Consider the following 57,671-nt stretch of genomic DNA (forward strand, 5'->3'; position numbering starts at 1 on the left):
TGTTTGTTTCGTTCAGTTTTCAGAGAACTCGTTTGCCGCTCATTTGCGACTCCCTTATGTTAACACTTTAATTTTTCAATGTCAACTAAGTTTTTTATTTCGTTTGTCGCGTTCTGCGTTATTGCTATCGGCGACTCGTATAATACTACACCCCATTTATATAAACGTCAATATGTTTTTCTAAAAAAATATAAAAAAGACTTATCCCCTATGAATAAGCCTTTTCCCTCCATAAATCTATCTTTATTTATTTTTCTTCTATAATTGGCAATGAAACAATAAACTGAATAACTCCATCTTCATATTCAGCCTTAATTCCTCCACCTTGAAGTTCCACAATACTTCTTGCAATTGCAAGACCAAGACCTGATCCTTCTGTTACTCTACTTCTGGACTGATCCTTCTTATAAAAACGCTCAAATAGATTTCCTAATTCCTCTCTCGTAAACTCTTCACTATGATTTGCAACAGAGATTTGAATATTCCGGCGCTGTCTTTGCAGAGAAACTTTAATCTCCCCATCATCTTTACTATATTTAATAGCATTCATTAATAGGTTTTCAAACACACGAACCATTTTCTCTGAATCAATAGCAGCATACACACGTTCCTCAGGAAACCTTTTAACAAATACAAGTCCATGATCTTCTGCTTGCGGTACTAATTCTTCTATTAACTGATCAAGAAGTTCATTCATACATACTTCTTGTTTTTCTAATACAATCTTTTCATTCGTTAATTTTGTATACTCAAATAAATCTTCTATCAAATTCTTCAACTGCTCTGATTTTGAAAAGGCGATTTTCATGTACTCATCATGTTGCTCTTTATTTTCATATTTCGAATCACGCAGCAAACGTAAATATCCCATAATAGAAGTAAGAGGTGTTCTTAGATCATGCGATACATTTGTAATCAGTTCATTTTTTTGCTTTTCCAGTTTTCGTTCCTTTTCTATATTCAACATTAATTCTTCTACCATTTGATTCATATTCACTGCTAATAATCCCAGTTCATCTTTACCCTTCTCTCGAATCCTATATTGTAAATTCCCTTTCGCAATCTCCCTTACTCCTTCTGCCATTGCCTCAATCTGCTTCATTTTCCTTTTTGTTATATAGAAGAAAGAAAATAAAAAAGTAATAAAACCAAGTAAATACGGGATTGGACCATCATAAGCGATATATTTTACGTCTCCCTGTGGTACACCACTAGCAATAACATACATATTTTTATCATTAAGTGTAACAGGATAAAAAGTAGTAAATTCCTTACGTGTTTCTTCCACTCCATTATTTATCGCATAATCATCTATATAACCATCCTGATTAACCCTCATATAACCAGCTTGGTTAATTTTAAAATTCATTATGTTTCGAATCGTACTATGAAGATTAATCTGCTCTTCTTGTGCATCTTTAGTCTTATACGCAACCTTACCATTCTCATCTACAATCAAAACCTTTAATTCCCCTTGAAAATCTCGTCGTTCAAGAACTTCTTGTATATCAGGTTCAGCACCTTCACCTGTAATCAACTCGACAAGTCTTTGTGTACTCGCATCAATACTACGCATACCTGGCATATAATCAATAACTGCACGCTGATCAACACCTCGAAAAAACGGGTTCGATATCCAAGTCACTAAAATACCCAGTAAAAAACATAACGCGAATGTAGCAATCAACTGTACCCGTATACTCTTTTGTACAAACTGTACCAGTGTATATAGGAACCTTTTAAAAGTTCTATACATCCAACCTATTGGTTTAAATATCTTTTTCAACCTTATACCCCACTCCCCAAACCGTTTTGATATAACGCGGTTTTCTTGGATTTTCTTCAACCTTCTCACGAATTTTTCGAATATGTACCATTACAGTGTTATCAGATTGAAAGGATCTTTCATTCCAAACCTTTTCATAAATCTGCTCTGCGCTAAAGACCAAACCAGAATTACGAGCTAGCAACTCTAGAATCGAAAATTCCCTCGGTGTTAGCTTCACTTCTTCATCTGCCACAATCACTTCATGCGTTGCAACATTTATTTTCATATCCCCAATCTCAATTTCATTTTCATTTTGTACAACAAATCCATTCATTTTCATATACCGGCGAAGCTGTGATTTAATTCTTGCTATCAGCTCTAGCGGATTGAAAGGTTTCGTTACATAATCATCTGCTCCTGTTGTTAATCCTAAAATTTTATCCATATCCTGTGTTTTTGCCGATAACATAATAATTGGCATTTCTTTTGCTTCTCGTACTTTCATACACATATGAACCCCATCAATTTTCGGCATCATAATATCTAACACAACTAAATGTACTTCGTTTTTCTCTAATATATCTAATCCCTCTGCTCCATCCGCTGCGTGTAACACCTTATATCCTTCATTCTTTAAGTAAATCGCAATTAAATCTCTTATTTCTTTTTCATCATCTACAACAAGTATTGTTTCTTGTCCCACAATATCGCCCCCACAACTTTTAAAGTCCTATTTCTTATTATAAGAAAACTTCTGAAGAAATACGGCTTGAAATCCTTAAGATTTTCTGAAGACGCAAAAAAGGTCTAGACTCCCCTTAAGTCTAGACCTTTCAAAAAAACCCCTTTATTTACGAACATAGATGAAATATAGTACGAATAAAACTCCCATTACATACATAATTGGATGAATTTCTTTACGGCGACCACTTACAACCATCGTAATTGGATAGAAGATAAATCCAATTGCGATTCCTGTTGCAATACTATACGTAAGCGGCATGGAAATAATCGTGAAGAATGCTGGTACTGCAATCTCGAATTTCTTCCAATCAATTTCCCCTAAAGATGAAACCATCAAAATCCCTACAATAATTAAAGCCGGTGCCGTTACAGCCGCTGTTACGACACTTAATAATGGTGAAAAGAAAAGTGCTAACAAGAAAAATCCTGCTGTTACAACCGCTGTAAATCCTGAACGTCCTCCCGCTGCTACCCCTGCAGACGATTCGATGTAAGACGTTGTCGTAGATGTACCCAGAATTGCACCAATTACAGTTGCAATCGCATCTGCAAATAACGCTTTTCCCGCACGTGGTAATTTGTTGTTCTTCATTAGCCCTGCTTGATTCGCAACAGCTACCAATGTACCCGCTGTATCAAAGAAGTCGATAAAGAAGAACGTTATAATAACAATCCCCATTTGAACAGTGAAAATATCTCCGAAGTGACTTAGCGCCACCCCGAACGTAGGTTCTAGACTTGGGATTGCACCAACTACAGCTTTTGGTGTATCGATTAATCCTGTTGCTACTCCAAGAATTGCAGTAAGAATCATCCCATAGAAAACTGCACCGTTTATCTTTTTAATCATTAAGATAATCGTAATGACTACCCCGAAAATCGCAAGTAATGTTGTACCCTTTGTTAAATCCCCCAATCCAACAAGGACAGCATCATTCTTTACTATAATCCCGGCATTTTGAAAACCAAGAAAGGCGATAAATAATCCAATACCAGCTGCTACCGCAAACTTTAACTCCGCTGGTATGGCATTAATAATTTTTTCACGAATACCAGAAGCAGTAAGAATAATAAAGATAATACCTGACATTAGCGTTCCGGCAATCGCTGTTTGCCACGGGATCCCCATCGTTAACACTGCTGTATAAGCAAAGAATGCGTTGATCCCCATTCCTGGCGCTAAAGCAATTGGATACTTTGCAAAGATACCCATAATCAGTGACCCAATCGCTGCCGCTAAAGCTGTTGCAACAAATACTGCACCTGGATCCATTCCTGTTCCTGCTGGTAACCCTTTAATGTTTCCCAACGACAGCGTAGCAGGATTGACAAATAGTACATAAGCCATAGATAAAAATGTCGTTAACCCTGCAATGAACTCTGTTTTATAATTCGTACCGAGCTCATCGAACTGAAAATAACGTTTCATTCTACGTTTCCCCCGTTATATGATTACTCGTCGTAATCCTCCCTAGTCCTCTTTTATCCATAGAAATAAAAAAGGCTTCCATTGCATATACATGGAAGCGTTCTGTAAATAAAGGCAGGTTTCCCCTTACCTCTATGAAAACGCCTCGTAGTCAAGCCATTTACGGTAGCTAGGTAGAAACTTTCGGGCCATATCCCCGATATTATACGACGGCTGTAATATTCATTTTTCGTATCAATTACATACTCATATTAACTCACACATAAGTATATGTCAATTTAAAAACGAACATTTTTGTTCGTTTTTTATTTTTCGTTCGTGTAATCAACAAAAAAGATCCATCTATGCATAAAACATAGATAGATCTTCCTTTAAACGAATAAACCTATTCTATTCCCACTCAATTGTTGCTGGTGGCTTACTTGTTACATCATACACGATACGGTTAACGTGTTTTACTTCGTTTACGATACGTACAGAGATTTTCTCTAATACATCCCAAGGGATACGTGCCCAGTCTGCTGTCATACCATCGATTGATGTTACTGCACGAATACCTACTGTGTAATCATAAGTACGCTCATCACCCATAACACCTACACTACGCATACCAGGAAGCGCAGTGAAGTATTGCCAAATTTCACGGTCTAAACCTGCTTTTTGAATCTCTTCACGTAAAATCGCATCAGATTCACGAACGATTTTTAATTTTTCTTCCGTAATTTCACCTAACACACGGATACCAAGTCCTGGACCTGGGAACGGCTGACGCCATACGATTTCATCAGGAATTCCAAGTTCTGATCCTAATACACGTACTTCATCTTTAAATAATGTGTTTAAAGGTTCAATTAGCTTAAATTGCATATCTTCTGGAAGTCCACCAACGTTATGGTGAGACTTAATCGTTTGTGCAGTTGCTGTACCACTTTCAACAATGTCAGTGTACAACGTACCTTGTGCTAAGAAATCCATTCCTTGTAATTTTGATGCTTCATCGTCAAATACATAGATAAATTCGTTACCAATGATTTTACGTTTTTGCTCTGGATCTTCTACACCTTTTAACTTGCTCATGAAGCGCTCTTTTGCATCTACTTTAATAACGTTCATGTGGAAGCCTTCGCTAAATGTTTTCATAACCCCTTCAGCTTCTCCCTTACGAAGTAAACCGTGGTCAACGAAAATACATGTTAATTGATCACCAATCGCTTTATGAATTAATACCGCTACAACTGAAGAATCTACACCACCACTAAGTGCACATAATACTTTTTTATCGCCAACTGTTTCACGGATTTTTTCTAATTCTACTTCGATAAAGTTCTCCATGTTCCATCCTTCAGAACAACCACACGCACCAAACACGAAGTTTTTGATTAAATCATTTCCGTGCTCTGAATGACGTACTTCTGGATGGAACTGTACACCGTATAAGTTTTGCGATTCATTACTCATACCAGCAATCGGGCAAGATTCACTTGTTGCGTCTACTACGAATCCTTCTGGTAAACCTGTTACTAGGTCACCATGGCTCATCCATACAACTTGCTCTTCTGGAAGGTTTGCGTATAATTTTGATTCGTTCTCTACTTTTAGAACTGCTTTTCCGTACTCACGATGGTTTGCACGTTCTACTTTTCCACCAAAGTGTTTTGTCATAAGCTGCATGCCGTAACAAATACCGAATATTGGTAATCCTAATTCGAAGATTTTTTCATCACAATGTAATGCATTTTCACCATATACACTATTTGGTCCACCAGAGAAAATAATCCCTTTTGGATTCATTGCTTTAATTTCTTCCGCAGTAATTGTATGTGGATGAAGTTCACTGTATACACCGAACTCACGAATTCGACGTGCAATTAACTGATTGTACTGACTCCCAAAATCTAAAACGATAATCGTATCGTGCTGTTTTTTCAAAATAATCACCCCAACGTTAGTTCTGTATATAAATATTTTCACCAATTTGGCAAAAAGCATTACCAATATAATAAAAAAAGCCAGTCCTCCGCCCTCAGTCTCATGACAAAGAAAAGGCAGAGGTCTGGCTTTATAAAGATACAAATCCGCTCTTTATAAATATAAGACACACTGCCTTCATAGTCAGGTTGTTTACGGTAACCCGGTAGAGACTCTCAAACCATATCATTGAGGATATATGAAGGATTGTTTTATATTATCTTCCTAGATTCTAACAATGAAGTATCAATATGGTCAAGAGAGAAAGCGACAAAATTCTACAGAAATTATTTTCCTTGTACAATAAAGCTTCTCTAAATCGTTTTTTCTTCCCTTCTCGCTGCAAGTCCCTTGAATTATTAGAAAACATATTACTGCTAGGAAAATAAAAAACATCCACCTCTATATAGAGATGGATGTTCCTTTAGCGCATGAAATTACATCATGCCGCCCATACCGCCCATGCCGCCCATGCCAGACATATCAGGCATAGCATTTCCGCCTTCTTCTGGTTTGTCAGCAACAACTGCTTCAGTTGTTAAGAACATTGCTGCAACAGATGCTGCATTTTGAAGTGCAGAACGAGTTACTTTTGTTGGGTCTACGATACCAGACTCAAGCATATTTACCCATTCGCCAGTTGCTGCGTTGAAACCAACGCCTACTTTTTCACCTTTTAGGCGTTCTACAACAACAGATCCTTCTAGACCAGCATTGATTGCGATTTGACGAACTGGTTCTTCTAATGCACGAAGTACAATGTTGATACCTGTCGCTACGTCGCCTTCAGCTGCAAGACCAGCTACTTTTGTATATACGTTCATAAGTGAAGTACCACCACCTGCAACAATACCTTCTTCTACTGCTGCACGAGTTGAGTTAAGTGCATCTTCAATACGAAGCTTACGCTCTTTTAACTCAGTTTCAGTTGCTGCACCTACTTTAATTACTGCTACACCGCCTGCAAGTTTAGCAAGGCGTTCTTGTAATTTTTCACGATCGAATTCAGAAGTTGTTTCTTCTAACTGCGCACGGATTTGACCAATGCGAGCTTTGATTTGTTCTGTGCTACCTACACCTTCAACTACAGTTGTGTTTTCTTTCGTTACAACCACTTTACCAGCGCGTCCTAAAGATGCAACTGTAGCAGATTTCAAGTCACGTCCTAACTCTTCAGTGATTACTTCACCGCCAGTTAAAATCGCGATATCTTCTAACATTGCTTTACGACGGTCACCAAATCCAGGAGCCTTAACAGCTACTACATTGAATGTACCACGAAGTTTATTCACTACTAAAGTAGCTAACGCTTCGCCTTCTACATCTTCTGCAATGATAAGAAGTGGTTTACCTTGTTGTACCACTTGCTCTAATACTGGTAAGATTTCTTGAATGTTAGAAATCTTTTTGTCAGTGATTAAGATGTATGGGTTATCAAGAACTGCTTCCATCTTATCAGAATCAGTAATCATGTAAGGAGATGCATATCCACGATCAAATTGCATACCTTCTACTACATCTAATTCAGTTGTGAATCCTTTTGATTCTTCTAATGTAATAACGCCGTCGTTACCAACGCGTTCCATTGCTTCAGCAATTAATTGACCTACTTCTTCGTCAGCAGATGAAATAGCAGCTACTTGTGCGATAGAAGATTTACCTTCGATTGGTTTAGAAATCGTTTTTAATTCTTCAATTGCTGCAACAACAGCTTTTTCGATACCTTTACGAAGACCCATTGGATTCGCACCAGCTGTTACGTTTTTTAAACCTTCACGAATCATTGCTTGCGCTAATACAGTTGCAGTTGTTGTTCCGTCACCAGCTACGTCATTTGTTTTGCTAGCAACTTCTGCTACTAATTTTGCACCCATGTTTTCGAAAGCATCTTCTAATTCGATTTCTTTCGCAATTGTTACACCATCATTTGTAATAAGTGGTGAACCAAATTTTTTCTCAAGTACAACGTTACGACCTTTTGGTCCAAGCGTTACTTTTACTGCGTTTGCAAGAGTGTCGACACCGCGAAGCATCGAACGACGTGCTTCTTCACTAAATTTAATATCTTTCGCCATAATATTTGACCCCCTTGGATTTTTAAAATGTATATAATTAACCGATAACCGCTAAAATGTCACTTTCACGTAAAATCAAGTAGTCAGTACCTTCATATTTCACTTCAGTACCTGCATATTTTGAGAAGATGATAAGATCACCTGCTGCTACTTCTAAAGCAATACGCTCACCATTTTCAAGCACTCGACCAGTACCTACTGCAATAACTTTACCCTCTTGTGGTTTTTCTTTTGCAGTGTCTGGTAATACAATACCACTTGCTGTTTTTTCCTCTGCTTGAACAAGCTCAATTACAACGCGATCACCTAATGGCTTTAGCATGAACAATAACCTCCTCATTTTTCTATGTAAATTTTCTTTATTAGCACTCAAAGACCCTGAGTGCTAACACACTTATAATAATAAATAATCTAATTTTCTTTTGCAAGTAAAAAAATCATAATTTTTTCGCAAATTCCTATATAAACTTTTTCTATACAACTTCCTAGCACAAATAATTCTATTAGCGTTGTAACTATTCTCAAAAAGACACTTAATATATGAATCGGCTTTTCCACTTATCGTATGTTACAATATGAAAGATGCCATAAGTTGTTTTCTCTATAGGTACAGCTTTTTCCTGTCTCCTATTTCATTTTCAAATAAAGATTTACAAAAAAATAATAATACGAACGGTTATTAAGTATCCACGGCTGGATGTTTACATGTTATCCCGCCTTATCTCATAAACTAGAGTTAGAAAGGATGGTTAACCAATTTGAAAAAACAATATTGGTGGATTATAGTTACATATATTCTGATGCAATTATCAAGCATCATCGGATTACCACTTCTTGTAAAAAGCGGACTTTATGATAATAGCGGTTTAACACGAGATGAAAAAATACAAATCATGACTGGTCATTGGGCAATTATTAGCTTTTTCATTGCGTTATGCATCGTACTTTGGCTACTGCGAACAGACATTCGCGAAAGTCGTTTCGATACAAAACGCGCCAGTATTCCTGCCACAATTGGTTGGATTTTTATCGGTTTCTTTTTAGCTTTCTTTTCTCAAACAATTGCTGGCACAATCGAAATGCGTTTATTGGGCATTAAACCTGGGTCTGAGAACACAGCTCGCTTGATGGAAATTGCAAGAACTACCCCATGGTTCCTTATTGTTATATCTATAATCGGACCTATTTTAGAAGAGATTGTCTTTAGAAAAATCTTATTTGGTTCACTTTATAAAAAATTCAACTTCTTTATAGCAGCAATTATTAGTTCCCTTGTGTTCGCAGCAATTCACTTTGATTTTACGCATCTATTGGTTTACACTTCCATGGGTCTTGTATTCGCCTTTTTATATGTGAAAACAAAGCGAATTATTGTTCCTATCATGGCACATGTTGCAATGAATACATTAGTTGCAATCTTTCAAGTACTACTAAGTAACGAACAAATACAAGAAATGATAAAAGAAGCAGAAAAAATGCAAGGATTTATCGGAGGATTTTAAATATGAGGAACTCACCATTGTTCATGGCAGCACTGTATTTCCTTCTTGGTTGTGTCTTTACACGTCTCGCAATTACGAACGTTACAGATACAATCTGGAACTTTTGGACACTACTGTTTGCTGCTATGGCAACAATTGATTTTAATTTGGCACTTCGACTTATCTTAGTTAAATTCACAAAGAAGAAACAATAATAAAACGCAGAGGATTTTCCTCTGCGTTTTATTGTGGATAATTCTTCAAAAAGTAAACAAGCGTTTGTAATTCTACAGCTAAATCAATATGATGAATTCGTATATTCTCTGACACATTTAATCGCGCTGGTGTAAAATTCAGAATCCCGTTCACACCTGTGTCAGCTAATCGATCTGCCACAGCTTGTGCAACGACAGCAGGCACTGTTAATATTGCCACTTGTATATCACTTGTCAAACGTTCTTCCATTTCATCCAAATGATATACAGGAATCCCTCCGATTTCTTTTCCAACTTTCTCTTCATTTACATCAAAAGCCATTTCAATTTTTGTATTATTATTTTTCGTGAAATTGTAATGTAAGAAAGCGGTCCCTAAATTACCCACTCCAATAAGCGCTACACGTGTTATATCATCTTGATCAAGCGTTTCTCGGAAAAATGATAGTAAATAATTCACATTATATCCATATCCCTTTTTCCCTAACGCCCCAAAATATGAAAAATCTCTTCGAATTGTTGCGGAGTCTACCTTCACCGCTTCACTCAATTCTGCTGATGAAACACGTTGCTTACCAGAAAGAGATAAGTTTTGGATAAATCGATAGTATAGAGGCAATCGTTTAGCAGTGGCTTGCGGAATCTTTTGCTGATCCATAAAACCTCTCCTCTCTTCCTATCTTTGTTCATACGATTGAAACAAATACAGAAGTTTAGTACTTAAGACTTTCCTTGTATAATAGAGAGAAGACTTCTCTCTTTATTTTAAACTATACACTATTTTTAGTATGATTGAGAAATATAAACATGGCAAAGTTAAGAAATTATTCGAGGTGAAAACATTGATTTTATTACAAGTGAATGGGCTTTCAAAATTATACGGTGCTGAAACAATTCTTGCAAACATTAAATTGGAAGTACAAACAAGAGATCGTATCGCACTAGTTGGCCGAAATGGTGCCGGAAAGTCTACATTATTAAAAATAATTGCAGGCGAACTATCTCACGATGGCGGTGAAATTATCAAACCAAAGGATGTTTCGATTGGTTATTTAGCACAAAATACTGGTTTAGAAACTTCTTTGACCATTTGGAATGAAATGCTAACTGTCTTTACTCATTTGCAGCAAATGGAAAAAAGACTTCGAAGGTTAGAGCATGAAATGGGTAAAGAAGAAAACTTTTCAAATACTACTATATACGAAAAATTACTCGCTGATTATGATCAATTACAGTTAGACTACAAAGATCAAGGCGGTTATCAGTATGAGGCTGATATTCGTTCCATTTTAAGCGGTCTTGGTTTTCCAGCTGAAACACACCAAACAACGATTTCTACGTTAAGTGGTGGGCAAAAAACAAGACTTGCTCTCGGAAAGCTACTATTAACAAAACCAGACTTACTCATCTTAGATGAACCAACAAACCATTTAGATATCGATACATTAACATGGCTAGAACAATATTTACAAGGCTATCCTGGTTCTATTTTAATCGTTTCCCATGATCGCTACTTTTTAGACAAGCTAGTTACACAAGTATACGAAATCTCTAATAAAGAAAGCAGACGATACGTTGGTAATTACAGTAAATATTTAGATTTAAAAGCTGCACTATATGAGCAGGAAATGAAACGCTATGAGAAGCAACAAGATGAAATTGCAAAACTAGAAGACTTTGTTCAGAAAAACATCGCCCGCGCATCTACAACAAAGCGTGCACAAAGTCGTCGTAAGCAATTAGATCGAATGGAATTGCTTACTAGACCATTAGGTGACTCTAAATCAGCATCTTTTCATTTTGACATTGAAAAGCAGAGTGGGAACGATGTCTTACAAGTAAAAGATGTATCAATTGGATATGATGAAGAACCTATCATTGAGCATGTAAATATGCGCTTAACTCGCGGTGATAGTGTCGCATTAGTCGGACCAAATGGTATTGGGAAATCTACCTTATTAAAATCTCTTGTGAATAGATTACATACGTTAAGCGGTGAGGTTTCTTTCGGATCAAATGTATCTATTGGATATTATGATCAAGAACAAGCAAACTTAACATCATCTAAGCGTGTTTTAAACGAACTATGGGACGAGTATCCATTGCAACCTGAAAAAGAAATTCGCACGATACTCGGTAACTTTTTATTCACAGGCGACGATGTCTTAAAGCCGGTATCTTCCCTAAGTGGTGGACAAAAAGCACGATTAGCTCTAGCAAAATTGATGATGCAAAAATCTAATGTACTGATTCTGGATGAGCCAACAAACCATCTTGATTTGAATAGTAAAGAAATTTTAGAAAATGCCTTAATTGATTATCCAGGGACACTTTTATTCGTTTCCCATGATCGCTATTTTATTAACCGTGTCACAACAACAGTTGTTGAGTTATCAACAGATGGTGCACAAGAGTATTTAGGTGACTATGATTACTATATAGAAAAGAAACACGAAATGCTTGAACGTGCGGAATTTGAACAACAAGAAGATAACACACCTATTCAAAATAGTATTGCACAAGAAAAATTAAATTATCTTGAAGAAAAAGAGCGCAAAAAACTAGAACGCCAACGCATTCGAAAAATTGAAGAACTCGAACAAAATATTGCACAATTAGAAGAAAAAATCGAAGAATTAGAAGAGGAGCTTTGTCTACCCGAAGTATACGCTGACTATGAACGCGCTAGTGAAATTACAACAGCGAAGCAAACGATGCAAGAACAATTAGAAAAGTATATGGCTGAATGGGAAGAATTACATGTATAAAATGAAATATCATTTCTCATAAATAACAAAGTAAGTCTTCTATATTTATCTATAGTAAAAACAAGGTAGCTAAAAGTCATACAGCTACCTTGTTTCTTTTTTAGCCATACATTTTTATAGATGAAAAAGGAAATCGTCAAAGGTCTGACTTCACCTATTTTATCCACAATCTTATACACATATCCACTACTATATTATAAAAGTTTATAATAACTTTTCCACATTATCCACAAAACACAAAAAAGTTATACACATTTTATATTCACAATAAAACCCACATTATCAACAGATAATGTGGGTTTTATCCACAGATTGTGGTTAACTTTGTGTATAACTATGCTTCGATATCTAATCCTGGATTTGCATTTAACGCTAATGTCGCACGTTTTCCTTGTTCATATGCAATTGTTCCTGCTGCAGCAATCATAGCTGCATTATCGGTGCATAATGATAAAGGTGGAATAATTAACTCAATTTCTTCCTTCTTCGCAAATTCTTCTTCTAGACGTGCTCGAAGTCCCTTATTTGCTGCAACACCTCCAGCAAGAAGCAATTGTTTTACGCCATATGCCTCTGCTGCACGCGCTGCTTTTGTCACTAATACATCTATCACACTCGCTTGGAAACTAGCTGCTAAGTCTTCTGGGGCAATTTCTTCTCCACGTTGTTTTGCGTTATGCACAGTGTTGATAACTGCCGATTTTAATCCACTAAAACTAAAGTCATACGAATCTGGTTCTAGCCATGCACGAGGTAAATCAATTGTCGGTTCTCCGTCATGAGCAAGACGATCAATATGAGGACCACCTGGATATGGCATAGATAACGTACGTGCAACCTTATCGTACGCTTCTCCAGCTGCATCATCTCTTGTTTCACCAATTACTTCAAACGAACCATGCTCTTCCATGTAAACAATCTCTGTATGTCCCCCAGATACAACAAGTGATAACAATGGGAACTCTAATTCTTTTACTAAGCGGTTTGCATAAATATGGCCAGCAATATGATGAACACCAACAAGTGGAATGTCGTGAGCAAAAGCAATTGCTTTTGCTGCATTGACACCAATTAAAAGTGCCCCTACTAAGCCAGGTCCCTCCGTAACAGCAATTGCATCAATATCTTCAAAAGAAATATTCGCTTCTTTTAACGCCTCTTCTAATACAACTGTAATTTGTTCTACATGATGTCGAGATGCGATTTCTGGTACAACTCCACCGAAACGCTTATGACTTTCGATTTGAGAAGCCACCACATTTGCCACTATTTCTGTTCCATTTTTCACAACTGCTACAGCTGTTTCATCACAGCTTGTTTCAATACCAAGTATAATCGTATTTTTTCCCATTATATATTCACCCACATTACAAGACCATCTTCATAATTGTCTGTATAGTATCGTTTACGAATCCCACCATTTTGGAATCCATACTTTCGGTATAACTGTTTCGCAACTTCATTTGAAACCCTTACTTCAAGTGTCATTGTTTTTGCTCCCATTTCTTTTGCCTGATTCATTACTTCTCTCATCAAAGCATCTCCAAGCTTTTGACCACGATATTCCGGCAAAATAGCTATGTTTGTAATATGCGATTCATCAATAATAATCCATAATCCACAGTATCCGACTATCACATCATCTTTTTCTACGACAACATAATGTGCATACTCATTCATCGTTAATTCACGATAAAATGCATCTGCGGTCCAAGGAGTTGGGAATGACGCTTCTTCAATTACTACGATTTGAGCAATATCATCAGTCGTCATCTTTCTAAATGTAATATCCATTTTGATAACCCCTATTTTTTCTGACTTTCGAGCCACTTGGTTTCTGCCTCAGCTAAACGGAGATAGCTTGGAACAAATGTATGTACACTTTGCTCTTCTTTTTGTAATCCTAAAAAGGCTAACTCACTTGGTCTTGGATTATTCTTTGTAAAAGAAGCAAACACAGCTTGATCTCCTAAATATTCTATAATCGTTTCTTTATGTTGTTCTACATCATTACCGATAAATAAAACAGGTTGTCCCATATCTTTTAACATCTGCAACCAATCAACAATAAGAACAATCCGATCATCTTCTATAGAAGATAGCTGCTCTTCTTTATATGTATACAGTCCTGTGTAGATTTGTCCACGACGTCCATCAAACAATGGACAAATAACTCCTTGAAAATTAGATCCATTTGCAGCCACTACTTCTAAACTAGATACACCCACAATCGGTATTTGTAATGACCAAGCTAAAGTTTTTGCAGCCGTCACACCAATTCGAACTCCTGTATACGATCCAGGACCAGCTGCTACAACAATTTTATCTAACTCTTTCGGTTTTACATTGCATTCCTTCAGAAGTTGTTCTACAGCTGGCATAAGACGTACAGAATGATTTTTTGTTAAATTTGTAATGATTTCTCCGACAACAGTGTTTCCATCAATAAGAGAAACGCCCATTACATAATTTGAAGTATCAATTGCTAGTACTTTCATCTTGTAATAGCTCCTCACATAATCTAATATAGCGCTCACCACTTGGCTCTAATACGATTTTTCTTGTATCATCACCCGTATGGAACAAGCTAATCTTTAATTTCTCATTTGGCAAAAAAGGTTCAATTAAATGAGCCCACTCTACCACTGTTACACCTTCACCATAAAAATACTCATCAAACCCTAAATCTTCTTCGCTTTCCGCTAAACGATATACGTCCATATGATATAGCGGCAATCGCCCTTTGTATTCTTTAATAATATTGAATGTGGGACTATTTACAACTCGTTTCACACCAAGACCTTTTGCAAGACCTTTCGTAAAAGTTGTCTTACCAGCACCTAAATCCCCTTCTAGAATAAGTACATCTTGTACCTTAACCAGTTGACCTAACTTTTCTGATAAGTTTTGTGTCTCTTCAGAAGACATTGTCGTTATTTCATGTTTATTCAAAGGTTTCACCTACCTTACTCACAATATTCTCTGTTCTCTATTATACAGATTTTTTCCCTTTGTTTCATTTTGAACATATAAAAAAGACCTTAGGAGTTATCCTAAGGGTAAGATTGACTGTCTTTATAAGTTTTCTTAAAAATAAATAAAAAAATACGAAACAAGTTGTTTCGTTCTTTTCTTTGTATAAATGGCGGTCCCGACCGGGGTCGAACCGGCGATCTCCTGCGTGACAGGCAGGCATGTTAACCACTACACCACGGGACCATTGGTTGCGGGGACAGGATTTGAACCTGCGACCTTCGGGTTATGAGCCCGACGAGCTACCGRACTGCTCCACCCCGCGACGATACTATTTTAATATTATATATGGTGGAGGATGACGGGATCGAACCGCCGACCCCCTGCTTGTAAGGCAGGTGCTCTCCCAGCTGAGCTAATCCTCCAAAGTGGTGACCCGTACGGGATTCGAACCCGTGTTACCGCCGTGAAAGGGCGGTGTCTTAACCACTTGACCAACGGGCCAATATGAATGGCAGAGAAGAAGGGATTCGAACCCTCGCACCGCGTCAGCGATCTACTCCCTTAGCAGGGGAGCCCCTTGAGCCACTTGGGTACTTCTCTGTATGGCTCCGCAGGTAGGACTCGAACCTACGACCGATCGGTTAACAGCCGATAGCTCTACCACTGAGCTACTGCGGAATAAGAAAGACAATTTCTATCTTATAAAAATTCATATTACAAGTCAAGTCGTTTATATAATATCTTGTACAAACGTGACATGTTTATAATATACTGGATTGATTTTTAACTGTCAAGGTGTTTTTTTATCTGCTTTAGTGTCCCTTTACACTTTCCGCACACATATCTCGATGTATTCATTTGACGCCTTCTTACATATTGAAGAGAACATCCTATACATTCATACGTATAAGTTTTAATCGTCTTCTTCGCTTCAATTATTCTTTTGCAAAACCTAGGCGCACCGACCTTCTTCAATAACTGCCGAAAATCTCGATCACGATGTCGGTATCCTCTGCCTTCAATATGCAAATGGTAATGACAAAGTTCATGCTTAATGATACCTATTAGTTCTTCTTTTCCATACCTTTTATAATAATGATAGTTTAATTCTATATTGTGACTTCTTAATAAGTATCTTCCACCAGTTGTCCGGAGCCTCTTATTAAACATCGCTTTATGCAAAAAAAACTTTCCGAAGTACTGTAATGATATTGCTTCTACAAGTCTTTGAACTTCTTGCTCATTCATTTTCATTCCTCCAAAACTAAAAAATAAACTTACACTTTTCTTCCTTCTTATACATATATTAAATAGTACATATACCCACCCTCATTCAAAAAGCAAAACTTCTATGTAAAGGCACCTTCCTTGTACTATTCATAGAAGTTCGCTAACTAAACTCTTATAGGGAGTTCCTACGACTTAATTTTTCACTTCTTTCGAATCCTCGAATGCAAGGAGACTACTTATTCGAGTAGGATTAAACAAGGAGGGATCCTTATGCCCACGTGGCTCCGAAAACAAATGCAACGTGCATATTTCGAAAAAAACCGGTATCAAATCAAGTTACTGAATGAATGCTGGTTTTATTATAGCAGAACACATCAAAACTCCTAATCAATTGAAACATCCTATTCATACAAAAAAAGAGCAGTTTCATACCTGCTCTCTTTTCCTTATTATTCAATTGGCAACATCGATAAGGCAACACGCCCTTTTTTCATATCGACATCATCAACCCATACCTTTACAATTTGTCCAACAGATACAATATCCAATGGATGCTTCACAAATTGTTTACTTATTTTAGAAATATGGACTAAACCATCTTGTTTCACACCAATATCGACAAACGCACCGAAATCAACAACATTTCGAACAGTTCCTTCTAATTCCATACCACGCTTTAAATCTTCTAATTTTAGAATTCCTTTTTTCAAAAGTGGTTTCGGCAATTCATCACGCATATCTCGCTCCGGACTAATTAAAGCATCTATAATATCAACTAATGTCGGCTCCCCAATCCCCGTCTCTTGAGATAATTGAGAAAACTCCACCCCTTCTAAACATTTTTGCAAATGAGGTTGCCCAACATCACCAAGTGATAGCCCTAAACTTTTTAATAATAATTCTACATTTTTATACTGCTCTGGATGAATGCTTGTTCGATCCAATGGATTTTCTCCTTCTAATATGCGCAAGAAACCTATACACTGTTCGTACGTTTTTGCACCTAAACGTGGGATTTTCTTTAAATCTGTACGCTTTATAAATTTCCCATCTTCTTCACGTTTAGCTACAATGTTTTTCGCCACTGTTTTTGATAATCCTGAAACGTATTGTAATAATGGGACAGAAGCTGTATTTACATTAACTCCAACTTGGTTAACCGCGGTTTCTACTACAAACGTTAACGATTCATTCAATCTCTTTTGGGATACATCATGTTGGTATTGCCCTACCCCAACAGATTTAGGATCAATCTTCACAAGTTCCGCGAGTGGATCTTGCAAGCGTCGCCCAATCGATACGGCACTTCTTTCCTCAACTTGAAAATCCGGAAATTCCTCACGCGCTAAATCGGAAGCTGAATATACACTAGCACCTGCTTCATTTACAATAATATAAAAGACATCTCTCTGTACTTTTTGTAAGACATCCACTATAAATTCTTCCGTTTCCCGAGAAGCCGTACCATTTCCAATCGCGATCATCTGCACTTGATATTTTTCTATAATAGAAAGAACTTTCATTTTTGCATCTTCATATTTCCGTACAGGTGGGTGAGGATAAATAACATCAATATGAAGAACCTTCCCTGTATCATCCACCACCGCTAACTTACAACCTGTTCGATAAGCAGGGTCTACCGCTAATACTACTTTCCCTTTCATCGGCGGTTGCAATAATAAGTTACGTAAATTCTCAGAGAAAATATGAATCGCTTGTTCTTCTGCAGTTTCAGTCAATTCTTTTCGAATCTCTCTTTCAATTGACGGCTGAATTAATCGCTTATATCCCTCTCCAATCGCCAATTGTACATATGCTGCACTTTTTGAAGATACATCACGAATTACTTTTTTATGTAGAAAACGAACAATTTCTTCCGTTGATGGAGTAACAGAAACCTTCAGAATATCTTCTTTTTCACCACGGTTCATAGCTAACACACGATGTGGTACAACCTTTTGCAACGGCTCTTCGTAGCTATAATACATTTCGTATATATTTTTTTCGTCTTTCTCTTCATCTTTTACAGATGAAGAAATCATCCCTTTTTTAAAAGTAACATTTCGAATCCAACTACGATACGCCGCATCATCCGAAACAATCTCTGCGATAATATCTTGCGCCCCTTGCAGTGCCTCTTCCGTAGAATGCACTTCTTTCGCAGCATCAACGAAATTGGTCGCCTTTTCGTGTGGATCTTCTTTTGTAAACAATAATAGCCACTCAGCTAAAGGTTCTAATCCTTTTTCCTTAGCAATTGTTGCTTTTGTTCTTCTTTTTTCTTTATAGGGACGGTATAAATCCTCTACTTCTTGTAGCTTTGTTGCAGAGACAATGTAACGGCGCAACTCTTCTGTTAATTTCCCCTTTTCATTAATAAGACGAAGAACCTCTTCTTTTCGATCTTCAAGTTGCATCATATATTGCCATCTTTCTAAGATGGCACGAATTTGCACTTCATCTAAAGAGCCTGTCCATTCTTTCCGGTAACGAGCAATAAATGGAACTGTGTTACCTTCTTCTGTTAATTGAATCACATGACGAACTTGCTTTTCTGTAAAGCCTAATTCTTTCACTAACATTTTCATTAACACTTGTCGATTATCTACCATTTCCATATTCAACCGAAACCTCCTCTAATAAAAAAAGTTGCCCCTAAAAGAGAGCAACTTAAACTGCCGATTTAAAAATCTATTAGTCCTAAACTAATTTGTAAAGCTTCATCTACACGACTCATCATCATCTCATCCAAATGAGTGATTTTGTCCGTTAAGCGCTGCTTATCGATTGTTCGAATCTGCTCGAGCAAGATAACAGAATCTCTCTCAAATCCGTACTTTTTCGCATCAATTTCCACATGTGTGGGCAATTTCGCTTTTTGAATCTGCGCAGTAATAGCCGCTACAATCACAGTCGGACTAAAACGATTTCCGATGTCATTTTGAATGACAAGAACCGGACGAACGCCTCCTTGCTCAGAACCAACAACTGGGGAAAGATCTGCAAAATACACGTCGCCGCGTTTTACAATCAAAATATTACCCCCCGCTAACTAAGCGTTCTACTGTATGAGCTGCTTCATACTCTGCTAAGAAAGCTTCAGATGCAATACCAAGATTAATTTTTCCCATTTCAATATACCCACGTCGCATTGATTCATGTTGGTAGCGTTTCTTTGTCTTATGTTGACGCAATAACAGTTGTGTCGCCTGGCAAATTAGTTCATGGCGATTCTTATTCTCTTGCTTCCCAATTCCGTCCAATTCCGTTACCACTTGCTTCGGCAACCGAACCACGATTTCAGTAGTTACACTTGATTCGGACACAAAAATACACCTCCACCGTCAACTACACACCCAAATATATATGACACCTATTGTAATAATACCATTGTATGGAGCCTGTTGCAAAGACTTCCTTATTCCTTGCTTATGTTTTCCAATTCACAAACAAAACATTCATCTTCTTTTATTTTTTATCTCTTTCTAACAAGAAATAACATGAAACTTCTATCAATGGAGGACTGTAATATCCACTGACAACCAGCTCTCACAATTTGTGTTTTATAAGCGGTAACCATCATAATGATTTTCACTTATATATCATTTAAATAGTTTATAACTTCTACTACTTTCCCATGCCGTATAAATATACGAGGAACACGGAAACTAATTGTCGTGATAATTTCATAATTAATCGTATTTGAATACTCAGCAACTTCAGTTGCACTAATGTACTCATCCCCTTGCCTTCCAATAAGGGTAACCTTTGTTCCAAGTGGCACTTCACAAGGAAGATGCAGCATAAATTGATCCATCGTAATCCGGCCTACAATAGGAACTCTTTTTCCAGCCACAAGCACTTTAAATCCCTGTAACCTCCTAAGCCATCCATCTGCATAGCCAATCGGTACCGTCGCAATCCACTCTTCCGTCTTCGTCCGATATGTGACGTTATAACTAATTCCATCACCCTTAATAACCTGTTTAATATGCGCAACTGTCGTATGAAGTGAAAGAGCAGGTTCTAATTTAATAGGTAAAAAAGGACGTATCTCTACAGAAGGTGATAATCCATACATCGCAATCCCTAGCCGAACAGCATTAAATGTGATGCCATGAAATCGCATAGTAGCCGCACTATTTGCCGTATGAATAAACTTGGGATTCACTCCGAATTCTTTCAACCAACTAATTTGCTCTAGAAAAGTGTTATATTGCTTATCAAAATAAGATGTCTCCACTTCATCTGCTGTTGAAAAATGTGTATATACCCCTTCCATCTCCAAAAACGGGGCATCTTCTAAACTACGTAAAAACTCTTTTAACTCTTTACGTTCACGAATCCCAATTCTCCCCATACCACTATCGAAGTTAATATGAAACTTCATTTGGACTCGACTATCCCAGATTTTTATCGCCTCTTCAACCCATTCCTTTTGAAAAACAGTTAATGCCACATCATTTTCAGCCGCTACATTCACAACACGCGGTGGTGATGGGCCTAATACTAAAATTGGTGCAGTAATACCTGCTCTGCGAAGTACTAACGCTTCATCCAAAAAAGCAACAGCTAGCCTTGTTGCCCCGGCCTCTAACGCAGTTATAGCCACCGGAACATAGTCATGTCCATATGCATTTCCTTTTACTACAGCAAAAATCTCTACATCTTCCGGTATAATTTCTTTAATATGCGTTACATTGTTATAGATCGCATCCAAATCTACTTCTACCCACGTATCACGGTAAAACGATGAATCTCCCATAAAAACACACTTCCTTATATACGATATGCGAAGCTTATTCTTTTATATTCGTCTTTTATGAAATCCATTCCTCAAAACAAAAAAAGACGCGGTGCATATACACCACGTCTAACAAGTTCATTTCACCTGCTTCGCTGTAACAGAACGAGCTACCATTAACAACTCATCTGGTTTTAACCCTTTAGACACGAGCATATATTCCACTCCGTTATGTGACCATGTTACCGAGTCTTTTGTTAATGCACCGATTGTAAAACCAAGATCAACTAATTCTCCACTTACACTTACCGACGCGGAAGCCTCTGCAACCTTTGCCTTTTCTTGTATTAACGTAAAGGATTTCTTATCTCCAGTGTATGTGAGTATCGCACGCTTTCCACTGTCTGTCTTTAACTCTTTTTCTTCTTTTAAAACGACACCTTGCGGGGTATCTCGTGGATATAAAATGGCAAATGGCTTATCTTCTTTTGCTGTTGTCTGCACATCAACTTGTGCTCTAGACATATTTTGTTTCGTATCAAATGCACCTTTATCAAACTTCGTATCAAATTTCACCTTTGTAAAATCTACTTTTACAAGAACATTTTGATCATTATCCATTAGTTTTACTGAAACCGGTGCTAAATCATTTTTATTAAATGTAATTTCTTGCTTCGGTAACATATTTTGATGATGATAATTTGTTTTCGTCTTAAACACATAATATTTATCTGTTTTCTTAAACGAAAGGTTCTTCTGATCCTTTAGGATATCCCTTACGAGTGACTCATACAAATAAGCCTGACTACTGTTTTGTGGCCAGTCGCTTTGGAAACGAAAACTTTTATTAAGAGACGGCGTTAATACAAACACCCCTTCATTATTCCTTAAAATAATTTGACTCTGATCCTTCTTCTGATTTTTTAAATTCACACGATAATAAGAAGGTTCTTGATGCCAAATTTCTACGTTATACTCCTGCGGCTCATTTCCTGTTTTAATAGATAATTTCGCTTCAGCTTGATAACTCTTCATCCCCTTAACCTTTGCTTCTAAATCCCTCACGACGTCTTCTTGTTTCTTTTCCATACAACCTGCTAATACGAACACGGTCAATAAACCGACAATAACCAAAAATAGCCGCCTTTTCATCATTTCAGCCCCTTTGCCCCTATAAATGAATGGAAGATATTTCTTCCTTATCGCTAAATCAAATATATGAGACAAAGATGTAAAATATGCAGACTAGCGTGACGAGCTTTCTAAAATAACTTGAGCCACAGCAAATTCCCTACTATGACTGATTGATAGATGAACAATATTTTCTGTATTTGCAACGAGAACCGGCTTACCTCTCTCGTCGTTTTTTATTTCAACATCTAAAAAACTCACTTCTTTTCCAATACCAGTTCCAACAGCTTTAGAGTACGCTTCTTTCGCAGCGAACCTTCCTGCTACAAATTCCACAAGGCGATTGCCTTTCAATTCAGCAGCAACACTACGTTCTTTCTCCGTCAAAATGCGCTCCATAAATTTAAGCTTTCCATCTAACATTTTTTCAATTCGATTCAGCTCGATAATATCGATTCCAATCCCTACAATCATTTCAAAATCCCCTTCTTCTATTTGTCTTCCTTCATTCATATTGTAAGAATAACAGAGAATCTTACCGATGCAAAAGGAGTGAAACTATAAAATGCTAACCTCATATATCCGAATTTCCTTACAACCTGTCGTTCTATCATTACTTTGTTTACAATTAATTATGATTATATTGGGAGGTTTTTTCTTTTCTACTACAGCAGCATACAATGAGTATATCGCTCAGGGAGAATGGTGGCGGTTTATCACTTCTCTATTTATACATGTGGACTTACAACATTTTCTTTCTAATAGCATTTGTTTATTCTTTCTCGGTCAATCTATCGAAAAACAACTAGGAAGCATTCCTTTTACTATTGTCTTTTTCACCTCTGGTATTAGCGGTAATATTTTCTCTTATTTCATTATGCCACTTGGATATGTTCATGCAGGGTCATCTGGAGGGGTTTTCGGGCTACTGGGTGCACAACTTTTTCTTTTATACAGCCGCTATCGGTCTTCTCAATCACAAGACTTACTTCTCTTTTCTTCAATTATATTTTTATTGTTACTTTTTACTTTCTTTAATCAATCTGCCAATCCCATTAGCCATTTAACAGGATTATTAGTTGGCGGTATTTGCACCCCGCTTTTAATAAAAAAAATTGATGGTGCAGAGCTTATTTAACATAAAAACTTCCACCATCAATCATTTCTATCTCTTCCTTCGCACTCAGCTTTCTCATTAATTGAAATAACGCTTCATCCTTCTTCTTCGCCTCAATCATACAATCAATTTCTGGAACACTTCCTTTGATTTTCTGCAAAAAAGTTAGAAAAGTATCTGCATCTATACAATCCGCATGAGCTCTAGGATCATTTCCTTCCCTCGGACTAGAAATATGCATTTTGACTGGCAACAAAGATGTGTCCCACGTATTCACAACACGATGCCAATCTTCATACCAATCTCCTCCATCGTTATTTATCATATGATGATGGAGGTCAAACACAACTGGAACTGCCAGTTTTTCACCCAAATATAGTGTTTCTTTTAGAGAAAAAGTCGTATCATCATTTTCTAACATAATCATTTCTTGAATACTTACTGGCACATTCGACCAATTTTCAATGAACCCTTCTAACGCAAGTTCTTTATCATCATATCCACCACCAACATGCAACACACATCGATGTCTTTGCTGTATCCCCATTCCTCTTAGTAGCTTTCGATGCATATGAAGGGTCTTTATTGATTTCTTGAAAATATGGTCTTGCGGCGAATTTAATATAACAAAATGATCTGGATGAAAATCAATTCTCATGTTCATCCGATGCGCATACTCACCTAACTCTTTTAATTTCTCTTTTAAAGGACGAATATAATTCCAATCTAACAATTCTTCATGATTCGCTAAAGGAATCAATTTTGAACTAAGTCGAAAAAAGGATATCTCATATCCCTTATTATGCTTTAATAACCGCAAACAATTGTCTAAATTAGAATTAGCAATTCTCTCAAGCTTATGAATTGCTGCCTCTCGATCCGAAATACGCTGAAATTGTGCATATGTCATCGTTTGCGAAGGAGATGCGTTTTTCAAGTGCACACTCATCGCTACATAACCGAGTCTTACAAGCATAAAATCCCTCTTTTCTATACACTCCATTATGTAGTATGTGCAATTAAATAGAAAAAGGATGCCCCTTTGGACATCCTTTTTTATTAAGCTTGTGGTTTACGGCTATGATGTTTTCTTTCGCCGCGTCCATTTGAAGATCCTGGGCGACCTTGACCTTCACCTTTACGACCACGGTTGCGGTTACCATCACGGTTACCATCTCGATTACGACCATCACGGTTGCGATCGCGATTACGGCCATCACCACCGCCGCGTCCATCACGATTACGGCTACGGTTACCATCACGGTATCCACTTCCGTTACCACCGCGCTTTTTAGAACCTCTTGAAACAACTGGTGGCTCTGATGTTAAGGCGATTGGTGTTGTGTCTGGCTCTTTTGTCATCATTTTTAAAGCAGCTGCTACAACAGTTACAGAATCATTTTCTTCTAGCATTTCTTCGGCAATACGCTTGTAGTATGATAAGTTATCACTTTCAATTGTACTTTGAAGTTTTTCTGCGATTAAACGTTGTTGACCTTCTAATGCTTCGTCAAGTGTCGGTGCATCCATACGGTCTATTTTACGTTTTGTTGTACGCTCAATATTTTTTAATTGTCCTGATTCACGTGGTGTTACAAATAACATTGCAATACCTTTTTTACCAGCACGACCAGTACGACCAATACGGTGAACGTATGATTCTGGATCTTGTGGAATATCGAAGTTGTATACGTGTGTTACACCTGAAATATCAAGACCACGTGCCGCAACGTCTGTTGCAACAAGAACTTCAATAGAACCTTCTTTAAATTTACGTAATACAGACATACGCTTGGCTTGTGTTAAATCACCATGAATACCTTCTGCTGCATAGCCACGTAAGTTTAATGCTTCTGATAACTCATCAACACGACGCTTTGTACGACCGAATACAATCGCAAGCTCTGGAGATTGAATATCTAGTAAGCGTGTTAACACGTCAAACTTTTTCTTTTCTTGCACTTCTAAATAGAATTGCTGAATGTTTGGCATTGTTACTTCTTTTGCTTTTACTTTAATATGTTGTGGCTCAGTCATGAAACGCTCAGCAATGCGACGGATTGGATCTGGCATTGTCGCTGAGAATAATAATGTTTGATGTGTTTCTGGCACATCTGATAAGATTGCTTCAATATCTTCAATGAAGCCCATGTTTAACATTTCATCTGCTTCATCAAGAACAACTGTTTCTACGTTTTGTAGACGAAGTGTTTTACGGTTGATGTGATCTAAAATACGTCCCGGCGTACCAACAATAATGTGTGGGTGTTTTTTTAGTGCACGAATCTGACGGTTAATATCTTGCCCGCCATAAATTGGTAAAATACGAACACGTTTGTGCTTACCAATTTTGTAAAGCTCTTCCCCAACTTGAATCGCTAACTCGCGTGTTGGAGCGATAACAATACCTTGAACCGATTCTTTATTTGTATCCACTTTATCTAGTAGTGGTAAGCCGAATGCTGCTGTTTTCCCTGTACCTGTTTGCGCTTGTCCAATAATATCTTTCCCTTGCAATGCATGTGGAATTGTTTCAGCTTGAATTGGTGTAGCCTCTTCAAAGCCCATACTTTCAACAGATTGCAGTAAGGAATCACTTAATCCTAATTCTCGAAATGTTGTCAATGTTACTTCTCCTTTTCTATCCTATACTTATCATTTAAAAAAAGGCGTTTTCCGAATTTGCGGAAAAGCCCTTTTCCTGAATGCTCACGTATATAAACGGGCGTATATTCTTCGCGAAAATACTTCTAAACGTTATTACACTTTATCAATTATAAGTTTTGTATGTGTAAAAAGCAAACCCAACTGTTACCTTATTTCATATAAAGAGCTTTTTTCTTTACTTTTATTTTTTAATTATTTACTGTAAGCGCTTATTAGCAGTTTTCGCTATTTTTCTATCTGTCATCCCTATTTATATGCACCAATTATTTCAACATCGTAATAATTTCTTCTAATTTCATTCCACGAGACGCCTTTACTAATACAACATCTTTCATATCAACAACCTCTTGTAAATCTTTCACAAGATCTTCTTTGTTATCATATGCTTTTACACGTTCATTAGAAAAATTAATTTTTGCTCCTTCAGCAATTTGCGCTCCTAGTTTACCATACGTAAATACATGAGAAATACGTGCTGGATCAATCAATTTACCCACTTCATAATGAAATTGTACTTCTTGGTCTCCAAGCTCTAACATATCACCAAGAACAACAATCTTTTTAGAAAATCCATCTAAACCATTCATTAAATGAAATGCAGCTTCCATTGCTGTTGGGCTTGCATTATATGCATCATTTATAATTGTTAATCCGCTGTCTGTTTTTACAATTTCCATACGCATACCTGTCATTTTAAGCGTTAATAGCCCTTGTTTCATCTCTTCCCATGTTACACCAAAATATTTCGCAATTGCCATCGATGCGAGTGTATTATATACATTATGTTTTCCAAGAACCGGAAGATAAAATGCCAGATTCACTTCTTGATTCATCTTAAAATGAGTGCCGGTTGCCTGTAATGTTACAGAAGTTGGAAAATATTCATTCGCTCTTGCATCACCAAACGTAATCATCTCTGCAGCTAGGTTCATATTTGGAACACGATTTGTTAGAAGAGGTTCGTCTCCATTGTATACAAACACTCCACCTTCTTGTAACCCTGTAACAATTTCAAGTTTTGCCTCAGCAATTGCATCACGAGACCCTAAATCCATCAAATGCGCTTCACCAATATTCGTGATAATTGCAGCATTAGGACGAGCCAACTTAGATAAAAATTCAATTTCACCTCGGCTAGACATTCCCATCTCTAATACAGCCATTTCCGTATTTTCTTCTAGGCTTAAAATAGTAAGCGGTAAACCAATATGATTATTAAAGTTACCCTCTGTTTTTTGAACCTTAAATTTAGTTGCAAGAAGACTTGTCACAATATCTTTTGTAGACGTTTTACCATTACTTCCTGTTACCCCTACAACCTTTACATCTAATTGATCGCGATAACTCTTTGCTAATGTTTGCAGTGCTTCTAACGTATCTTCTACAAAAATAACAGGTATATTTACCGGCGGATTTTGCACATCGTTTTTCCATAGCGTAGCGACAGCACCGTTTTCAATTGCCTTATCTACGAAAGAATGGCCATCGAAGCGATCACCTTGAATTGGAATATACAAATTTCCCTTTTCAATTTTTCTTGTATCAATTGATACACCTTGTACAGTAATATGAGAAAATTCTTCTCCTAATCCCGTACCAGCCACCATCTGTTCTATTTGTTTTACCGTTCGTTTCATCATAAAAAACACTCCTTACATAGAAGAAACACTATTCGCTTGAATAGTGCTTCCTCCCTTTTTGTTAGATTGTATATTTAATTTTTTGTTTTTCTTCGTGACGCTCAATTGCCAAACGAATTAATTCTTCGATTAATTCCGGATACGGTAAACTTGTATGTTGCCATAACAGTGGGAACATACTAAACGGCGTAAACCCTGGCATTGTATTTACTTCATTAATATATACTTCTCCATCTTTTGTTAAGAAGAAATCCGCTCTTGTTAAGCCAGCGCTATCTAAAGATTGGAATGCACGAATTGCATCTCTTTGAATTGTTGCTGTTTCCTCTTCTGTAATTTCAGCCGGAATAATTAATGCTGTATCACCATCAATGTATTTTGATTTATAATCGTAAAACTCTTTCTTAGGTACAATCTCGCCAACAACAGAACATTTTGGCTCATCATTACCTAAAACACCAACTTCCACTTCACGTCCCACAATATTTTCTTCTACAATAATCTTGCGGTCAAATTGGAATGCTTCTTCGAATGCTCGCTCTAATTCTGCACGATCTTTACATTTATTAATACCAACACTTGAACCAAGATTCGCTGGTTTTACAAAACATGGGTATCCTAGTGTTTCTTCTACTTTGTCATAAGCTACTTGACGGTCTTTCTCCCATACACTACGAATGAAAGATGCATACTTCGCTTGTTTTAATCCCGCTTCAGCAAAGATGTTTTTCATAACAACTTTATCCATACCCGCTGCAGAAGCTAATACGCCGTTACCAACGTATGGAATATTCATTAATTCTAATAATCCCTGCACCGTTCCATCTTCACCATTTGGTCCGTGTAACAATGGGAAAATAACATCAATTGCATTTTCTTGTTCAGAAGAAGCAACCGGAAGAATTTCTGTACTTAATGCTACTGGAGAAATTGCATTTTCTTCGCCAGTCATTTGTAATGCTTGCACACTTGCTACTTCACCTTCAATACGCTCACCGCGCATCCATTGGCCTTGCTCTGTAATATAAATTGGATGAATCTCGAATTTTTCTTGATTTAATGCTTTAATAGCAGCAAGAGCTGTTTGTAATGAAACTTGATGCTCCGCTGATTTTCCACCATATAATAAACCTAATTTAATTTTCGTCAATGAAATCACCCTAACCAATTGTTTTCATTTTTCTATTTTAGCACTTTTTATAAAAATAGGTAGTTCCTATTTGAAATAAAATGAAACTTCCACAAATAACAAAAAGGCACCACTTATTGGTTTTTTATATTTTCCCATGTAATTTTCTTTACTGATCATCAAAAATGGATCTTGAAAGTAAGATTATACTATGTTCTAGTTATGTACCTAAAATATGAAAAAACTCCTCTGTTTGTGTATGTCACCTATGAATCATGAAGATTGTTTCGCCATACTCCCCTTCTGTCTTTGTTCTACAAGACGATCCAAAGATATATATACAAGCCCTGCTACTACACACCCTACTCCTAAAATCGTAAATAATACATGCCCGAGCGCACGATCAAGTAACAACCCACCGAGGAGCGGCCCAAATGCATTTCCTGTAATCCACTGCAAACTCGCTGCACCCATGTACGTTCCACGTAAATGTTCTGGTGCTAAATTCGCAACAAATGTCATTTGTACAGGAGACATAATCATCTCACCAAATGTATATACCGCATACACAACAAGTAATGTTATTAAAATTATAGTAGCATTTATCCCCATTCCACCAAACCATTTCGGTAACCAACCAATGAAAAACAATCCAATCCCAAATAACCATGCACCATATAACATTGTCTTTCCAACTCGTTTACCTGCTGCCCACTTAGAGATTTGAAATTGGAATAAGACAACTAATAAACCATTTAAAGCCATTAAATATGGATACGGATTGTTTTTACCAAATATCTCTTTCATTTCATTATCAAAATGAAGAGGCAGCATACCCTCTGTTTGTGAGAAACCCATGGAAATAATAATCCCTGCCAACAAATAAATCATTAGGACCTTATCTCTCAAGACAACCTTCCAAACAGAACCTGATTCCTCCTCCTGGTTCTTCCGATCCTCTTTCATAACTTTTGGCATTGTTTCTTGAATAAGTAGTAACACAAGAAGTGCATAGAATAACATTGTAGATGAAGCAATAATAAACACAAGATTTTTTGAAAGTACAACTACCGAAGCCCCCATAATCGGTCCGATTGCCGCACCAATATTATGCCCCATTCGTAATAATCCGTAAGCCTCTGTCCTTTTTTCAGGAAGCGTTACATCTGCCACCATCGCTGATGCAGCTGGGTGAAACAACGAATTACTTAATCCTAAAAAAACAGACAAAATAGCATACGGAATAAATCCTTCTATAAATAAAAAACCAAGCATTAATAACGCATTACTTGCCATCGAGAATATCATAATTGGCTTTCTTCCATATTTATCAGCGATTCTTCCCCCTATCAAAGAACCAAAACTTGCTGCTATTGGGGAAAGCGCCATAATGATTCCTACTTGCAATAAAGAATCTACTTTATCTTTTAAATACAATGCAAAAAAAGGCATCAACATCATCATCGCAATTCCGTTCAATGTTTCTCCAATAAAACGAATCCATACATTACGATCCATTTCTTTTAGCTCACGCCATGTCTTTTTCATTTCACCACCCCTTTAATCGACCACTCTCTATCTTATATTAATTTTTAAATAATGTAAATTTTCAAAATAAAAAATCCGTCCTATTTTAAGAACGGATTTTCTCCTTATAAATTCGCTACATCTTCCTCATCTTTATGATTATTTAAAACACTATGCTTTCGGCTATATAGGAAGTAAACCGCTACACCTATCACCATCCAAATGCCAAAACTCATCCATGCTGTGCCTGATAATTGCAGCATCAAATATACACAAAAGATAACTGTTAATGCTGGTAAAAACGGTACAAGCGGTGCTTTAAATGCACGTGGTAAATCTGGATGTGTTTTTCTCATTACAATAACCGCAATGGCTACAAGCGCAAATGCCGATAATGTCCCCATATTTACAAGGTGTGCTAGCACATTTAAATCAATAAGGCCTGAAATAAGCGCTGCAATAATACCTGTTATCCATGTATTTAAAAATGGTGTTTTAAATCTCGGATGAACTTTCGCAAGACGTTTCGGCAATAATCCATCACGACTCATTGCATATGAAACGCGAACTTGGCCATACATCATTACTAACATTACAGTTGTAATTCCTGTAATTGCTCCCACTGAGATAATACCTGCTAAACTATCTTGTCCAATAAATTGAAGTGCGAAAGCTACTGGATCAGAGATGTTCAATTGTCCATATGGAACAATTCCTGTCAAAATAAGCGAAACGATAATATAAAGAACTGTACAAACGAGTAATGATGCAATGATACCGATTGGAAGATCACGTTGTGGACGCTTAACCTCTTCCGCAGCCGTTGATACAGCATCAAAGCCGATAAAAGCGAAGAACACCGTTGCCGCTCCTGCCATAACACCATCAAGACCAAATGGCATGAAAGGTGTCCAATTTTCTGGCTTTACGTAATTAAAACCAGCAAAGATAAATATAAGTACAACTGCCAATTTAATGAACACCATAATATTATTTACACGAGCGCTTTCACGCACACCTCTAGATAAAAGAACAGTCATAATTAAAATAATAATAACAGCTGGTAAATCAATAAGCCCACCCTTCCCTGTTCCAGGAGCAGAAGATAAAATGGTCGGAATATGAATACCAAATCCCTTTAATAACGATTGAAAATAAGCCGACCACCCATTAGCAACAGCAGATGTTGCTAACAAATATTCCAGCATTAAATCCCATCCAATTAAAAAGGCAAACACTTCTCCCATCGTCGCATACGTATATGTGTAAACGCTTCCTGAAACTGGAACAGAAGATGCAAACTCCGCATAACAAAACGCAGCAAAGGCGCAAGCTAATGCAGCTATAGCAAATGATAAAATAATAGCTGGTCCAGAATGTTTTGCAGCGACAACACCAGTAAGGACAAAAATCCCTGTTCCAACAATAGCTCCAATCCCAAGCATTGTTAAATCAATTGCTCCTAATGTTCTCGCTAATGTCTTCTGTTTACTTTCTTGCATTAATTTTGCAAGTGGCTTCTTCTGAAAAATTTGCTTCATAGCATGCACCTCTTAGTTTTAATATTCTGAAAATTTTTAATTTGTTTTTTCATTTTACTTATACCGTGTTTTTTAGTCAATACTTTTGTCGAAATAAGAAGAAATATATTTCATATCCTTCGACCAAACAATCTAATTACTTTACAAAACTTGTCCTCTTCATATTTGTTCATCAATTAAATAATTTGATAATTCGAAAAATAAGGCAACGAATATACAAATAATGCATATAATTATATCCCTATATCTTTTTATAATTATTTTTGATATTCTATACATTGTCGATTCCAATAAAAAGAAAGAGGCACACTCATTTTATGAGCATGCCTCTTTCTTTTATTTTACAGTATATGAACCTTCTTCAATCCAACTATACATATACTTCTCATCTTCTGCCGCATGTGCTTGTTTTACAATGCGAAGTGGACGGAACGTATCAATCATAACAGCTAATTCAATGGTTTCTTTTTTCCCTAGACTTGCTTCAGTTTTTCCAGGATGCGGTCCATGAGGAATGCCACTCGGATGAAGTGTAATCGACCCTTCTTCCACACCTTTCCGGCTCATGAAATTCCCTTCTACATAATAAAGAACCTCATCACTATTTACGTTACTATGATAATACGGCGCTGGAATTGCTTCTGGATGGTAATCATATAAACGAGGTACAAAAGAACAAATCACAAAGTTATGTCCTTCAAATGTTTGATGAACTGGCGGTGGCTGATGAATACGTCCTGTAATCGGTTCAAAGTCCTCTACATTAAAGACCCATGGATATAAATACCCATCCCATCCAACAACATCTAACGGATGATGCCCCATAACATGCTTGTGCATATAGCCTCTCGACTTTGTCATAACGACAAAGTCGCCTTTTTCGTCATATGTTTCTAACTTCTCTGGTCCACGAATATCTCTTTCACAGAACGGACTATGCTCTAGCAATTGACCATACTCATTACGATAGCGACGAGGAGTTGTAATTTGGCTATTTGCTTCTACAACAAGAAACTTAGATTCACCCTCATCTGGAATAACGCGATAAATTGTTCCAATTGGAATTGTTACATAATCACCTTTTCGATAATGAATCGTTCCAAACATTGTCTCAATTTTCCCCGTTCCATAGTGAACAAATAACATTTCATCCCCATCACCATTGCGATAGAAATAATCCATTTTTTCTGTCGGATTCACAACACCGATTAGTAAATCTTCATTCCCTAATATAAAATCCCTTCCACTTACCGCATCTCCAGTTTTTCTACTCCCTTTCGTGCGAAAGTGACGATGAGCAAGTGCTACATCTTCTTCATACTGCAACTGACAAGAATGCGATAACGCAGCATGCCCTACTTCAGTTGGCATATAATGATGATACAAAATAGATTGTGTACCTGAGAAACCTTTTGTTCCCATCACCTGTTCACGATAAAGTGATCCATCTTCTTTACGAAATTGTACATGTCGTTTATGAGGAAGTTCCCCCATGTGACGATAATACATGCCCATCACTCGCCTTCGTTTCTTTTTTCACTATATTACGTAATGTACCTAATCCCGTGATCGCAAGTTCTACAACATCACCATCTTGTAACCACTTTTCTGTACCCAATTCTAAAATACAACCTGTACCTACAGTCCCGGAACCAATTACATCCCCTGGATATAACGTTACATCCTCTGAAGCACGTTCGATCATTTCTGCAAACGTATAGTAAATATCTTGAAAATTCCCTTTTGATAAAAGTTCTCCGTTTACATGAGCTGTCATTTCCAAATCATAACGTTCACCTATGCGATAAACATTTAATTCCTCTTTCGTAACAAGACAAGCTCCTAATGAAGTAGCAAAGTCCTTACCCTTTGCTGGTCCAAGCCCTACCTTCATCTCTGTAGCCTGTAAGTCCCTTGCACTCCAGTCATTCATAATACAATAACCAAAAATATATTCTTCTGCCTGTTCACGCGAAATATTTCTTCCTTCTCTCCCAATGACACAAGCAATCTCTAACTCATAGTCGAGCTTTTGAGATTGTTTCGGACAAGAAACAGTAGCCTCTGGCCCGATGACAGCACGGTGATTCGTAAAATAAAAAACGGGAATATCATACCACTCTGGCACAACATCTAAACCACGGCGTCCACGAGCCGTTTTAACATGTTGCTCAAATGCGTAAAAATCCCGAATGCTACTTGGGTTAGGAACCGCAGCGCAAAGTTGCACATCTTCCAAAGGATATACACCATTTGTTGGACTTTGAATACTACGCGCTATTTCTACATACTCATCCGCTTTCTCTAAAAAAGCGAGCATTGACGAAGGAAGCACTCCATTACTTGCTATATTCATATCGATTACTTTGTCACCTTCTAGCCACCCTGCTCGCATTTCTTGTGAAGGAAGACGAAATGTAATAAATTTCATCAATATTCCTCCCTTCAGTCATAAAAATTGAAATTCCCGCTAGCAAGAAGACTCATTTCTTGCTAGCGGATACAAATTTTATAGGTTTCCGCGGCGCTCTTGTTCTCTTTCAATAGATTCAAATAGCGCTTTAAAGTTTCCTTCTCCAAATCCACGAGAGCCTTTACGTTGAATGATTTCAATAAATAATGTTGGACGATCTACAATTGGTTTCGTGAAAATTTGTAGTAAATAACCTTCTTCATCACGATCTACCAGAATCTTAAGCTCTTTTAATTTGTCAATCTCTTCATCAATTTCACCAACGCGTGCTGTTAATTCATCATAATATGTGTCTGGTGTATCTAAAAACTCAACCCCATTTGCACGAAGCGCTTTAATTGTTTTCACAATATCATTTGTCAATAATGCAAGATGCTGTACACCTGCGCCATTATAAAACTCTAAGTACTCTTGGATTTGTGATTTACGCTTACCATCTGCTGGTTCATTAATCGGAAACTTAATACGACTTCCATTTGTCATAACTTTTGACATTAGCGCGGAATATTCTGTACTAATATCATCATCATCAAAATGAATCATTTGTTTAAAGCCCATAACGTTTTCGTAATAGCTAACCCACTCTTCCATCTTTTCAACGTTACCAACAACGTGATCCACAGCAATTAATCCTGATTCTTCACTTGGAATATTAAATTCAACTTCCTCATAACCAGGCATAAATTTCCCTTTATAATTTTTACGTTCTACAAGAGTATGAATTGTATCGCCGTACGTACCAATTACTGCTTTTTTTAATGTTCCGTGCTCATCCGTCAATTCTTCTGGCGGAGAAATCGCAACAGCACCTCGTTTTACCCCTTCTGTGTATGCCTTCTCAACATCATCAACAAGTAAAGCTACATCCTTTACTCCATCACCGTGAGTCTTTACAAACTCCGCAATGCGACTATCACTATTTAAAGTTCCAGACACAACAAAACGCATGTTTTTTTGCACAAGAACATAAGATACCTTTTCACGGTTGCCTGTTTCTAATCCAGAATAAGCTACAATTTTAAATCCAAATGCTCTCGCAAGATAATAACTTGATTGCTTTGCATTCCCTACATAAAATTCTAAATAATCGACATCACGTACCGGAAAGAAATCTTCCATCTGTGCAGCTAACGTATCCATAGATTTTTGTTTCATAAATTCCTCATCCCCCTGTAAATAAATTAAATGTTACATACTTAGAACCAATCGAAAACGCTTCCAGCTACCACCAAAAAAATTAGTTAGCAAGCTAACAAATTTCTGACTCTTAAAATTTTCTATCTTTTCTGTCAAATTCCTCTTTTTTTCTTTCAGATAAAATTCGACTTTTTTCTATCTAAACTAACATACAGTGAATTTGAATTATTACGAGCTACAGAAAAATGAATTATTAGTTAAACCTATTGGAATTTCAATGCGTTTTATCGTCCCTAAATCGAAAAATTTAGCAACAATTATAGAGAGGTATACAGAGAAGGAATATAAAAAAGACCCTAACATATTAAATACCTATAATATGCTAGAGTCTTTATTTTTTTGAAATAATAGTGTAAATAACGTATAAGAAATTCTTTTTATCTATATTCATCATACTAATACATTTGTAAGGAATACAATCAAGGCTGTTAATACTGCTGCTCCACTTGCTGATCCTAAAAAATCCATTTTTGTTACTTTTAATACTTCTTTGTTTTCCATATTCCTCATTCTCCTTTCAATTTGTAACACTTGTTCTGTTACATTTCTGGTACAAGTTTTCTATTATACTAAAACACTTGAAAGAAATACGATTAATGCTGTTAATACTGCCGCTCCGCCTGCTGATCCTAATAAGTCCATTTTTGTTACTTGTAACACTTCTTTGTTTTCCATCGTTTTATTCTCCCTTCAGTTCTTTACTATTTTTAGTTTGTAATTTCGGTTCTACTTCTTATGCAATATTTTTTCTACTATACTAAAGCGTTAGCTAAAAATACGATTAATGCTGTTAATACTGCTGCTCCGCTCGCTGATCCTAAGAAATCCATTTTTGTTACTTTTAATACTTCTTTGTTTTCCATATTATCCATTCTCCCTTCAATTCTTTACTATTTCTCGCACTGTAACATCCGTTCTACTTCTTGTACAAAATGTCTATTATACTAAAACACTTGAAAGAAATACGATTAATGCTGTTAATACTGCTGCTCCACCTGCTGATCCTAATAAGTCCATTTTCGTTACTTGTAATACTCGTTCGTTGTTCATATTTATTCTCTCCTTTTTAATAGACATTTATATGTAATTTCTAAGAAATGATTAATTCATAGTTTTTATCTTAACGTTACATTAAATTTGTTTATGTAACGTTTGTAACATTAATGTAACATAAATTATTTTATACTGCAATATAAACACGTAAAATTTATTACACTTTTTTACGAAATTATTAATAAACCTCAAAAAACCCTTATGTATAGCGCTTTTCATTAAATATATGTTTGTAATATTAATGTAACATTACAGTTACAAAGAGAAACAAATAATTGTAGAGCGTCCTTATTCCTTTTGTTACAGCATAATACGCTTATATAAACAAATGATTTTCCGACTAATACACAATATTAAGAATCCTATAACCCCCAAGACAAGTTTATATGTTTCCTCTATATAACTATGTATAATAAAAACAAAGAGGTGGTCAGTTTGAAATTAATCGCACTAGATATGGATGGTACACTACTATCATCTAATCTTGAAATCTCCAAAGAAAATTTACAAGCTATTCATAGTGCTCAAGCAGCCGGTCATGTCGTAATGATTTGTTCTGGTCGTGCAAAAGAAGATGCTTTGAAATTATTGGAAGAATATCAATTATCACTTCCAGTCGGAGCAAGCAATGGGGCAATTGTTTATGTTGATGGGAAAGTAATTAATGCACGTTGTTTACAAAATAATAAAGTATACGAACTTGCTAAATTACTAGAATCTGAAGAGTTTCCATATAAGCTGTATACGAATAAAGGTGTTTACGCTCCTTATAATTGGAAAGAACAAGTAGTGCACGCCTTTGAGAAAAATAAACATTCCCTTGATGTGACAATTGAAGAAATAGAACGTATCTCAGAAAAACAACAAAAATCAAATTTAATTACTACTTTCCAAAAAGTTGAAGACGTCGTAAGTGATCCTACTTTAGAAATCTCGAAATTCTTTATTTTAACGTTTGATGCAGTGCATCGCTCACAATTACTCCAATCTTTACAAGAAGATAAAGAAATTATGGTCACAGCATCCGCTCCAACGAATTTAGAAATTATGGACAAGCATGGTCATAAAGGAAATGGATTACAAGAGATGGCATCTTATTTCAACATTCCAATTCAAGACACCGTCGCAATTGGAGATAACTTTAATGATGTACCAATGCTAGAAGTAGCTGGCTTATCCGTTGCAATGGGAAATGCCGAAGAAGAAGTAAAGAAATTATGTGATGTTGTGACATTAACAAATGACGAATATGGTGTTGCTCATGCCATTGAGCAATATGTATTAAAACAAACATCATCAAGTAAATAAAACAAGGACTCTTTCATCATTTGAAAGAGTCCTTTTCTTTTAAACGTGATGACAAGCAACAAGATGCCCTTCTCCAAAATCACGAAATTCCGGTACAGTTTTCTTACAAACATCCGTTGCAAATGGGCAACGTGTGTGAAAACGACAACCTAACGGTGGATTCGCTGGACTTGGAATATCCCCTTGTAGAATAATCCGTTCACGCTTAACTGTTGGATCCGGAATTGGTACAGCGGATAATAATGCCTTCGTATATGGATGAAGCGGATTCGCAAACAGCTCGTCACGGGGAGCTGTTTCTACAATCGTTCCTAAATACATAATCCCTATTTTCGTACATAAGTGCTCCACAACACTTAAATCATGCGAGATAAATAAATAAGATAGACCTTTTTTCTCTTGTAACTCGCTAAATAAATTTATAATCTGTGCTTGAATAGATACATCTAACGCTGCAACAGGCTCATCAGCAACAATAAACTCTGGATTTAATACCATCGCTCTTGCAATAACAATACGTTGACGTTGCCCTCCAGAAAACTCATGTGGGTAACGATCAATATGATAAGGTGCTAAACCACATAGCTCTAGTACTTCTAACACTTTTTCGCGAACATTCTCTTTCGTCGCTAAGCCATGTGCCAGCATCGGTTCACCAAGTGCTTCACCAATTCGCATCCGCGGATTTAATGAACTAAATGGATCTTGGAACACAAGTTGCATATTTGGGCGATGTTTTCGTAAATCTTCTTTCGATAACATGTGAACATCTTGACCTTTAAATTTCACTTCACCTTCTGTTTTTTGAACGAGACGGAGAATTGTTTTTCCAATTGTTGTTTTTCCACTTCCAGATTCACCAACAAGGCCAAACACTTCACCTTTATTAATTGTAAAACTTACTCCATCCACTGCTTTTACATGTCCAATCGTTCTACCAAATACGCCACCCTTAATTGGAAAATGAGTTTTTAAATTCTTCACTTCTAATAACGGTTCACTCATTGCTCAGCACACTCCTCATATAACCAGCAAGCTACTTTATGATTATCTTCATGCACCTTAAGATCTGGTGTTATATTCTTACATATATCCATGCAATGTTCACATCGACCGCTAAAGTAGCAAAACTCTCCTAAGCCAACTAAGTTTGGAACCTGTCCTGGAATGGAGTACAATTTATCTGCTCGTTTTCCCATTACCGGTTTTGATCTTAATAAACCTTTTGTATATGGATGTTTTGGATTTTGGAATAGCTCTAGAACAGGCGCTTCTTCAATTACCTTACCACCGTACATCACGACAACATAATCTGCCATTTCCGCTACAACACCTAAATCATGCGTAATTAATAGAATAGAAGTTTTGAATTCTTCTTTTACCTGCCTTAATAAATCCAATATTTGCGCTTGGATTGTAACATCTAGCGCTGTTGTTGGCTCGTCAGCAATAAGCAACTTTGGATTACAACTCAGTGCAACAGCAATCATAATACGCTGTAACATCCCTCCGCTTAACTCATGCGGATAGGAATGAACAATTTCATCAGCACGTGCAATGCCAACTTTACGAATCAATTCAATTGCTTTTTTATAAGCTTCATTTTTACTAAGAAGTTCATGCTCCCTTAACGTCTCAACAATTTGTTCTCCAACAGTAAAAACCGGGTTAAGAGACGTCATCGGTTCCTGGAAAATCATCGCGATATCATTTCCTCTTAAACTTCGAAGTTCTTTCTCTTTCATCCCTAATAGACTTTGACCGTCATAAAGAATATCACCGCCAACGATCCCTCCAGATTCAGAGATGAGTCCCATAATGGATAAAGCCGTTACACTTTTTCCGCAACCTGATTCTCCTACTACGCAAACCGTTTCACCTTCCCGTACAGAAAAGCTAACATGATTCACAGCTTTTACTGTGCCTTCTTCTGTCTGAAAGTGCGTCTGTAAATCCTTTAGTTCTACTACTGCTTTACTCATGATTCCTCACCTACCGCTTCATTTTTGGATCTAATGCATCACGAAGTGCATCACCAAGTAAATTAATTGATACAACCGTTATAAAAATCGCAAAACCAGGCGGTATCCATAGCCATGGACGTTTTTGGAAATCAATCAATGAGTTTGCGGCACTAATCATATTCCCCCACGATGGTGTAGGTGGAACAACCCCAAGACCTAAGTAACTTAATGCTGATTCACTTAAAATCGATCCTGCCACACCTAATGTTGCCACAACAATTAATAGTGGTAACACGTTCGGGATTAAATGGCGAAGGATTTTGCGAGAATCTTTTAATCCTAATACTTCAGCAGCTTGCATAAATGCCTGCTCACGAAGGGTTAGAATTTGTCCTCTAACAAGACGGGCAAGTCCTGGCCAACCTACTAAACTTAAAATAATCATAATTACGTAAAGGCGATATTCAGATGGGAGTTTCCATTCAGACAAGATTGCTCCCATAATTATTAATAAAGGTAATCCTGGGATAGACATTAACACATCTGCAATACGCATAATAATATGATCGACAATACCACGATAGAAACCAGAAATAGCTCCTAGCAGTGCCCCAAGTATGACAGACAAAACCATAGAAGCTAAACCAATTGTTAATGAAATTCGGCCAGCTTGCATTAACCTCGTTAAAATATCTCTGCCTAGTTGGTCCGTACCGAGCCAATGTGAAAAGTTTGGTGCTTTATTAATTTGCGTTACTTGCACCGTCCCTTCAGCATACGGCGAAAAGAATGGTCCAATGAAACTAAATAAAAGCATAAAAATTAAAACATACAGACCAAACAATGCTAATTTATTTTTCTTTATTTTTTTATAGGCCTGACGCCACGGTGATGCCTCATTCCCCTTTTTTTGTTTTTTCTTTTTCTTTGTTATTGCTGTAACAGTCTCCATCTCTTCCCCCCCCCCTTACTTCAGTCGAATTCGTGGATCAACAAGCGCATATACAATATCTGCAAAAAAGTTTGCCATAATCGTTAAACAAGAAAGAAACATCGTAAATGCCATTAATACTGTATAATCACGAAAATTTAATGCTTCTAATTGAATACTTCCAATTCCGGGCCAATTAAAGATTTGCTCAATAATGATTGCACCAGAAAATAATCCTGGTAATTCAAATGCAAGTAATGTAATCGCTGGTAAAATCGCATTTTTTAATGCATGTTTATAAATAACTGCTCTTTCTTTCAATCCTTTTGCACGTGCAGTACGGATATAATCTTGTCTTACAACCTCAAGCATGCCCGTTCTAAAATAACGCGTTAATGATCCAACACCTAGAAGCGTTAAAATAAATACCGGTAAAATCATATGTCGTAACACTTCTAATATGTATGTAATACCCGTCGAGTTACTCCCAATGTCAATCATGCCGCCAATTGGTAATAAATTCAGATCAACTGCCAATACTTTTATTAAAAATAATCCAATAAAGAATGATGGAAATGACATTGCAGCAAAGACACCAATTGTTACGAGCCTATCAAACCATGAATGTTGTTTTGTGGCTGAAATAACACCAATAATAAGTGCAATTATCCAAGTAAAAAACAAAGCCGCAACAGCAACAATAAATGTGTTCCAAATAAATTTATTAAGTAATGATGTCACAGGTTCTTGGTATTGCAATGAGAAACCGAAATCACCATGCATTGCATTACCTAGCCAATGAAAATACCGCTCAATAATCGGTTTATTTAATCCATACAATTCTCTTAATTCTTGCGCTCGTTCTGGCGTTAACTTTGGATTAGAATCAACATAATCGCCCGGCAAGAGGGCAAATAAGAAAAAGATAATAATAGATGTACCAAACAATGTAGGTATCATTTGAAAAAACCTACGAATGATATATGTTTTCACCTTTTGTCTCTCCTATCATTATTTACTTAAAAATAGAAGAACATTTTTTCAGATCAGCTTTTACCACTTGCTGTATGAAAAAATGTCTTCTATTTGTACTTAATTATCTTTATTCTTCAATTGACAATACTGATAAGTTTGAGCTAATACCATCGTATTTTTCTGGATTAATACCTTTTATACGAGCGTTATAACCATAAAGTAATTTACGGTAGTTTAATAAAATAACAGGTGGATCGTCATTTAACTCTTTATATAATTCTTTATAAATTTGCTTGCGCTTCTCAATATCAACTGTTTCTATACCTTTTACAATTAATTCATCTGCTTTTGAATTCTTATAACCTGTATCATTTTTTGGATTTGTTGATAAGTAGTCACTTACAACATCACTTGGATCACTAATACCTGGCGTTGAAACAGATGCTAAATCATAGTCACCTTTTCCAAGTTTTGAAAGCATTGTATTAAAGTCCATCAACTCTGGATTAAACTCGACTCCTATCGCTTTATAATTTTCCTTTGCAATTGGAATAAAGATATCATTTGTTTTCCCTGTACTTGATGCATAATATGTTAATTTTAATTTTTGGCCATCTTTTTCACGAATTCCATCAGAACCTACTTTCCATCCTGCTTCATCCAATAATTTCTTCGCTTTTTCCACGTCGTATTGATATTTATTAATACCTTCTTCTGTATACGCCCAAGAAACTGGAGCAATTGGTACATTTGCAACCGATCCGTAACCTTGTAGAGCTGTATCTACATATTTTTTACGATCTAATCCATAAATCAGTGCCTGACGTACTTTTTTATCTTTTAAATACGGTTTCTTATTATTCATATAGATATAAGCAATATCACTTGATGATTCAAGATGAATATTCGCAAACCCTAAACCTTTTAATTGATCAATATTTTCTGGATTCGCTCTAAATCCAGTATAGTCAAGTTCTCCTGTTTGGAATAATTGGAATCCTGTGTCACCTGATGTAATTTTATAAATGAAGTTTTTAATTTTTGGTTTTCCTGCATAATAGTTTTCGTTTGCAACGAAACGGACTTCTTGTCCTGGAACATACTTATCAAACTTATAAGGACCAGCAGCAATTGGCTGACCATATAATGCTTTCAAATAATCTAAACTTGTATTTTGCTTATAATCTTTTCCATAATATGCTTTAGATAAGACCGGTCCTCCAAGACTCGTTAATGCTTGAGAGTTTACCTTCTCTGTTGTAATTTTAATTGTCTGTGGATCAACTACTTTAATCCCCTCAATAGAATTTGCTTTTCCTTCTTTATAATCTTTTCCGCCCTTAATCGCATATTGGGAAATATCCATTCCACCTTCATATGCTTTATCATGTAAGAGTGTTAATGTAAATGCCACATCATCTGCCGTTAACAGGGAACCGTCACTAAACTTTAAATCTTTACGTAAATGAAATGTATATGTTAACTGATCGGAAGAGACATCCCATTTTTCCGCAAGCTCTGGAATTGGTTTTCCTTGCTTATCTGTCGTGACAAGAGAAGCAAAAATAACAGATGTTACATTGCCATCCCATCCATTATCTTGGAAATAAGGTAAGAAAACACCACCTGGTTTAGAAATGGCAGTAATGAAAGTATCTTTCCGTTGGTTTGCTTTCTCCGGGCTTTTCTTCTTATCTGTAGCTGCAATTGTTTCTATTTTTACATCTTTCAAATCTTGCTGTTTTGCTGATTCTGTTGAAGCCTTATCCTCCTGTCCCCCACAAGCGGATAACACAAGCGAACTACTCAGTAATACTGAAAATACACCAGCCCATTTTTTTATTTTTTTCTTCATTGTCCCCACCCTAACTTTTTTAATAATTACACTTTATGAACAGCTTGCCTTATGTATGCCTCCCACAGCAACATTTTATAATACATCGGAAAAGTAGGTTTTGAATACAAAAAAATAGATGTTTTATGAGGGGTAACAATCTTATTCCGACCTTTCCGGTAGACTTTATGGTTATTAGCTTATATCTTTCGTTATATTTTGTCAATTCTTTCTATATAAATATTTTAAGAATTTTCATAAAGTTATTGATCAATCTTTAATTTAGGCAAACTTAACAATATTCCATTATAATTATCTTCTTGTAATCCTTGTATTCTCGCATTATGAGCAGAAACAGATTTACTATTATTTAAGAAAATAACTGGTGGATCTTCACTAAGTTCTTGATACAGCTTCTTATATATCTCTTTTCGCTTTTCAATGTCCAATGTTTGTAATGCTTGTGTTGCTAATTCATCTACTTTCGGATTACGATATCCATCATAGTTTCGCTTACTTGTTGAAACAAACTCTTCAATCGTCCCACTTGGATCATCAATCATTGGCGTAGATACCATCGCTAAGTCATAATCTCCTTTGATTACCTTTGAAATCATCGTATTAAAGTCCATGTATTCGGGATTAAAATCTACACCAATTTTTTTATAGTCTTCTTTCATAATTGGTATCAAAACATCATTCATTTTACTGTCAGCAGAAGCAAAGTAACTTACTTTCAATTTTTGACCATCTTTTTCACGAATCCCATCAGATCCTTCTTTCCAACCTGCTTCATCAAGTAATTTCTTCGCCTTATCTAAGTTATACTCATACTTATTAATGCCATCTTCTGTATACGCCCAAGAAACTGGAGTAATTGGTACGTTAACGAGTGAAGCATACCCTTGGAAATACGTATCGATAATCTTTTGACGCTCTAATCCATAAATAAATGCCTGACGGACACGCTTGTCATTAAAGTACGGTTTCTTATAGTTCATTTTGATATAACCGTAAGAGCTTCCCGTATACACATTAATATTCGCAAACCCTAGTCCTTTTAATTGTTCTACTGTTTCCTCATTTGTTGCGAAACCATCATAATCTACTTCACCTGTTTGAAATTGCTGCAATTTTGTATCACCTTTTGTAATTTTATAAATAAAATGCTCAATCTTTGGTTTTCCTTCAAAATAATTTTCATTCGCAACGAAACGAACTTCCTGACCTGGAATATATTTATCTAATTTATAAGCTCCCGCTCCCATCGGCTTCCCATATAACTCTTTTAAATACTCTAAATGCCCTTGCTTATACTCTTTGCCGTAATAAGCTTTTGATATAACCTCTCCGCCTATAAGAGATAATGTTTGTGCATTTACTTTTTCTGTCGTAATTGTAATTGTTTTTGGATCAACAATTCGGATCCCCTCAATTGTATTTGCTTTTCCTTCCTTATACGCTTGCCCACCTTTAATAGCAGTCTGACTTATATCTGTTGCCCCACTATAAGTTGGGTCATGTAAAAGAGTTAATGTAAATGCCACATCATCTGCCGTTATTGGAGATCCATCACTAAACTTTAAATCATCTTTCAAATGGAACGTATATGTAAGTTGATCAGCAGAAATATCCCATTTTTTCGCAAGAATCGGGATTGGCTTTCCTTCTTTATCTAATCCGACGAGCGGCGCAAAAATGACCTGCGTTATATTACCATCCCAACCGTTTTCCATAAAATGCGGAAGGAATATCCCCCCTGGACTTGGCATCCCAATTACAAAGGTATCTTTCCTTTCTTTCGCCTTTGCTGGATTTTTCGCTTTATCACTTGCTTGAATAAATTCATCTTTTACTTTTGGTACGTTCGCTTTTTCATTTGTACTTGCCTCTTCTTGACCACATCCCGCGAGCAGCACGGATGTACTAAAGACAGTAGCCAGTAAACTAGTTAATACTTTTTTCATTTTCCTCACCCTTATTCAATATTTTCTACTTGTCTAACGAAATAACAGCTCCTTCCTGCAACTATCTTTACTTTGCCCATAAAAATAGTATGAATTGATTTCAAGATTATTCCTTTCTCTCGATCATGTCAATCATTCTTATTGTTTTACTCTTAAAGAAACGAGTTAAAACCTATTCTATTATTCAATAGACGAGCATAGACTACTAACAAACTACCAAAAAGGGGGCGAAAGTATGGACAAACTATTCCAATATGTCTTGCACTATGTTGCATTAACACTCATAATAGTCGGGGCATTGCTACTATTTCCCTTCTTCCCAAAGTTCGTCCTCTTTTTAGCATTCTTCTTTATACTCGGGCTTGCAATTACTATTTCTATAAGGGAAGACGATACACAAAAAGAAAGCAGAGTTCAGCGTGCGAAGCTGTAAACTCTGCTTTTTTTCAATTATAACGTATTCTTGTTAAACCAATTATGAAGAATACACCAGCAAATAAAGTGAGTACACCAACATCCCCTGCTATATCCATCAAATTCCCACCCCGGGCGATTAATTCTGTAAACCCGCGCATTGCCCAAGTTTGGGGAACAAAATTTGCTATCGTTTGCATCCATTCTGGCTCTATTTCAATTGGCCAGTACAGACCGCTAATCATACATGTTGAAACGACAACGATATTACCTAATGCTGATTGCTGTTCCGTTGTCTTCACTATACTTGCTAATAATAAAGCTAAGCCAATGACCGCTAGTAATAATACTGAGACCAGTATGATCGCCCCTAATAGATTTCCCCACTGTACATCGAACAAAATATTCGTTAGTAACATTAAAGCCCCAAATTGAAACCACCCAATTAAAAAGAAGGAAAGTATATACCCTCCAAGTATTTGAGCCTTTGAAACCGGCGTTCCTAATAAACGATACCAAACACCAAGTTGTCTTGATTTTAAAATTGTTCCTGTCGCACTTAGCATCACAATCATTACAAAAAGAATAGAAAATCCTGCTGCTCGCCCTGTTACGTTATTCAGTTTTTTCTCCCCAGTTACAATAGATTCCTTTTGAAGTGAAACTGGTTCTCCCTTTGTATGAATCGTTTCATACATCTTCTCCCAAGATACTCCCCCTTTTTTCTCTGAATCCCTTGCTCCCGCTACTTCTACTTCCATTTTTTTTATCGTACTTTGTAATACTTGTTCTATAGGAGCTCCTCCTGTAAAATCAGCACTTGATTGAAAATTAACCTTTTCTATCTTCCCGTCCGCCATACTCTTTTGAAATCCCTTTGGAATTGTCACAATTCCTGAGGACTTCTTATTTTCGATTTTCTGTTTCGCTTCTTCATACGTTACCTTTTCTATAAAAATCAAGTCACTTTTCTCTAGTTCTTTATAATAGGAGTTGGATAATTTCGACCCATCTTGGTCTACTACACTAATATTTACCTTCTCGTTTCCACTTCCACCTAAAAGTCCACCAAAAATGAGTGTGAAAATAATCGGCATTCCGAACATGAGTATATAACTTTGTGGCTTAATTAAAATTTGTTTTAGTTCTAACCAGCAAAGCGCCCAAACTTTCTTCATTGCTTCTCCCCCTATCTCATACGTAAACGGAATGTTCCGATGATAACGGAAACAATACCTGCACTAGATAAACTTAAAACAACTGGAAGTAATACCTCCCAAGATGTTCCCGACATAATATCTAAAAAACTTGTAAGTGCCCATTTATTTGGAGCAATGTTGGCAATTGTTTGAAGGGTATTCGGAAATACATAGATCGGTAACATCGATCCGCCTAATATTGCTAACAACTGAATTCCGATTCCTCCCATCAAATCAGCCGTTTTTTCTTCACGAATAAATGCGGCAATTAGCATAGATAAACCTGCAACACAAATTGCATAAGAAATTCCTACTACAATAACCTGGGAAATATCCTCACCCCAGTTCACATGAAAAGCATAATACGTAGCAGCTACAAATATCCCAAATTGCATACAAGCAAATAGTAATGTGCCAAAAAATTTACCTACTAAAATAGCAAAAGAACTTGTCGGTGTACTGAATAGCCTCGCTAATGTTTCGGTTCGTTGCTCCGTCACAATAGATTTCGCTCCAACTGTTATGTTAAATAATAAAAACATGACTAACATTGCTGCAGCATAATATTGCATCGCGGCCACTGTTTTTTTGCCGACTGTTCCCTTTTCAATTCCATCCGTATTTGAAGTCGCCACTGCTTGTAAATGGGCGCTTACCTCTTTTGCAACCTGTTCCATATTTCCTGGCTGTGACTTCATTAAATCTGTTACGACACTCTTAGTAGAAACAGCAATTGTTTGAGCACGTTCCGAAAAAGAGCGAATAAGTGATTCAGCGATTTTTGTTTGTATATCTTTTGATGGATCTGTAATTATTTTCGTTTCTTTTAATTTTCCATCCTGTATATGTTCGCTCCACTTATTTGGAATTATAATTCCAACATCAATTTTCTGTTTCTTTACCCTATCCTCTAGCTCTTTTTGTGAGGATACTACTTCTATTTTCACATCATCTTTTATTTCTTTTGACTGCAATATTTCTTTTTGAAACATATCTGCAAACTCATCTGTTCCTTCTTGATAATAGCCAATTACCGTTATAGGTAATCCACCGTTATCAAACATGTTACTTAGTGCCGATCCTAAAATAGCTGTTAATAGAAGCGGCATTAATAACATCATCATAAACCCGCGCCTATCTATTAAACGAATTTTTAAATCTTTCCATGCGATAATAAAACTTTTCATAAATTCCTAACCTCCTTAATCACGAAGTGAACGCCCTGTTAACTGTAAAAAGAGAGCTTCTAAATTTGGTTCTTGCACTTCAAGCTTTAAAATTTGCATATGATTTTCTACAACTACTGAAACAACCGTACCGACAGCTTCTCCATTCTTCAATCCAATATCAAGTGTATTTGCATCCTCATCGACAATAATCCGTTCTACAGTTGGTATTTCTTTTACTTTCTGCAGTAACTCCTTGTTATAACGATTCAGCTGTAACTTCACCATAAAACCATCGGCAAGACGATTACATAACTCTGTTTTCGTTCCTGATGCAATTACCTTTCCATGATCAACGATGGCAATTCTTTCACATAAATACTCCACTTCTTCCATGTAATGACTCGTATAAATGACCGTCATGCCTTTCTCATTTAATCCTTTTACTGTCTCTAAAATGTGATTCCGTGATTGTGGATCAATCCCAACTGTCGGCTCATCCATAATTAACAACTCTGGTTCGTGCATGAGTGCTGCACCAATGTTAATTCGGCGTTTCATCCCGCCTGAAAATGTTTCAATTTTATCTTTTGCACGATCTTGTAACCCAACATACATCAATACCTCATCTGCTCGTTTCTTTGCAGTCGTTCCGCTTAACCCATACATTTTTCCCCAGAAGATTAAATTTTCTTTCGCTGAAAGTGTAGGATATAAAGCAATATCTTGCGGGACAATACCAATCTTCTTTTTCGCATCTAATGGATATTCTTTTACAGACTTCCCTCCAACTTTTATATCACCATCATCATATGGAATAAGTCCGCAAATCATTGATATTGTCGTCGACTTTCCTGCACCGTTTGGACCAAGTAAACCAAATGTTTCTCCTTTCTTCACTTCAAAAGACACATTCTTTACAACTTCCTTCTTCCCAAATGACTTTGTAATATGATCTACGACCAACATGTCGATTCAGCCCCTTTGCATTAATCTATAATTTCATTGTAAAAAAACATCCTCTTTCTTCCATCACTCTTGAGATAGAAATGCAAAATAAAAAAGCAGCACAATCTGCTGCTTTTTCTCATTTCTCTATGTCAAAAGTCATGTGTATGTCGTAATACCATATCTTACCGCGTATATAGCTGCTTGTGTCCGGTCCCTCAGCTCGAGCTTACTAATTAAGTTAGAAACATGATTTTTCACAGTACCCTCTGTAATAAACAATTTCTCAGCAATTTCTTTGTTATTTAATCCAAGCCCTATTTCTCGTAATACATCTATTTCACGCTCTGTTAATTGCTCCATTTGCTTTGGCTGACTTTTCTCTGACATTTCTACTACTTTTGTTCTTTTTAGTTCCTTCACAATTTGTGCTGTTATATCTTGAGGAAGAACGGCTCCTCCCCCGTGGACTGTCAATATTGCCTGAACAATTACATCCGTTTCCATATCTTTCAATAAATAACCACTCGCTCCTTGTTCTAATGCTTCAAAAATAAGTTCACTATCATTAAAAGTGGTCAACATAAGCACTTTTATATCTGGAAACCTTTCTCTTATTAAACGAGTTCCCTCAACACCATTTATACGCGGCATTCGAATATCCATCAAAATAATTTCAGGTTGTAATTGTTCTGCCTTTTGAACTACTTCATCTCCATCATTCGCTGTTCCCACCACTTCAAGTTCAGGACATAAATTTAATAACATTGCTAAACCATCACGAATAAGTGATTGATCATCAACGATTATAATACGAATCATATCGTTCCTCCTATTACCCACGTCTTTTCCTTAAGTGGGAACTCAATCTTTAATCGGAATCCCTTCTCTTTTTCACTCTCAAATCGAATCATTCCACCATGTTCCTCTACACGTTCTTTCATATTCATTAATCCAAAACCAGGACTTATTTCATTTGTACCAATACCATCATCCGAAATTGATAATATAACTTTTTCATCCAAACATAATAATCTAACTTTACATAGACTAGCTTTACCATGACGTTTTGCATTCGTTAATGACTCTTGCATAATACGCAATAAGGTAGGTTGTAATGACAGTGGAACAATAATTGGATCTCCTTGTAAATGAAAGGTTATTTGTACTTTCGTTACCTTTGAAAATTCGCCTAGCATTCCCCTCATATCCTCTACTATATTTCCTAAACTTTGTTCCTCTTTCAATGTACGAACCGATGCTCTTACCTCTTGAAGAGATTTTCTAGCTAGTTCATGACATGTATGTAAAACCTCTTCTGTGACTTCTGAGTTTTGCTTCCATAACGCTTCAGCAAGCTGTAATTGAACAAGTAAAGCCGTCATATTATGACCAACTGTGTCATGAATTTCTCGGGCAATATCATTTCTCTCCCGAATTGAAGTTAATTCTTCCACTTCTTTCGCATAAAGCTGTAACTGTTTATGTGCTTCTTTTAGGGCCGTATGTGATAATGTCAATTTTTCATATTGATCATCTACAGTCTGGCGAGCGACTGTAAGGTTTTTAATTAATTTTCCGGCTAGAGAACTAAAAACAACGAACATAAAATTAATCGCATTTTCCCAAATCCTTATCTCTCCAATGTACCAATACGTATATAGTAAAATAGCAAACCAGCATAAAAAGAAAAAACTCACAAAAAAATATACGACTATTTTCCGCTGTGCATGAATAAATAGTCCTATTGCATCGATCCCAAATATAATTAAATATAAAGATGTCTCTGGAAATAAGAAACCTAATAGAGCTGTAATGACCCCATTTGAAAGTAATAAATATAAATTACGCCACTTCCCATGATGGGGTTGTATAAGTAGAATATGATTTACAATGTACATAAAAAATGAAAAACCAACAAAGATTTGTAACTCTACTGTTTCACGTGAAACATAAGTCATATATATAACACAAATAATAACAATCGTCATGATACGTGCATATCCTAACATAAATTTCCCTCACATTTTTAAAATATAGTTGTCAGTCATATCAACCTTTAAAACTTCGTTTTCACAATATAACAGCAAGAAAATTATACCATTTTTATCCCTAGTTAACGGGCATTAATAAAAAACAAGTCACTCTCACATATTCTGAGAGGATGACTTGTTTTTTCATCTATTCCATCATACTATCTAACCGGTTATATAATTCCGCTCGTAATAGTTCTTTCTTTGCTTTTTCTTCATATAATTTTTCCAGTTTTTCAACATCGATCGTGTCTCCCATTGTACACTCCAGCGTATATATATCTTCTTCTATATGCATAAGCTTATTCTCAATTTCTTCTACGCCACTAGACTCTGGTTTCTTTACATGCGTTACTTTCACACTTGTAACTTCTTGTTGCTTTTGTTTCTCTACTTGCTTTTCTATTCTTTCTTCCCACTTTGTTCGAGCCCATGCATAATTTCCTGCAAACTCAAATAATTTATGTTCATCAATCCAATATGTCTTTTCAAACAACTTATTTAAAAAATAACGATCGTGTGAAACAGCAAGAATTGTCCCATTATATTGTTCGAGGGCTTCTTCCAGCACTTCCCTTGATTCAATATCAAGGTGGTTTGTAGGCTCATCTAACACAAGAAAGTTTACATCTTGATACATAAGCTGTGCCAAGCGTAACCTCATCCGCTCTCCCCCGCTAAGTTGATTCACTTTCTTAAAAACAGCTGGACCATAAAATAAGAAGCGAGCTAATATGTGACGAGCTTCTCCTTCTGTTACAGCTACGTATTCTCTGAAAGCTTCCAATACATTGTATTTTACATTCCCATATGCATGCTGTGATAAATAACCAATTTTCACACTACTACCAATTCGAATTTCACCCGCGTCCGGTTTCATTTCCTGTAATAACAATTTTAATAATGTTGTTTTTCCAGTACCGTTACGGCCAACAATAGCTGTGCGCTCTTGAAAACGAACATGCAAATTTGCCCCCTGGAATAAAGAACGATTAGCAAATGTTTTGCCAACTTCTTTCATTACAACAACATCTTTTCCACTTCTCTCTTGCCCTTCAAACTGAAGTCCCATCTGTTTTCTTTCTAACATTGGCTTTTTTAACTTCTCCATCCGTTCTAACGCACGCTCCATATTTCTCGCCCGTTTATGCAGTCCTTCATTCGGCGGATTCGCTTGATTCGCCCATTCTCTTAGACGTTTAATCGCTTCTTTCATTTTCTTTATTTTCTTTTGTTGTTCTTGATAAGATTGAAACTCTTGGAGCAATCTTTCTTCTTTCTCTTTCACAAACTGCGAGTAGTTCGTATGATATATATGAAGTTCTCCGTCCTCTAAATCAAAAATTTTCGTCACAACTTCATCCAGAAAATAGCGGTCATGCGAAATAACAACAACTGTTCCTGCGTATTCTTTTAAAAATTGCTCAAGCCATTCTACTGCAAATAAATCTAAATGGTTTGTTGGTTCATCTAACAGCAATAAATCTGGTCTCTGCAACAGCATATAGGCGAGACTCACCTTCGTCTGTTCTCCACCGCTCAACTCAGTAAAAATCCGAGAAAATAGCTCTGTTACTTGTAAACCGTTTGCTACCTTCATTATATTTGCCTCTATTTCATAACCACCCAAAAACGCAAATTGCTCTTGTACTGCACCATACTTCTCCATTAACCGCTCTAAACCAGTCGGATCTTTTTCCTCTGCCATACTTTGTTCTAAATTACGCATTTGTTTTTCTAATTCTTTTTCTTTTATAAAGGCAGAACTCAATACACCATATACATTCGTTTCATCATCAAACTTTGGAATTTGTGCAACATGACCAATGCGTGTACCTTTCTTCATATGAATAGCTCCACGATCTATACTCTCTATTCCTGTTAACAATTGAAAAATCGTTGTCTTCCCACTACCATTTCGGCCAACTAATCCAATACGTTCACCATTCTTTATTTCAATCGATATATTTTCAAATATGATGTTTCCACCAAAAGATTTCGTTACATTGTTTACACTACAAATTGTCATTTTCCGTACTCCTTTCAACGTAAAAAAACCATAGGGAAAGAAACTTTCCCCATGGTTTTTTGCATAGAAAAAGGAAGCCAAATAGCTCCCTTTTCACACGTTTTATAAAATGGGTGAAGAGATTTCTATCGTTCATTAACTGCTATGTGATTGTTAAAAAAGGGCATACGTATCCCGTTAACAATCACATCATGAAAAATCGCACGACAAAAATAGATAAAATCTAAAAATTTTGCGCGCGCAGCTAAAGAACATTTCATCTCATTCACTCCTTTCGTACGAAATTTTATACTTACTTCTTTATTATACTTCTCCATTCCATGTTTGAATAGTCATTTTTCTGAAAATAATGAAGATAGACTAAACATTTCAACAAATTACATCTAATCTTACAAAACTGTTATGTTCTCGTAATGAAAAGCGATAGTACGAAATAACTCCTCCTTATACAATAAAGATGTAAACAAGAGATAAATAAAAGGAGGAACTACTCATGATGAAAGAAATCGCAAAAGCAATCTTCGAGGTGTTAGTGAACGGACAAGCAGTTGTAAAAAAACTAAACCAATTATAAAAAGGAGTGATAAAACATGATGAATATGGTAAAAATGATTCTCCACGCCTTAATTGACGCAAAAGCAGTTAGCCAAGAGTTAAATCAACAATAAAAAGGGGAAATTGAATATGAAGAAAGCCATTATTGCAATTGTAAGTACATTATTTGCCTTACATGCATTGAAGAATAGAAAAAAGAAACAGAAAGAACAAGCGGATACTCTGTATTATCCATACACATTATTAAAGAAAAAATAAAAGACAAGATACCCTTCTACAATTAGGATATCTTGTCTTTTGTTTTTTGATTAGTAATTGCTATCTTATTTCTCCTCACCCACCTCACGATAGAGGATTTCCCTTTCCTTTTCACGAATATAGTAAACGGGAATTTCACACATATTTTCAAAGGGGCATATACATATGGATACACAACAACTTTATTTTTTAAATGATATTAGCAAGCAAAAACCCGAAAGCATCCGTAATAAAAATACAGCTTGTCCTTTTTGTGATACGGAACACCTCACTGATATTTTAGAAACAGAAGACTCTATTATCTGGTTGAAAAATAAATTTCCAACATTAAAAGATACGTTCCAAACCGTTCTCATCGAAACAAATAATTGCGATGATCATATTGCAACCTATACACCTGAACATATGAAGAAATTAATTCACTTCTCCGTTAAACATTGGCTAGCTTTAGAAAATAGTAATCAATTCGAATCCGTTATTTTATATAAAAATCACGGTCCATTTTCAGGCGGGAGTTTGCATCATGCGCATATGCAGATTATCGGGATGAAATATGTAGACTATCGAGAAAATGTAACACCCGAACACTTCCGAGGCATAATTGTACAAAAAGACGAACAAATTGAACTTAATATTTCTACACATCCAATTATCGGCTTTACTGAATTTAATATTGTCATTGAAAATATAAAATCCATCGATATGATAGCAAATTATATTCAACAAACTGTGCGTTACATACTAACGGATTTTCATAAAGGATGTAGTAGCTATAATTTATTCTTCTATCATCTCGATGGAAAGATCATTTGTAAAGTCGTCCCACGTTTTGTTGTTTCACCATTATATGTCGGATATAAAATCCCTCAAGTTTCTACAAAGTTGGAAGATGTGAAACAGCAGCTCCAACAATATTTTACAAAGAAAGATGAATATAGATGAATTATATAATACGAAAAGCTACTCTAGACGACATCCAAGCACTCATTCATTTGCGTGTTTCCTTACTAAAAGAAGTAGATGAATTGCATTCACAAGAAGAAGAAAGTGCTTTTAGACATGCGACAGAACAGTATTTGCAAGTAGAAATGACAAAAGGAATATTTACAGCTTATATAGCCCTAATAAATGGTGAAGTTATTAGCATAAGCGGTGTTACTTTCTTCCATCGACCGTCTTATATTAATAATTTAGAAGGAAAAGAAGCGTATATTCTAAATATGTATACACTCCCAGAATACCGCGGAAATGGTTTAGCAAAAAAATTATTACAGCACTGCATAAAAGAATGTAAGGAAAACGGAGTAAAACGAATATGGCTTCATTCTTCTAAAGATGGTGAATTACTATATAAAAAAATGGGATTTACTCATAAAACAAATGAAATGGAACTTTTTATAGAAAAATAGAGTAGGTGCTCCTAGCACCTACTCTTTCACTATGCCTATATTTCTATAGAATACGTTCTCTAATCCAACGTTATACTTCATATTATTATCCGTCCACTCAGGGCCTAGATTACCCGGCCATCCAGATGTATTTGCTATATATTTTAGTAATGCAAAATCAGTCAAACCTTTTTGCATGCCTCTTTTATACCCTTTCAGTAAATGCGGCATAGCAATTTGAGCATTTGTACGTGGATCCTTTAATTGATCATCTGTTAAATGATCTGGAGCAAGTCCACCACCGCGATGTAATTGAAATAGTCCAAATGAAGTGCCATTATCTCCAATACTTCTTGGATTCAAACGACTTTCATGCTCGGCAATTGTAAGAGGTATCCATTCTGGAAGATTCACTTTCTTGGCTTCTTCTATAATAATTTGTTTCATCTGTTTCGCTTCTTCTGAATCAACATAGCCTGTCTGTTTTACTGCTCTTTCCATTCCTTCAGACTCACCTTGGAAATATAAATACATTCCAAGAATAACTAAAAATCCTACAAAGAATTTTTTCACTACTTCTACCTCTTTCTCTGCTGAAATTTGTCCCCTTTCAGCCTTTCCTTACAACCACTCGCATTCTATCGTTTTCTATTACTCTTAAATCATATCAAACTAGTACACACCTTTGCATCATGCTTAAGACTGATTTTGTGAAAAACATGTATTAACACTTTATCAAAAATGTAATATTTCTTCTCCAATTCACACATATGTAATTTTTACCAGACATCATTCCGCATAGATTCCATTCTCTTTGTATATAATTGTAGATTGAACCCTATATACAGAATAGGAGATTGCCTACATGAAAAGAAAGTTATTGTTCTTTCTCACCATTTTACTATTCATCCCTATCCATACCTCTGCTCAAACAACCAAAAAGCCAAAAGTACTGATTTTATGTAGCACAGAAAACGAACAAGTTACCAATGAAATTCAAATTTTAAATAATCTAATTGGACATTTTACAAATGATGTGACAATACAACATGCTAGGAACACAAAGGAGATTACTCCTTCATCATCTTTTACACATATTATTTACATAGGAGAGAAAAAAGAGAGCCTTTCTAACGAAACAAAACATTTTCTAGAAAACTATTCAGGGCCTTTACTCTTTCTTGGTCAAAATGTAGAACAGCTACCAAATCGTTTTTCTTTTATTACCCACCAAGGAGACCAAATACGAATTCATGCAATACAATATCCAAATCGCAAGCTAAAAAACGATTTTAATGAAGATCGATTAATCCAAAAGATTGAGACAACCGGGGAATCCCTAGCATATGCGATGAGTTCCGATCATACGTATCCATTTATCGTAAAGCAAAATAACTCTTATTACGTAGCAACATCACAGCTTTTTGATTGGCCTTCCCATTATGTTGGTGAAATGCTCTTCTCCTTCTTTGAGCAGCAACCTGAAACAAAAAAAAGCCGTGCTTATATACGCTTAGAGGATATTCATCCAGCTTCAAATTCAAAACAACTACAGGAAATTGCCGAATTATTAAAAAAGAGAAATATCCCCTATATGGTAGCTGTTATTCCTGTCTATACAGACCCGAGTACAAAAAAAACGATACACTTAGTAGATAAACCTGAGTTAGTAAATGTGCTACGATTTATGCAAACGAATGGCGGTTCGATTGTGATGCATGGTTATACCCACCAATTTTATGATAGTGAAACGGGAGAAGGCTTTGAATTTTGGGATATAAAAACGGATCAACCAATTCGTCAACCAAAACATGAGCAATCAAAAACAA

The 57,671-nt window shown here is 36.3% G+C and carries 55 protein-coding genes, 6 tRNA genes, 1 pseudogene and 2 riboswitches (1 of these 64 running past the window's edge); of the genes and pseudogenes, 11 read left to right on the forward strand and 51 right to left on the reverse strand.

Going from position 1 to position 57,671, the window contains the following annotated elements:
- Positions 1-247: 247 nt before the first annotated feature.
- The 6 genes from AZF08_RS14820 to groES form a co-directional block, all read right to left on the reverse strand.
- A complete protein-coding gene (locus tag AZF08_RS14820) occupies positions 248-1,786 on the reverse strand; it encodes a sensor histidine kinase (protein WP_033678825.1) in 1,539 nt (512 codons plus the stop codon).
- Positions 1,770-2,471: a response regulator transcription factor gene (locus AZF08_RS14825; RefSeq protein ID WP_033678826.1), complete on the reverse strand. Its 702-nt coding sequence runs from the start codon at positions 2,469-2,471 to the stop codon at positions 1,770-1,772. The genes AZF08_RS14820 and AZF08_RS14825 overlap by 17 nt, the downstream gene beginning before the upstream one ends.
- 144 nt (positions 2,472-2,615) lie before the next feature.
- Positions 2,616-3,941: an NCS2 family permease gene (locus tag AZF08_RS14830; protein ID WP_033678827.1), complete on the reverse strand. Its 1,326-nt coding sequence runs from the start codon at positions 3,939-3,941 to the stop codon at positions 2,616-2,618.
- 128 nt (positions 3,942-4,069) lie between these two features.
- A riboswitch (purine riboswitch) is annotated at positions 4,070-4,171 on the reverse strand.
- Between the two features lie 160 nt (positions 4,172-4,331).
- Positions 4,332-5,870 carry a glutamine-hydrolyzing GMP synthase gene (guaA, locus tag AZF08_RS14835; protein ID WP_153019536.1) on the reverse strand — a complete coding sequence of 513 codons (1,539 nt, stop codon included), beginning with the start codon at positions 5,868-5,870 and terminating at the stop codon, positions 4,332-4,334.
- Between the two features lie 160 nt (positions 5,871-6,030).
- Positions 6,031-6,132: riboswitch (purine riboswitch) on the reverse strand.
- Between the two features lie 214 nt (positions 6,133-6,346).
- The gene (groL, locus tag AZF08_RS14840) at positions 6,347-7,984 is read right to left on the reverse strand and encodes a chaperonin GroEL (RefSeq protein ID WP_033678828.1); all 1,638 of its coding nucleotides are present in this window, start codon (positions 7,982-7,984) and stop codon (positions 6,347-6,349) included.
- Between the two features lie 37 nt (positions 7,985-8,021).
- Positions 8,022-8,306, reverse strand: coding sequence for a co-chaperone GroES (groES, locus tag AZF08_RS14845; protein ID WP_033678829.1), 285 nt, complete (start codon positions 8,304-8,306; stop codon positions 8,022-8,024).
- 436 nt (positions 8,307-8,742) lie between these two features.
- On the opposite strand from groES, the gene AZF08_RS14850 reads away from it, so the two are divergent.
- Together AZF08_RS14850 and AZF08_RS14855 are read left to right on the forward strand one after the other, a co-directional pair.
- A complete protein-coding gene (locus tag AZF08_RS14850) occupies positions 8,743-9,486 on the forward strand; it encodes a CPBP family intramembrane glutamic endopeptidase (protein ID WP_033678830.1) in 744 nt (247 codons plus the stop codon).
- Between the two features lie 2 nt (positions 9,487-9,488).
- On the forward strand, positions 9,489-9,680 hold the full coding sequence (locus AZF08_RS14855; protein ID WP_033678831.1) for a YdiK family protein: 192 nt from the start codon (positions 9,489-9,491) through the stop codon (positions 9,678-9,680).
- 28 nt (positions 9,681-9,708) lie between these two features.
- Here AZF08_RS14855 and AZF08_RS14860 read toward each other — a convergent pair whose 3' ends face one another.
- On the reverse strand, positions 9,709-10,338 hold the full coding sequence (locus AZF08_RS14860; protein ID WP_033678832.1) for a redox-sensing transcriptional repressor Rex: 630 nt from the start codon (positions 10,336-10,338) through the stop codon (positions 9,709-9,711).
- Positions 10,339-10,522: 184 nt separating this feature from the next.
- Here AZF08_RS14860 and AZF08_RS14865 point away from each other — a divergent pair, with 184 nt between their 5' ends.
- Positions 10,523-12,448 (forward strand): ABC-F family ATP-binding cassette domain-containing protein, encoded by a 1,926-nt coding sequence (locus tag AZF08_RS14865; RefSeq protein ID WP_235190142.1) that lies wholly within the window; start codon positions 10,523-10,525, stop codon positions 12,446-12,448.
- 334 nt (positions 12,449-12,782) lie between these two features.
- Here the strand turns inward: AZF08_RS14865 and tsaD are convergent, their stop codons facing one another.
- From tsaD to AZF08_RS14920, 11 genes are all read right to left on the reverse strand, one after another.
- Complete coding sequence (tsaD, locus tag AZF08_RS14870) at positions 12,783-13,799, reverse strand: tRNA (adenosine(37)-N6)-threonylcarbamoyltransferase complex transferase subunit TsaD (protein WP_033678834.1); 1,017 nt, start codon at positions 13,797-13,799, stop codon at positions 12,783-12,785.
- On the reverse strand, positions 13,799-14,242 hold the full coding sequence (gene rimI / locus AZF08_RS14875) for a ribosomal protein S18-alanine N-acetyltransferase (protein ID WP_033678835.1): 444 nt from the start codon (positions 14,240-14,242) through the stop codon (positions 13,799-13,801). The genes tsaD and rimI overlap by 1 nt, the downstream gene beginning before the upstream one ends.
- An 11-nt stretch (positions 14,243-14,253) precedes the next feature.
- Entirely contained in the window at positions 14,254-14,946 is a 693-nt protein-coding gene (gene tsaB, locus AZF08_RS14880) for a tRNA (adenosine(37)-N6)-threonylcarbamoyltransferase complex dimerization subunit type 1 TsaB (RefSeq protein WP_033678836.1), read from the reverse strand.
- The gene (gene tsaE / locus AZF08_RS14885) at positions 14,927-15,400 is read right to left on the reverse strand and encodes a tRNA (adenosine(37)-N6)-threonylcarbamoyltransferase complex ATPase subunit type 1 TsaE (protein WP_033678837.1); all 474 of its coding nucleotides are present in this window, start codon (positions 15,398-15,400) and stop codon (positions 14,927-14,929) included. Before tsaE ends, tsaB begins: the two co-directional genes overlap by 20 nt.
- 191 nt (positions 15,401-15,591) lie before the next feature.
- Positions 15,592-15,667: transfer RNA gene (locus tag AZF08_RS14890), tRNA-Asp, on the reverse strand.
- A 2-nt stretch (positions 15,668-15,669) separates the two neighbouring features.
- Positions 15,670-15,746, reverse strand: a tRNA-Met gene (locus AZF08_RS14895).
- 24 nt (positions 15,747-15,770) lie between these two features.
- Positions 15,771-15,846, reverse strand: a tRNA-Val gene (locus AZF08_RS14900).
- Between the two features lie 4 nt (positions 15,847-15,850).
- Positions 15,851-15,925, reverse strand: a tRNA-Glu gene (locus tag AZF08_RS14905).
- A gap of 8 nt (positions 15,926-15,933) precedes the next feature.
- Positions 15,934-16,024, reverse strand: a tRNA-Ser gene (locus tag AZF08_RS14910).
- A 3-nt stretch (positions 16,025-16,027) separates the two neighbouring features.
- A tRNA-Asn gene (locus AZF08_RS14915) sits at positions 16,028-16,102 on the reverse strand.
- Positions 16,103-16,207: 105 nt separating this feature from the next.
- The gene (locus tag AZF08_RS14920; RefSeq protein WP_033677599.1) at positions 16,208-16,672 is read right to left on the reverse strand and encodes a SprT family protein; all 465 of its coding nucleotides are present in this window, start codon (positions 16,670-16,672) and stop codon (positions 16,208-16,210) included.
- Between the two features lie 252 nt (positions 16,673-16,924).
- Between AZF08_RS14920 and cmpA the strand changes: the two genes are divergently transcribed.
- Positions 16,925-17,041 carry a cortex morphogenetic protein CmpA gene (cmpA, locus tag AZF08_RS29905; protein ID WP_090694145.1) on the forward strand — a complete coding sequence of 39 codons (117 nt, stop codon included), beginning with the start codon at positions 16,925-16,927 and terminating at the stop codon, positions 17,039-17,041.
- A 62-nt stretch (positions 17,042-17,103) separates the two neighbouring features.
- On the opposite strand, the gene AZF08_RS14925 is transcribed toward cmpA, so the two are convergent.
- The 6 genes from AZF08_RS14925 to acpS all read right to left on the reverse strand — a co-directional run bounded on the left by AZF08_RS14925 (position 17,104) and on the right by acpS (position 23,003).
- The gene (locus AZF08_RS14925) at positions 17,104-19,272 is read right to left on the reverse strand and encodes a Tex family protein (protein ID WP_033677596.1); all 2,169 of its coding nucleotides are present in this window, start codon (positions 19,270-19,272) and stop codon (positions 17,104-17,106) included.
- Positions 19,273-19,337: 65 nt separating this feature from the next.
- Positions 19,338-19,688: a type II toxin-antitoxin system endoribonuclease NdoA gene (ndoA, locus tag AZF08_RS14930; RefSeq protein WP_003194532.1), complete on the reverse strand. Its 351-nt coding sequence runs from the start codon at positions 19,686-19,688 to the stop codon at positions 19,338-19,340.
- A gap of 4 nt (positions 19,689-19,692) precedes the next feature.
- Positions 19,693-19,980 carry an antitoxin EndoAI gene (locus AZF08_RS14935; protein ID WP_000004571.1) on the reverse strand — a complete coding sequence of 96 codons (288 nt, stop codon included), beginning with the start codon at positions 19,978-19,980 and terminating at the stop codon, positions 19,693-19,695.
- Between the two features lie 269 nt (positions 19,981-20,249).
- The gene (gene alr, locus AZF08_RS14940; RefSeq protein WP_033677594.1) at positions 20,250-21,419 is read right to left on the reverse strand and encodes an alanine racemase; all 1,170 of its coding nucleotides are present in this window, start codon (positions 21,417-21,419) and stop codon (positions 20,250-20,252) included.
- 117 nt (positions 21,420-21,536) lie between these two features.
- Entirely contained in the window at positions 21,537-22,487 is a 951-nt protein-coding gene (locus tag AZF08_RS14945) for a LolA family protein (RefSeq protein ID WP_033677603.1), read from the reverse strand.
- 156 nt (positions 22,488-22,643) lie between these two features.
- Entirely contained in the window at positions 22,644-23,003 is a 360-nt protein-coding gene (acpS, locus tag AZF08_RS14950; protein ID WP_033677592.1) for a holo-ACP synthase, read from the reverse strand.
- A gap of 91 nt (positions 23,004-23,094) precedes the next feature.
- Between acpS and AZF08_RS14955 the strand changes: the two genes are divergently transcribed.
- Positions 23,095-23,667, forward strand: a complete 573-nt coding sequence (locus AZF08_RS14955; RefSeq protein ID WP_033677590.1) for a rhomboid family intramembrane serine protease — start codon at positions 23,095-23,097, stop codon at positions 23,665-23,667.
- Here the strand turns inward: AZF08_RS14955 and uvsE are convergent.
- The 13 genes from uvsE to AZF08_RS15020 form a co-directional block, all read right to left on the reverse strand.
- Positions 23,660-24,622, reverse strand: coding sequence for a UV DNA damage repair endonuclease UvsE (uvsE, locus tag AZF08_RS14960; RefSeq protein ID WP_033677588.1), 963 nt, complete (start codon positions 24,620-24,622; stop codon positions 23,660-23,662). The genes AZF08_RS14955 and uvsE overlap by 8 nt on opposite strands.
- Positions 24,623-24,705: 83 nt before the next feature.
- On the reverse strand, positions 24,706-26,271 hold the full coding sequence (locus AZF08_RS14965) for a DEAD/DEAH box helicase (protein WP_033677586.1): 1,566 nt from the start codon (positions 26,269-26,271) through the stop codon (positions 24,706-24,708).
- Positions 26,272-26,576: 305 nt separating this feature from the next.
- The gene (locus AZF08_RS14970) at positions 26,577-27,953 is read right to left on the reverse strand and encodes a UDP-N-acetylmuramoyl-tripeptide--D-alanyl-D-alanine ligase (protein WP_033677584.1); all 1,377 of its coding nucleotides are present in this window, start codon (positions 27,951-27,953) and stop codon (positions 26,577-26,579) included.
- A 61-nt stretch (positions 27,954-28,014) separates the two neighbouring features.
- A complete protein-coding gene (locus AZF08_RS14975) occupies positions 28,015-29,103 on the reverse strand; it encodes a D-alanine--D-alanine ligase (RefSeq protein ID WP_033677583.1) in 1,089 nt (362 codons plus the stop codon).
- Between the two features lie 252 nt (positions 29,104-29,355).
- Positions 29,356-30,630, reverse strand: coding sequence for an MDR family MFS transporter (locus AZF08_RS14980; RefSeq protein WP_033677581.1), 1,275 nt, complete (start codon positions 30,628-30,630; stop codon positions 29,356-29,358).
- A 104-nt stretch (positions 30,631-30,734) separates the two neighbouring features.
- Positions 30,735-32,150 (reverse strand): amino acid permease, encoded by a 1,416-nt coding sequence (locus tag AZF08_RS14985; protein ID WP_033677579.1) that lies wholly within the window; start codon positions 32,148-32,150, stop codon positions 30,735-30,737.
- Between the two features lie 336 nt (positions 32,151-32,486).
- Positions 32,487-33,659 carry a homogentisate 1,2-dioxygenase gene (locus AZF08_RS14990; protein ID WP_033677576.1) on the reverse strand — a complete coding sequence of 391 codons (1,173 nt, stop codon included), beginning with the start codon at positions 33,657-33,659 and terminating at the stop codon, positions 32,487-32,489.
- On the reverse strand, positions 33,625-34,581 hold the full coding sequence (locus AZF08_RS14995; protein ID WP_033677575.1) for a fumarylacetoacetate hydrolase family protein: 957 nt from the start codon (positions 34,579-34,581) through the stop codon (positions 33,625-33,627). Before AZF08_RS14995 ends, AZF08_RS14990 begins: the two co-directional genes overlap by 35 nt.
- Positions 34,582-34,659: 78 nt before the next feature.
- Entirely contained in the window at positions 34,660-35,778 is a 1,119-nt protein-coding gene (hppD, locus tag AZF08_RS15000; RefSeq protein WP_033677573.1) for a 4-hydroxyphenylpyruvate dioxygenase, read from the reverse strand.
- A 432-nt stretch (positions 35,779-36,210) separates the two neighbouring features.
- On the reverse strand, positions 36,211-36,321 hold the full coding sequence (locus AZF08_RS15005; RefSeq protein WP_033677571.1) for a DUF3948 family protein: 111 nt from the start codon (positions 36,319-36,321) through the stop codon (positions 36,211-36,213).
- 63 nt (positions 36,322-36,384) lie between these two features.
- Positions 36,385-36,495 carry a DUF3948 family protein gene (locus tag AZF08_RS15010; RefSeq protein ID WP_033677570.1) on the reverse strand — a complete coding sequence of 37 codons (111 nt, stop codon included), beginning with the start codon at positions 36,493-36,495 and terminating at the stop codon, positions 36,385-36,387.
- Positions 36,496-36,572: 77 nt separating this feature from the next.
- Positions 36,573-36,683 (reverse strand): DUF3948 family protein, encoded by a 111-nt coding sequence (locus AZF08_RS15015; RefSeq protein WP_033677567.1) that lies wholly within the window; start codon positions 36,681-36,683, stop codon positions 36,573-36,575.
- 76 nt (positions 36,684-36,759) lie between these two features.
- Positions 36,760-36,870 carry a DUF3948 family protein gene (locus AZF08_RS15020; RefSeq protein WP_033677566.1) on the reverse strand — a complete coding sequence of 37 codons (111 nt, stop codon included), beginning with the start codon at positions 36,868-36,870 and terminating at the stop codon, positions 36,760-36,762.
- Positions 36,871-37,308: 438 nt separating this feature from the next.
- Here AZF08_RS15020 and AZF08_RS15025 point away from each other — a divergent pair, with 438 nt between their 5' ends.
- Entirely contained in the window at positions 37,309-38,181 is an 873-nt protein-coding gene (locus AZF08_RS15025; RefSeq protein WP_033677564.1) for a Cof-type HAD-IIB family hydrolase, read from the forward strand.
- A gap of 39 nt (positions 38,182-38,220) precedes the next feature.
- Here the strand turns inward: AZF08_RS15025 and AZF08_RS15030 are convergent, their stop codons facing one another.
- The 6 genes from AZF08_RS15030 to AZF08_RS15055 form a co-directional block, all read right to left on the reverse strand.
- On the reverse strand, positions 38,221-39,186 hold the full coding sequence (locus AZF08_RS15030; protein ID WP_033677562.1) for an ABC transporter ATP-binding protein: 966 nt from the start codon (positions 39,184-39,186) through the stop codon (positions 38,221-38,223).
- Positions 39,183-40,163 carry an ABC transporter ATP-binding protein gene (locus tag AZF08_RS15035; protein WP_033677560.1) on the reverse strand — a complete coding sequence of 327 codons (981 nt, stop codon included), beginning with the start codon at positions 40,161-40,163 and terminating at the stop codon, positions 39,183-39,185. Before AZF08_RS15035 ends, AZF08_RS15030 begins: the two co-directional genes overlap by 4 nt.
- A 10-nt stretch (positions 40,164-40,173) precedes the next feature.
- On the reverse strand, positions 40,174-41,097 hold the full coding sequence (gene opp4C / locus AZF08_RS15040; RefSeq protein WP_033677557.1) for an oligopeptide ABC transporter permease: 924 nt from the start codon (positions 41,095-41,097) through the stop codon (positions 40,174-40,176).
- Positions 41,098-41,112: 15 nt separating this feature from the next.
- A complete protein-coding gene (locus tag AZF08_RS15045) occupies positions 41,113-42,069 on the reverse strand; it encodes an ABC transporter permease (protein WP_033677555.1) in 957 nt (318 codons plus the stop codon).
- A 109-nt stretch (positions 42,070-42,178) separates the two neighbouring features.
- A complete protein-coding gene (locus AZF08_RS15050; protein WP_033677553.1) occupies positions 42,179-43,906 on the reverse strand; it encodes an ABC transporter substrate-binding protein in 1,728 nt (575 codons plus the stop codon).
- A 242-nt stretch (positions 43,907-44,148) separates the two neighbouring features.
- On the reverse strand, positions 44,149-45,852 hold the full coding sequence (locus AZF08_RS15055; RefSeq protein WP_033677551.1) for an ABC transporter substrate-binding protein: 1,704 nt from the start codon (positions 45,850-45,852) through the stop codon (positions 44,149-44,151).
- Positions 45,853-46,087: 235 nt separating this feature from the next.
- Here AZF08_RS15055 and AZF08_RS15060 point away from each other — a divergent pair, with 235 nt between their 5' ends.
- Positions 46,088-46,285 carry a hypothetical protein gene (locus AZF08_RS15060; RefSeq protein ID WP_033677549.1) on the forward strand — a complete coding sequence of 66 codons (198 nt, stop codon included), beginning with the start codon at positions 46,088-46,090 and terminating at the stop codon, positions 46,283-46,285.
- Between the two features lie 13 nt (positions 46,286-46,298).
- On the opposite strand, the gene AZF08_RS15065 is transcribed toward AZF08_RS15060, so the two are convergent.
- From AZF08_RS15065 to AZF08_RS29910, 7 genes and pseudogenes are all read right to left on the reverse strand, one after another.
- Positions 46,299-47,444, reverse strand: coding sequence for an ABC transporter permease (locus AZF08_RS15065; protein WP_033677547.1), 1,146 nt, complete (start codon positions 47,442-47,444; stop codon positions 46,299-46,301).
- Between the two features lie 11 nt (positions 47,445-47,455).
- Positions 47,456-48,652, reverse strand: a complete 1,197-nt coding sequence (locus AZF08_RS15070; RefSeq protein WP_033677546.1) for an ABC transporter permease — start codon at positions 48,650-48,652, stop codon at positions 47,456-47,458.
- Positions 48,653-48,667: 15 nt separating this feature from the next.
- Positions 48,668-49,600: an ABC transporter ATP-binding protein gene (locus AZF08_RS15075; protein WP_033677543.1), complete on the reverse strand. Its 933-nt coding sequence runs from the start codon at positions 49,598-49,600 to the stop codon at positions 48,668-48,670.
- 138 nt (positions 49,601-49,738) lie between these two features.
- Positions 49,739-50,401, reverse strand: coding sequence for a response regulator (locus AZF08_RS15080; RefSeq protein WP_033677540.1), 663 nt, complete (start codon positions 50,399-50,401; stop codon positions 49,739-49,741).
- Positions 50,398-51,591 (reverse strand): sensor histidine kinase, encoded by a 1,194-nt coding sequence (locus tag AZF08_RS15085; RefSeq protein WP_033677537.1) that lies wholly within the window; start codon positions 51,589-51,591, stop codon positions 50,398-50,400. The genes AZF08_RS15080 and AZF08_RS15085 overlap by 4 nt, the downstream gene beginning before the upstream one ends.
- A 169-nt stretch (positions 51,592-51,760) precedes the next feature.
- Positions 51,761-53,694: pseudogene (abc-f, locus tag AZF08_RS15090) on the reverse strand (ribosomal protection-like ABC-F family protein).
- Between the two features lie 72 nt (positions 53,695-53,766).
- Positions 53,767-53,901, reverse strand: a complete 135-nt coding sequence (locus AZF08_RS29910; protein ID WP_321141622.1) for an RAxF-45 family protein — start codon at positions 53,899-53,901, stop codon at positions 53,767-53,769.
- Between the two features lie 418 nt (positions 53,902-54,319).
- On the opposite strand from AZF08_RS29910, the gene AZF08_RS15095 reads away from it, so the two are divergent.
- The 3 genes from AZF08_RS15095 (at position 54,320) to AZF08_RS28190 (ending at position 55,863) form a co-directional block, all read left to right on the forward strand.
- Positions 54,320-54,454 carry a hypothetical protein gene (locus AZF08_RS15095; protein WP_033677533.1) on the forward strand — a complete coding sequence of 45 codons (135 nt, stop codon included), beginning with the start codon at positions 54,320-54,322 and terminating at the stop codon, positions 54,452-54,454.
- Positions 54,455-54,619: 165 nt separating this feature from the next.
- Entirely contained in the window at positions 54,620-55,396 is a 777-nt protein-coding gene (locus tag AZF08_RS15100) for a DUF4931 domain-containing protein (RefSeq protein ID WP_033677531.1), read from the forward strand.
- Positions 55,393-55,863, forward strand: coding sequence for a GNAT family N-acetyltransferase (locus tag AZF08_RS28190; RefSeq protein WP_082246180.1), 471 nt, complete (start codon positions 55,393-55,395; stop codon positions 55,861-55,863). Before AZF08_RS15100 ends, AZF08_RS28190 begins: the two co-directional genes overlap by 4 nt.
- Positions 55,864-55,881: 18 nt before the next feature.
- On the opposite strand, the gene AZF08_RS15110 is transcribed toward AZF08_RS28190, so the two are convergent.
- Positions 55,882-56,415, reverse strand: coding sequence for a transglycosylase SLT domain-containing protein (locus AZF08_RS15110; protein ID WP_033677529.1), 534 nt, complete (start codon positions 56,413-56,415; stop codon positions 55,882-55,884).
- Positions 56,416-56,707: 292 nt separating this feature from the next.
- Here AZF08_RS15110 and AZF08_RS15115 point away from each other — a divergent pair, with 292 nt between their 5' ends.
- On the forward strand, positions 56,708-57,671 hold the 5' portion of the coding sequence (locus tag AZF08_RS15115) for a DUF2334 domain-containing protein (protein ID WP_033677527.1). It continues 686 nt past the right edge of the window; only the first 964 of its 1,650 coding nucleotides appear in the window; the start codon lies at positions 56,708-56,710; its stop codon lies off the right edge, out of view.

Source organism: Bacillus gaemokensis (assembly GCF_001590835.1).
Taxonomy (GTDB): domain Bacteria; phylum Bacillota; class Bacilli; order Bacillales; family Bacillaceae_G; genus Bacillus_A; species Bacillus_A gaemokensis.

What these genes read in the sequence shown, in the direction of transcription:
- AZF08_RS14830 (WP_033678827.1), bottom strand. Translation starts at nt 3,941, where the DNA reads ATGAAACGTTATTTTCAGTTCGATGAGCTCGGTACGAATTATAAAACA.
- groL (WP_033678828.1), bottom strand. Translation starts at nt 7,984, where the DNA reads ATGGCGAAAGATATTAAATTTAGTGAAGAAGCACGTCGTTCGATGCTT.
- groES (WP_033678829.1), bottom strand. Translation starts at nt 8,306, where the DNA reads ATGCTAAAGCCATTAGGTGATCGCGTTGTAATTGAGCTTGTTCAAGCA.
- AZF08_RS14855 (WP_033678831.1), top strand. Translation starts at nt 9,489, where the DNA reads ATGAGGAACTCACCATTGTTCATGGCAGCACTGTATTTCCTTCTTGGT.
- AZF08_RS14860 (WP_033678832.1), bottom strand. Translation starts at nt 10,338, where the DNA reads ATGGATCAGCAAAAGATTCCGCAAGCCACTGCTAAACGATTGCCTCTA.
- tsaD (WP_033678834.1), bottom strand. Translation starts at nt 13,799, where the DNA reads ATGGGAAAAAATACGATTATACTTGGTATTGAAACAAGCTGTGATGAA.
- rimI (WP_033678835.1), bottom strand. Translation starts at nt 14,242, where the DNA reads ATGGATATTACATTTAGAAAGATGACGACTGATGATATTGCTCAAATC.
- tsaB (WP_033678836.1), bottom strand. Translation starts at nt 14,946, where the DNA reads ATGAAAGTACTAGCAATTGATACTTCAAATTATGTAATGGGCGTTTCT.
- AZF08_RS14920 (WP_033677599.1), bottom strand. Translation starts at nt 16,672, where the DNA reads ATGAATGAGCAAGAAGTTCAAAGACTTGTAGAAGCAATATCATTACAG.
- cmpA (WP_090694145.1), top strand. Translation starts at nt 16,925, where the DNA reads ATGCCCACGTGGCTCCGAAAACAAATGCAACGTGCATATTTCGAAAAA.
- AZF08_RS14925 (WP_033677596.1), bottom strand. Translation starts at nt 19,272, where the DNA reads ATGGAAATGGTAGATAATCGACAAGTGTTAATGAAAATGTTAGTGAAA.
- alr (WP_033677594.1), bottom strand. Translation starts at nt 21,419, where the DNA reads ATGGGAGATTCATCGTTTTACCGTGATACGTGGGTAGAAGTAGATTTG.
- AZF08_RS14945 (WP_033677603.1), bottom strand. Translation starts at nt 22,487, where the DNA reads ATGGAAAAGAAACAAGAAGACGTCGTGAGGGATTTAGAAGCAAAGGTT.
- acpS (WP_033677592.1), bottom strand. Translation starts at nt 23,003, where the DNA reads ATGATTGTAGGGATTGGAATCGATATTATCGAGCTGAATCGAATTGAA.
- AZF08_RS14955 (WP_033677590.1), top strand. Translation starts at nt 23,095, where the DNA reads ATGCTAACCTCATATATCCGAATTTCCTTACAACCTGTCGTTCTATCA.
- uvsE (WP_033677588.1), bottom strand. Translation starts at nt 24,622, where the DNA reads ATGCTTGTAAGACTCGGTTATGTAGCGATGAGTGTGCACTTGAAAAAC.
- AZF08_RS14970 (WP_033677584.1), bottom strand. Translation starts at nt 27,953, where the DNA reads ATGATGAAACGAACGGTAAAACAAATAGAACAGATGGTGGCTGGTACG.
- AZF08_RS14980 (WP_033677581.1), bottom strand. Translation starts at nt 30,630, where the DNA reads ATGAAAAAGACATGGCGTGAGCTAAAAGAAATGGATCGTAATGTATGG.
- AZF08_RS14985 (WP_033677579.1), bottom strand. Translation starts at nt 32,150, where the DNA reads ATGAAGCAAATTTTTCAGAAGAAGCCACTTGCAAAATTAATGCAAGAA.
- AZF08_RS14990 (WP_033677576.1), bottom strand. Translation starts at nt 33,659, where the DNA reads ATGTATTATCGTCACATGGGGGAACTTCCTCATAAACGACATGTACAA.
- AZF08_RS14995 (WP_033677575.1), bottom strand. Translation starts at nt 34,581, where the DNA reads ATGAAATTTATTACATTTCGTCTTCCTTCACAAGAAATGCGAGCAGGG.
- hppD (WP_033677573.1), bottom strand. Translation starts at nt 35,778, where the DNA reads ATGAAACAAAAATCTATGGATACGTTAGCTGCACAGATGGAAGATTTC.
- AZF08_RS15005 (WP_033677571.1), bottom strand. Translation starts at nt 36,321, where the DNA reads ATGGAAAACAAAGAAGTATTAAAAGTAACAAAAATGGATTTTTTAGGA.
- AZF08_RS15010 (WP_033677570.1), bottom strand. Translation starts at nt 36,495, where the DNA reads ATGGAAAACAAAGAAGTGTTACAAGTAACAAAAATGGACTTATTAGGA.
- AZF08_RS15015 (WP_033677567.1), bottom strand. Translation starts at nt 36,683, where the DNA reads ATGGAAAACAAAGAAGTATTAAAAGTAACAAAAATGGATTTCTTAGGA.
- AZF08_RS15020 (WP_033677566.1), bottom strand. Translation starts at nt 36,870, where the DNA reads ATGAACAACGAACGAGTATTACAAGTAACGAAAATGGACTTATTAGGA.
- AZF08_RS15030 (WP_033677562.1), bottom strand. Translation starts at nt 39,186, where the DNA reads ATGAGTGAACCGTTATTAGAAGTGAAGAATTTAAAAACTCATTTTCCA.
- AZF08_RS15035 (WP_033677560.1), bottom strand. Translation starts at nt 40,163, where the DNA reads ATGAGTAAAGCAGTAGTAGAACTAAAGGATTTACAGACGCACTTTCAG.
- opp4C (WP_033677557.1), bottom strand. Translation starts at nt 41,097, where the DNA reads ATGGAGACTGTTACAGCAATAACAAAGAAAAAGAAAAAACAAAAAAAG.
- AZF08_RS15050 (WP_033677553.1), bottom strand. Translation starts at nt 43,906, where the DNA reads ATGAAGAAAAAAATAAAAAAATGGGCTGGTGTATTTTCAGTATTACTG.
- AZF08_RS15055 (WP_033677551.1), bottom strand. Translation starts at nt 45,852, where the DNA reads ATGAAAAAAGTATTAACTAGTTTACTGGCTACTGTCTTTAGTACATCC.
- AZF08_RS15060 (WP_033677549.1), top strand. Translation starts at nt 46,088, where the DNA reads ATGGACAAACTATTCCAATATGTCTTGCACTATGTTGCATTAACACTC.
- AZF08_RS15065 (WP_033677547.1), bottom strand. Translation starts at nt 47,444, where the DNA reads ATGAAGAAAGTTTGGGCGCTTTGCTGGTTAGAACTAAAACAAATTTTA.
- AZF08_RS15070 (WP_033677546.1), bottom strand. Translation starts at nt 48,652, where the DNA reads ATGAAAAGTTTTATTATCGCATGGAAAGATTTAAAAATTCGTTTAATA.
- AZF08_RS15075 (WP_033677543.1), bottom strand. Translation starts at nt 49,600, where the DNA reads ATGTTGGTCGTAGATCATATTACAAAGTCATTTGGGAAGAAGGAAGTT.
- AZF08_RS15080 (WP_033677540.1), bottom strand. Translation starts at nt 50,401, where the DNA reads ATGATTCGTATTATAATCGTTGATGATCAATCACTTATTCGTGATGGT.
- AZF08_RS15085 (WP_033677537.1), bottom strand. Translation starts at nt 51,591, where the DNA reads ATGTTAGGATATGCACGTATCATGACGATTGTTATTATTTGTGTTATA.
- AZF08_RS29910 (WP_321141622.1), bottom strand. Translation starts at nt 53,901, where the DNA reads ATGAAATGTTCTTTAGCTGCGCGCGCAAAATTTTTAGATTTTATCTAT.
- AZF08_RS15100 (WP_033677531.1), top strand. Translation starts at nt 54,620, where the DNA reads ATGGATACACAACAACTTTATTTTTTAAATGATATTAGCAAGCAAAAA.
- AZF08_RS28190 (WP_082246180.1), top strand. Translation starts at nt 55,393, where the DNA reads ATGAATTATATAATACGAAAAGCTACTCTAGACGACATCCAAGCACTC.